Raw genomic sequence first — 50,551 nt, 5'->3', positions numbered from 1 at the left:
CGGGGGGCCCGGGGGGGGGCCCCCGCCCCCCCCCCCCCCCCCCCCCCCCCCCGCCCCCCCCCCCCCCCCCCCCCCCGCGGGCCCCCGGGGGGCGCCCCCCCCCGGGGGGGCCCCCGGCGGTTGGCAGGAGGTTGGGAGGCAGTCGGGAGGGGGAGCGGGGAGGGGCTCAGTGGCCACGACCGCTTGCCCGGCGGCGCAGGGCGTACGCGGTGCCGGCCACGGCGGTGAGGAAGAGGCCTGCTCCCGCGCCGAGCTCGACGGGGTCCATACCGGCGACGCTGCCGCCGAGGCCGCCGCGCACACCCAGCGCGGAGGAGGTGGCGCCCGTGGCGGTGACCGTGGCGATCCCCCTGGCCGCGCCTCTGGTGGAGCTCGTGGTCGGTCTGGTCGTGCCGCCGGCGATCGTCAGGTCGGCCGAACCGGTCTCCCCGTTGCAGGTGAAGGAGACGGAGTACACGGCTCCGCGCCGGGCGTCGCGGTCCACCGTGACCCGTACGGTCTGGCCGCGGGCGATGCTCACGGTGTCGAAGACCCCGGAGGAGGCGGTGGAGTAGGCGGCGTTGCAGCCGGTGACGGAGAGCACCGTCTGGCCCCCGGGCGCGACGGTCGAGGGGGTGATGGCGAAGCCGAACGAGGTGACCTGGGTCTCGGCCGCGGTCGCGCCGAGGGCCCCGAGCGCGAGTACGGCGCCCGTGGCGCCGGCGCTCAGCAGGGCTGTGGCGGAGATACGTATCGCACCCATGGTTGATTCTCCGGATCCCCGAGGAGCAGCCGCGGAAGGGTTTCCGCACGTGGGGGGTCGTGCGCCTCGATGTTCGACACGCTAGGTCCGGGGGCGGTCGCCCGCGATCAGGAACGGGCGAATGGGGCATGACCCTAGGCCGAACCGGGGACGGGAGGCCCGTCCCCGGTTTGCGGGACCCCCGGAGGGCGACGGCTTCCGGCAGCCCTCAGTCCCGGAGATCCAGATGCGGGAACTGCGCGAGGAACGGTTCGGCGGTGGCCGCGATGCCGCGCCCGAAGGGCGCGTCGAAGTCCCAGATCAGGAACAGCAGGAAGGCGATGAGCGCGCTGAACAAGCCGGCCAGCAGCAACTCCCGGAACGAGCGCCGGATCTGCAGGGTGAAGATCAGACCGACCGTCACCAGGGCCCCGGCGATGAGCCCGAACCACACCACCCCCGGCATCGTGGCTCCCGCGCTCTGGCCGCGCGCACTGCGGGCGTCGTCCGCCACGGCGACCTGGTCGACCAGCGGCTGGTACGCCTGCCCCTCGTGGTCGGTCTGCGGCTCGTAGTCGGTGACGTCCCGGCGGATCCGTTCCAGCAGCTCGCCGCCGCGGTCCGTGAGGTCGCCGTGGTCGGCCATCTCCTTCCACTCCGTGTCCACCACGTACGTCACGTACGCGTCGACGTCGGACCGGATCTTCTTGCGCACCTCGGCCGGGTAGACCTCGGAGCGGACGCTGATCTCGTGCAGGGCCTGCGCCTCCTGGCGCACGTACTCCTGGGCGGCTCCGCGACCCTCCCAGACACCGGCGATCGCCAGGCCCAGGACGATCGCGTAGATCACCCCGATCATCATCGTCATGTACTCGATGACGTCCGGGGTTTCGTTCGGATCGTCGTCCTCGCCGATCCTGCGGTGGTTGAAGAAGGCGATGGACAGCACCACGGCGCAGGCCGCGGCCATCGCAATGGACAGGACGAGCCATTCCGACAAGATGACTCCCAATCGATTGCAGGGTGGGGCGAAGAACTGCCGGGCGCCGGCGTCAGCGCGGGCGCAGCGCGACGATCGCGAGCACCGCGGGAGCCGCGGTCAGCAGGGTGAAGGTCACCGGGGAGACGTGGTGCTCGGCCGGCTTGCGGGCAGGGGCGTGGTACGCGGGACGGGCCACCGGCCTGGGTGCGGGCGGCGGCGTCACCACGGGGGCGGGCTCCGGTGGGGCGGGCGCCTTGACGGCCCGGGGCGGTGCGGGCGCCGGTTTCGGCGGGGCCGGTTCGGGTGCGACGGGCTTCGGTACGGGTTTCGGCGCCGGCTTGGGCGGGGGCGGTGGTGGTGGGGTGGGCTTCGGGGGCGGGGTGGGTCGGGGCGGTGGAGTGGGTTCGGGTGGCGGTGTCGGCTTCGGCGGGGGAGTCGGCTTCGGTGGGCAGGGCGGGGGAGGCGGGGGCGGGCAGTGGTGTCCGCCGTGATGGCCGCCCCCGTGACCTCGTCCGTGACCTCCTCCGTGACCCCCTCCGTGGTTGCCGCCGTGGTCCCGGCCGTGGTCGCGGCCGTGATGTCCGCCACCCGGACCGCCTCCGCGGCCGCCGCCGGAGGCCGCCGCGACCACCGTGATGGCGGCCGCGCCGTCGGCGGTGTCGGTCGTCGCGTAAGCGCAGCTATCAGCCACGGCCGGCGTGACGGACAAAGCCGCCCACAGCAGGACCGGGACCGCCAGCAGGCGCCTGGCACAGGCTCTGTTCACCCCGGGAGCATGGGCTCGCGCCCGCCCGCGCACGCGAGAGACCGCCCCGGTTCGCCTGAACGGGTGGAGCGACGACCAGTGAGGTTTGAGCCAGCCCTGGGCCGGTCGCCGGGCGAGCGTGAGCACCCACCGCGCAATTCCCAAAAGGGATGTGTCGGTATCGATCAATCCCCCGGACGGGAGCGGCAGGCGCCTTTGGTGTGTGACGAAGAACGGATCGCCAATTTCCGCTTTTGCTCGCCCCGTTGGGCAATGATCAGTACATTCGGCTCGGACAGGAGTCCGACCTCGACCGGACCGCCGCAGGAACAACGCTTGGAGACCCGATGGAGCGCCCCGCCTGGGCCCCGCCAGGCATCGACATATCGGTGCCGAGCGTGTCCCGCATCTACGATTACTACCTGGGCGGCTCCCACAATTTCGAGGTCGACCGTCAGGCGGCCCGCCGCGCCATGGAATTCATGCCGGGCCTGCCCAAGATCATGCAGGCCAACCGGGCATTCATGCGCCGCGCCGTACGGCACGCCGTCGCCGAGGGCGTCACGCAGTTCCTCGACATCGGCTCCGGCATCCCCACCTTCGGCAATGTCCACGAGATCGCCCAGGCCGCCAGCGCCGAGGCGCGCGTGGTCTACATCGACCACGACCCGGTGGCCGTAGCCCACAGCCGGGCCGTCCTGGACGGCGACGACCGCAGCGCCGTCGTCGCCGCCGACCTCCGCAAGCCGCGGGACATCCTGGCCGCCCCCGAGGTGGGCCGGCTGCTCGACTTCGACCGTCCGGTCGCCGTCCTACTCGTCGCCGTCCTGCACTTCCTGGAGGACGCGGACGATCCGTACGCCGCCGTGGCCGAGCTGCGCGACGCGCTGGCCCCCGGCAGCCTGCTGATCCTCACGCACGCCTCGTTCGAAGGGATCCCGCTCACGGAGGAGGTCGCGAGCGGCACCGTCGGCGTCTACCGGGACATCCGCAACCCCCTCGTCATGCGCAGCGGGGAGCAGATCAGTCGCTTCTTCGACGGGTTCGAGTGGGTGGAGCCCGGGCTGGTGTCCATGCCCGAGTGGCGGCCCGACGGCCCCGAGGCCGCGGAGGACGGCGTGGCGCAAGAGGACCCGTACGCCTACTCGGGCTTCGGCGGAGTGGGACGCAAGGCGTGAGACTCCCGGCACAGACGGCGGGCGCTCCGGGCGCCGCAGCGGCGCCCGCCGAGGCCCCGGAGCCCGGGGTGTCCAAGCCTGCGGCGGCTTCCGAGCCCGCGGCGGTTCCCAAGGGCGGCATCGAGGACCGGATCGCCCGCTTCGCGACCATCTGGGGGCGGGCGATCTTCCCCGTCACGGCGACCTCGCTGACGCGCCCCGAGTTCGAACGCCACCTGGTACCGCTCACCCGGACCCTCGCCGAGGCCCTGCACGCCCGGCCCTTCGACGCGGCCGTCGCCCAGCGGGTGGGGGCGGAGCTCGTGGCCGTGCACTGCACCGACCCCGAGGCGCTGGCCGGCACGCTCGGGGTGGTCGAGTCGTACCTGGTGCTCTACTGCGGCCCGGGCGGATCCGATGGCTCCGGTGGTTCCGGTGGTTCGGGTGTGGAGGACACCGAGGAGTACCGGGCCCGCTGTGCCCGTCTCCAGCACGGGATCGCGGCGGGGTTCGCGCGCGCCCTGCGCGAACGCACTCTCAAGGAGCAGGAGGCCATCGCCCGCTCCGCGCTGACCGCCCGCATCGATGCCCAGCAGGCCCTGCACGCGAGCGAGGAACGCTTCCGGGCGGTCTTCGAGGGGGCGGCCGTCGGGATCGGCATCGCCGACCTGGACGGGAACATCCTGGAGGTCAACGACGCGCTGCTGAAGATGTTCGGCGGCCTGGAGGGACACGTCCGGGGCCGCAAGGTCAGCGAGTGGGGACACCCCGACGACACCCCGCACGTCTGGCGGATGTACGGCGAGCTGGTACGCGGCGAGCGCGAGAACTACCGCGTGGAGAAGCCGTACTACCGGCACGACGGCACCGTGCTCTGGACCAACCTGACGGTGTCCCTGCTCCGCGACGCCGACGGGGTTCCGCAGTACCAGCTGGCCCTGATGGAGGACACCACCGAACGCCGGCTGCTGAACCTGCGCCTCCGCTACGAGGCCACCCACGACGCCCTGACCGGCCTGCCCAACCGGACGCTGTTCTTCGAGCGGCTGGAGAAGGCCCTCAGCGGGGCCGGGGGCAGCCACTTCGGCCTGTGCTACCTGGATCTCGACGGGTTCAAGACGGTCAACGACAGCCTCGGCCACTCGGCGGGCGACCGGCTGCTGGTGGAGGTGGCGGACCGGCTGCAGAGCTGCGCGACGGGCCCCGGCGAGGTGGTCGCCCGGCTCGGCGGCGACGAGTTCGTCGCCCTGACCACGGGCTCCGACACCGAGCACAAGGTGACCGATCTCGCGGTCCGCATCCTGTCGGCCCTCTCCACGCCCATCCGGCTGGAGGGCCGCGAGCTGTCGGTCCGGGGCAGCATCGGCATCGTCGAGGGACCGGCCGGGGAACGCACCCCCGCGGAGGTGCTGCGCAGCGCCGACATCACGATGTACCGGGCCAAGGCGGCCGGCGGCAACCGCTTCGAGTTCGCCGACGCCGAGGCCGACGCCCGGGCCATCACCCGGCACGGACTGACCAACGCCCTGCCGGCGGCGCTGGAGCGCGGCGAGTTCTTCATCGAGTACCAGCCGCTGGTCCACATGCACGACGGCAGCGTGCACGGCGCGGAGGCGCTGGTCCGCTGGTCGCACCCGCAGTACGGGGTGCTCGGCCCGGACCGCTTCATCCCGCTCGCCGAACGGACCGGACTGATCGTGCCGCTCGGCCGCTGGGTCCTGGAGGAGTCGGTCCGCCAGGCCCGCAACTGGCAGCGCCAGCACGGCGGCTCGTCCCTGCGGATCAACGTCAACCTCTCGCCGACCCAGCTCCACCACCCCGGCCTGGTCGCCGACACCATCGCCGTGCTGGAGAAGTCGGGCCTCGCGCCGGGCGCGCTGTGCCTGGAGGTGACCGAATCGGCCCTGATAGGCGCCGACGACGAACTCCTCGAACCGCTGCGCCGGCTCGCGGCCATCGGTGTGGACATCGCGCTCGACGACTTCGGCACCGGCTACTCGAACCTCGCCAACCTGCGCCGCCTTCCGGTCAAGGTCCTGAAACTGGACCGCTCCTTCACCCAGGGGATGCAGCAGATCCCGGCCAACCCCGTCGACGTCAAGATCGTGGAGGGGATCGTCGCCCTGGCCCACAGCCTCGAACTCGCCGTCACCGTCGAAGGCGTGGAGACCGGAGCCCAGGCCGCCCAGCTGCGCGCCCTCGGCTGCGACACCGCCCAGGGCTGGTACTACGCCCGCCCCGGCTCCCCCGACCGCATCCACACCCTCTCCCTCGCGGACGCGGTGCCCACACCCTGACGTCGGCCCGGGGGGTCAGGTCAGCCCGGCCTCGGTGCCGCGGCCGGGCTCGCGCACCGCGGCCATGACCCGCTCGTGCCGCCCGACCGTGTCGGCCAGCAGGTCGGCGGCCACCGGGAGCCGCTCGGCCTCGTACGCGTCGAGCACGCCGTCCGCGGCCGGGCCGGTCAGGGCGGCGGCCAGGGTCCGGCCGAGAGCGACCGCGTCCTGTACCCCGGTGTTCATGCCGAGGCCGCCGGCTATGGGGTGGACGTGCGCCGCGTCACCGGCGAGGAAGGCCCGGCCCTCGCGCAGCCGGTCGGCCATGCGGACATTGACCCGCCAGGCCGAGAGCCAGGTGGGATCCGCCAGCCGGATCCCCGGAACCCGGGCGTGCCGGTCGAAGAGCCGCTGGAAGCTCTCCAGCGAGGGCGGCAGGGGCTCGCCGCTCTCGTCGCGCTCCGGTGAGGCCTGCAACTGGAAGGTCTCCGTCCCCGGTATCGGGCAGAGCAGCATCCCCCCGCCGTCCGAGGTGAACCACTGATGCCAGAAGTCCCGGCTCAGCCCCGGCGCCCTGACATCCCCGATCACCATCGTCTCCGTCGCGTCCGTGCGTCCCTCGAAGGGGATCCCGAGGAGCTTGCGGACCGAGCTGTGGCCGCCGTCGCACCCGGCGGCGTAGTCGGCGCGGACCGAACGGCCGTCCGTCAGCCGCGCGATGACCCCCGTCGCGTCCTGGGTGATCCCGACGACCTGGGCCTGGTACTCGATCCGGGCGCCGAGTTCGGAGAGCCGCTCGCGGAGGACCTCTTCGACCTGCCACTGGCCGATGAGGAGGCCGTCGCCGCCCGGGGTGTCGTTGATGTGGGCGCCGTCGAAGTACTTGCGCAGGATCACACCCCGGGTGCCGATGGCGGACATCCGCGCGGCGGCACCGAGCCGGGCGAAGACCTCCAGGCTGCTCGGGGTGAGTCCCTTGCCCCGGGACTCGCGGTGGGGCCCGGAACGCCCGTCGAGGACCCGGACGGCGATCCCGCGGAGGGCGAGCTCGCAGGCCAGGGTGAGTCCGGTGGGGCCGGAGCCCACGATCAGAACGTCGGTCATCGGAAGTCCTCTCGTCGTCGTCTCGTTGTCGTTGCCTCAAGGAAAGCGGCTCCCGACCGAAAAAGCAACCCGGTCAAAAAAATAACCGAGAATCAAAAATAACCCGGTCACGCTCGTGCTAGCGTATGAAGCATGGACAACACGACGGGCCTGCGCGAGAACAAGAAGCTCCGTACGCGTCGCCGACTTGCGGCCACGGCGCTGGAACTCTTCCTGGAACGGGGCTTCGACGCCGTCTCGGTGGCGGACGTCGCCGCCGCGGCGGAGGTCTCCAAGCCCACGCTGTTCCGGTACTTCCCGAGCAAGGAGGACCTGGTGCTCGACAGGTTCGCCGACCATCAGGACGAGGCGGCGCGCATCGTGCGCGACCGGGCGGCCGGTCAGGGACCCGTCGCCGCGGTGCACGCGCACTTCCTGGAAGCCCTGGACCGCCAGGACCCGATCACCGGGCTCTGCGACCATCCCGACGTCCTCGCCTTCCAGCGGCTGCTCTACTCCACCGCGAGTCTGGAGTCGCGCCTCGCCCTCTACACCGCCCGCGAGGTGGAGCTGCTCGCCGAGGTCCTCGAAGCCGAGTCGGCCCCTCCGCTCACCGCCCGGCTGGCGGCCATGCACCTGGTGGCCGTCCGCCACGAGCTGGGCCGGGAGAACTGGCGGCGCATCGACTCCGGGCAGAGCGCCGACGAGGCCCACCCGGCGGCCGTGGCCGACGCCGAAGCGGCTTTCGGGATGCTGGCGGGCGGGCTCGACCGGGCCCTGCCCATACCCACGGCCTGACCGACCCGGTCAGCCCACGAGGATGCGCTTCAGCTCGCGCGCAGCGCGCGGGGGAGCCACATCGGTGCGGTGGGCCAGGGCGATCGTGCGGCGGAGCGGAGAGCCGGCCAAGGGGGTCGCCCGCAGGCCGGGACCGGCGCGGTCCACCACCATCGCCGGGACCACCGCGATGCCCAGCCCCGCCCGCACGAAGCCCAGGACCGCGTCCATCTCCCCGCCCTCCACGGTGAACACCGGCTCGAAGCCCTCCGCGCGACAAGCCGTCACGGTCAGCTCCCGCAAGTCGTACCCGTGGCGGAACATCACCATCGGCTCGTCGCGCAGCCCGGAGATGCTCAGGGGCCCGCCCCCACCGGGTGGCGGCAGCTCAGCGGAGGAGACCACCACCAGGTCCTCCGTCAGCAGCTCCACCGTCGTCAGCGCCGGAGCCGAGGGCGGCAACGGCAGGGCGATCAGGGCCAGGTCGAGGGCCCCGCGCGCCAGTTCCCGTACGAGGTCGAGGGAGCCGCTCTCCTCGATCACCAGCTCGATCCCGGGGTGCGCGGTGTGGTAGGCGCGCAGCACATCCGGCAGCAGGCCCGTGCACACGCTCGGCGTGGCGCCCAGCCGCACCCGTCCGCGCCGCAGCTGCGCCAGCTCCTGCACCTCCAGCCGCGCGGTGTCCGCGTCCGCCAGGATCCGCCGGGCCAGCGGCAGCAGCGTCTCGCCCGCCTCGGTCAGCGCGATGTTGCCCCGCGCCCGGCTGAACAGCTCCGCCCCCAGCTCCCGCTCCAGCGCCTTGATCTGCTGCGAGAGCGAGGGCTGCGCCACGTGCTCCCGCTCCGCGGCGCGGGTGAAGTGCCGGGTCTCGGCGACGGCCACGAAGTAGACGAGCTGCTGAAACTGCATAGGCAATGTCTATCAAGATGACCGACATCATGTCTTGGACCTTTCGGGTCCTTCGTCCCTACCGTCGATCCCATGGCTCTGGCAACGCGCACCCGGACAGGCGGCTCCGCCGTATCGAATGTCTGGGACTCCACCATCGGGAAGAAGACCGTCATGGCGGTCTCCGGACTGATCATGCTCGGCTACCTCGTCGTGCACATGCTCGGCAACCTCAAGATCTTCTTCGGTCCGGGCGAGTTCAACGCCTACGCCCACTGGCTGCGGCACATGGGCGAGCCGTTCCTGCACAGCCACTGGGGCCTGTGGGCCGCCCGCGTGGTCCTGCTCGCCGCGGGCGCCGCCCACGCCGTGTCCGCGTACCAGCTCAGCCGCCGCGACATCAAGGCCCGCCCGGTGAAGTACGCCCACAAGCGCCGCCGCGCGAGCTACGCGACCCGCACCATGCGCTGGGGCGGGATCATCCTCGGCCTGTTCATCGTCTGGCACGTGCTCGACCTGACCACGCTCACCGTCAACGAGCGGGCCTGGGCCGGGCACCCGTACGAGAACGTCCTCGCCACCTTCTCCACCTGGTACGGCAACACGATCTACCTCGTGGCGATGGCCGCGCTCGGCCTGCACGTCCGGCACGGGTTCTGGAGCGCCGCGCAGACCCTCGGCGCCGGCAACGCCCGCCGCGACCGGACCTTGAAGTTCGTGGCCAACGCCCTGGCCCTCCTCCTCTTCGCGGGCTTCGTGTCCGTCCCCGTCGCCGTCATGACCGGAGTGGTGAACTGACCATGAGTGACCACATGAGTGACCACATGAGCGACCACATCAGCGACCGCGTGGACGAGCGCGTGAACGACTACGCCGGCTACACCACCGGCGACCCCCTCGTCGACACCAAGGCCCCCGAAGGCCCGATCGCGGAGCGCTGGGACCGCCGCCGCTTCGAGGCCAAGCTCGTCAACCCGGCCAACCGCCGCAAGCACACCGTCATCGTCGTCGGCACCGGCCTGGCCGGCGGCGCGGCCGGCGCCACCCTCGCCGAACAGGGCTACCACGTCGTCCAGTTCTGCTACTCCGACTCCCCGCGCCGCGCCCACTCCATCGCCGCCCAGGGCGGCATCAACGCCGCCAAGAACTACCGCAACGACGGCGACTCGGTGCACCGCCTCTTCTACGACACCGTCAAGGGCGGCGACTTCCGCGCCCGCGAGTCCAACGTCCACCGGCTCGCCCAGATCTCCGTCGAGATCATCGACCAGTGCGTGGCCCAGGGCGTCCCCTTCGCCCGCGAGTACGGCGGCCTCCTCGACACCCGCTCCTTCGGCGGAGTCCAGGTCTCCCGCACCTTCTACGCCCGTGGCCAGACGGGCCAGCAGCTCCTCCTCGGCGCCTATCAGGCCCTGTCCCGGCAGATCGCCGCCGGCAACGTCGAGATGCACGCCCGCACCGAGATGCTCGACCTGATCACGGTCGACGGCGTGGCCCGCGGCATCGTGGCCCGCGACCTGATCACCGGCGAGATCTCCACCCACTACGCCGACGCGGTGGTGCTGGCGAGCGGCGGCTACGGCAACGTCTTCTACCTCTCCACCAACGCCATGAACTCCAACGCGACCGCCGTCTGGCGGGCGCACCGGCGCGGAGCGTACTTCGCCAACCCCTGCTTCACCCAGATCCACCCCACCTGCATCCCGCGCACCGGCGACCACCAGTCCAAGCTCACCCTGATGAGCGAGTCCCTGCGCAACGACGGCCGCATCTGGGTCCCCAAGGCCAAGGGCGACACCCGCCCCGCCGCCGACATCCCCGAGGCGGAGCGCGACTACTACCTGGAGCGGATCTACCCCTCCTTCGGCAACCTCGTCCCCCGCGACATCGCCTCCCGCGCCGCCAAGAACGTCTGCGACGAAGGACGCGGCGTCGGCCCCGGCGGCCAGGGCGTCTACCTCGACTTCGCCGACGCCATCCTCCGCATGGGCCGGGACAAGGTCGCGGAGAAGTACGGCAACCTCTTCGAGATGTACGAGCGGATCACCGCGGAGAATCCGTACGAGGTCCCCATGCGGATCTACCCGGCCGTGCACTACACGATGGGCGGCCTGTGGGTGGACTACGACCTCCAGACCACCGTCCCCGGGCTGTTCGCGATCGGCGAGGCCAACTTCTCCGACCACGGCGCGAACCGCCTCGGCGCCTCCGCCCTCATGCAGGGCCTCGGCGACGGCTACTTCGTCCTCCCCTCCACCATCAACGACTACCTCGCCCGCCACCCGCACCACGACGAGATCGACGACAGCCACCCCGAGGCCGCGGCCGCCGTCCGCGAGACCCGCGACTGCCTCGCGAAGCTGCTCGCCGTCGACGGCGACCGCACCCCCGACTCCTTCCACCGCGAGATCGGCGAACTCATGTGGGAGTACTGCGGGATGTCCCGCACCGAGGCCGGCCTGCGCAAGGCACTCGCCCGGATCCCGCAGATCCGGGAGGAGTTCTGGCGGCGCATCAAGGTCCCGGGCAGCGGTGAGGAGTTCAACCAGTCCCTGGAGAAGGCCAACCGTATCGTCGACTACCTCGAACTCGCCGAGCTGATGTGCCTCGACGCCCTGCACCGCGCCGAGTCCTGTGGCGGCCACTTCCGCGAGGAGTCCCAGACCCCGGACGGCGAAGCCGCCCGCCGCGACGAGGAGTTCGGCTACGCGGCCGCCTGGGAGTACCAGGGAACCGGCGCGGCCCCCGTCCTGCACAAGGAAGACCTCGTCTTCGAGTACGTCCACCCCACCCAGCGGAGCTACGCATGAAGCTCACCCTGCGCGTCTGGCGCCAGCAGAACGCCGACGCCCCCGGCGCCATGGCCTCCTACGAGGTCGACGGCATCTCCCAGGACATGTCCTTCCTAGAGATGCTCGACACCCTCAACGAGGACCTCATCCTGCGCGGCGAGGACCCGGTCGCCTTCGACCACGACTGCCGCGAGGGCATCTGCGGCGCGTGCAGCCTCGTCATCAACGGCGACGCCCACGGCCCGGAACGCACCACCACCTGCCAGCTCCACATGCGGTCCTTCGCCGACGGCGACACCATCGACGTCGAGCCCTGGCGGGCCTCCGCCTTCCCGGTGGTCAAGGACCTGGTCGTCGACCGCGGTGCCTTCGACCGGATCATCCAGGCCGGCGGCTACATCACGGCCCCCACCGGCGCCGCCCCCGAGGCGCACGCCACGGCCGTACCCAAGGCCGACGCCGACTTCGCCTTCGAGCACGCCGAGTGCATCGGCTGCGGTGCCTGCGTGGCGGCCTGCCCCAACGGCTCCGCGATGCTGTTCACCTCCGCCAAGGTCAACCACCTGGGCGTCCTCCCGCAGGGCTCGCCGGAGCGCGAGACCCGCGTGCTGGACATGGTCGCCCGGATGGACGAGGAGGGCTTCGGCGGCTGCACCCTGACCGGCGAATGCGCCACGGCCTGCCCCAAGGGCATCCCGCTGCCGTCGATCGCCGCGATGAACAAGGAATGGCTGCGAGCGGTCCGCAAGGGCCCACGCTGATCGGGCTGGCCGGTACTGGCCGGTACTGGCCGGCGCTGGCCGGCGCTGACCGGCGCGGCGACCTCGGTGGCCGACGCCGAGGCCGCCGTCCGTCCCCTGCCGGGGGCGGGCCGATCCCCGTACGGGACGTGCCCTGCCCGCCGGTCTCGGCTCCTGCGCCGATCGGCTGACCGGAGTCGCCCCCGCCGTGCCGCGCGACGGCGGCGCCCGGGGCGTGGGCGACAGTGGCCCCATGTCACAAGCCCCCGCCGGGTCCGGACCGCGCCGCCGCACCCTGCTGGCCGCCGCCCTCGCCCCGCTCGCGGCGGCCGGCTGCTCCACGGAAGACCACCCCCACCGCCCCGCCCCCGGCCCGCAGCCGACGCCCAAGGACGCCCTGATCATGGTGATCCGGCACGCGGAGGAGCCGTACGCCGGTGCCTCGGGCTGGGACGAGGAGGGCGAGGACGACCCCGGCTCGCTGGCCGGCCGAGGCTGGCGCCGGGCCGATGAGCTCACCCGCCTCTTCCCGCCGGCCCGCGGCTCCTCGCTGCCCCGCCCCGCCGCCGTCTTCGCGGCCGGCGGCAAGGCCGCGGCCCCCGCCCGGTGCAAGCAGACCGTGGCCGCACTGGCCACCGCACTGCGCACCCCCGTCCGCGCCGGCTTCGCCGTCGGCGCCGAACCCGCCCTCGCCCACGCCGTGCTGGCCGGCCCGATGCCCGCACTCGTCTGTTGGGAGCACACCGGCATCCCCCGCCTGGTCCGCGCCCTCGGCGCCCACCAGGTCCTCGGCGTCCCCGCGACCTGGCCCGACCGCTACGACCTCGTCTGGCAGTTCACCCGCAGCCGGGGCCGGTGGAGCTTCCGCGAACTGCCGCAGCAGCTGCTGCCGGGCGATGCCTGAGCCTCAGAAACCCCGGTACAGCTCGTTCCCGGCGGAATCCACGATCAGCGGATCACCATTGACCCAGACCACCAGCTGGTCCGGGTAGTACTCCACCTGAAAGGGCTCATCGGGTACGGTCGTGCCCCACCAGGGCCGCTCCTCGTCCGCCGTGCCCACGGCGATCACCGTGACTTCCTGACCCGGCTCCAGCCACTCGCTCCAGCAGTACGGTTCGAGGACGAGCTCCAACTCGCGGTCCCCGCCGTTCTTGACCGGGAGTCGAGCGACGGGCAACGACGGGTCCCACGGCTCCGGCGGCGCGAGCTCCATCGGCGCCATCGGCTCCCCGGTGCTCTCCACCGGCGTGAAGGGGTTCTTGCCCGCCGGGCGAGCCGGCTCTCCCAGACGTCTCCAGAACATTCCGGCAGCCTAAGGGCTGTCCCGTAATCCCCGGGCGCACGACGCCAGCTACGGCACCTCGCTGCGTTGTCGGAACGCCCGAATACGCCCAGTATGGGGGCGCCCCTCCGCCTTGCGATGCACCGCATCTGACGCCGTGCCCTGATCCACCGGGGATTACGGGTCAGCCCTTAGCCGTCCCCCTCCGGGAAGTTCCCGAGGGCCCGCGCCAAATAGGCCGCCGTCCGACTGCCCTCGGTGCGGGCCACCGCCGACGGGGTGCCCGACGCGACGATCCGGCCGCCCGCCGTGCCACCGCCCGGGCCCAGGTCGATGACCCAGTCCGCGCCCGCCACCACCGCCATGTCGTGCTCCACGACCACCACCGAGTGCCCGGCGTCCACCAGCCCGTGCAACTGCCGCAGCAGCACCCGTACATCGGCCGGATGCAGCCCGGTCGTCGGCTCGTCCAGCAGGTACAGCGTGTGGTCCCGGCGCAGCCTCTGCAGCTCCGTGGCCAGCTTGATCCGCTGCGCCTCGCCGCCCGACAGCTCGGTGGCCGGCTGCCCCAGCCGCAAGTAGCCCAGCCCGATGTCCTCCAGCGCGCGCAGGCTGCGCGCCGCCGCCGGCACCTCCGCGAAGAATCCGGCCGCCGACTCCACCGTCAGCGCCAGCACCTCCGCGATGTTCAGCCCCGCGTACCGGACCTCCAGGGTCTCGGCGTTGTACCGGGCGCCCGCGCACTCCGGGCACGGGGCGTACGTACTCGGCAGGAACAGCAGCTCCACGGAGACGAAGCCCTCGCCCTGGCAGGTCTCGCACCGGCCGCCCGCCACGTTGAAGGAGAACCGGCCCGCCTTCCAGCCGCGCGCCTCGGCCTCCGGCGCCGCCGTGAACAGTTTGCGCACCACATCGAACAGACCCGTGTACGTGGCCAGGTTGGACCTCGGCGTGCGGCCGATCGGCTTCTGGTCGACCTCCACCAGCCGCCGTACGGGGAAGTCCGGTTCCGCGAGCCGCACTTCGACCTCCCGGGCCAGCGCCTGGCCCACCAGCGTGGACTTCCCCGACCCCGACACCCCGGTCACCGCCGTGAACACGCCCAGCGGGAACTCGGCCGTCACGTCACGGAGGTTGTGCCGGTCGACGCCGCTGAGCCGCACGGTTCCGGTCGCCTCCCGCACCGGGCCACGGGCCGCGGCCGGCTCCGGCGCCGCGAACAGGTGCCGGGCCGTCGCCGACTCCTCCACACCGGCGAGCGCCTCCGGCGGCCCGCTGTACAGCACCCGCCCGCCGTGCTCCCCGGCCAGCGGCCCCACGTCCACCAGCCAGTCCGCGTGCCGCGCCACATCCAGATCGTGCTCCACGACGAACACCGTGTTCCCGGCCGCCTTCAGCCGGTCCAGTACGCCGAGCAGCGCCTCGGTGTCGGCCGGGTGCAGCCCCGCCGACGGCTCGTCCAGTACGTACACCACCCCGAACAGCCCCGACCGCAGCTGCGTCGCCAGCCGCAGCCGCTGGAGCTCGCCCGTGGACAGGGTGGGCGCGGCGCGGTCCAGACTCAGATAGCCGAGCCCCAGCTCGACGACGGGCCCGATCCGTGAGCGCAGGTCCTCCGCGAGCACCCGCGCCGCCTCCCCGCCCCCCGGCGCGCCGGCCAGTACGCCGTCCAGGTCGGTCAGCGCCAGCGCCGCCAGCTCGGCGATTCCGTACCCGGCGAAGGTCACCGCCAGGGCTTCCGGCCGCAGCCGCCGCCCCCCGCACACCGGGCAGGGGGAATCGGCGAGGAAGCTCTCCGCGCGGGCCCGCAGGGTGGCGCTCTTGCTGTCGGAGAACGTACGCATCACATAGCGGTGGGCGCTCATGTACGTGCCCTGGTACGGCCGTTGGATCCGGTCGGCCTCCCGCACCGGGTGCACGGTCACCACCGGCTGCTCCTCGGTGAACAGGATCCACTCGCGGTCCTTCGCCGGCAGCTCCCGCCAGGGCCGGTCCACGTCATGGCCCAGCGTCTCCAGGATGTCCCGCAGGTTCTTGCCCTGCCAGGCACCCGGCCAGGCGGCGATGGCACCCTGACGGATCGACAACCCAGGGTCTGGTACGAGGAGTTCCTCGCTGGTGCGGTGGATCCGACCGAGGCCGTGGCGCGAAGGGCAGGCCCCGGCGGCGGTGTTGGGGGAGAAGGCGTCGGAGTCGAGCCGTCCGGCACCCGGCGGGTAGGTCCCAGCCCGCGAGTACAGCATCCGCAGGGAGTTGGACAGCAGGGTCACGGTCCCGACCGAGGACCGCGAGCCCGGCGAGGACCGGCGCTGCTCCAGGGAGACGGCGGGCGGCAGCCCCGTGATCGAGTCCACCTTCGGGGCGCCGATCTGGTGGATGAGCCGGCGGGCGTACGGGGCCACGGACTCGAAGTACCGGCGCTGGGCCTCGGCGTAGATCGTGCCGAAGGCGAGCGAGCTCTTGCCGGATCCGGAGACCCCGGTGAACACGGTCAGCGCGTCGCGCGGGATGTCCACGTCCACGCCGCGCAGGTTGTGCTCGCGGGCTCCCCGGACGCGCACGCGGGCATCACGGCCGTTGGGGGTGCGGCCGTCGGAGTCACGGCCGCCGGAGTCACGGCCGTCGGGGTCACGGCCGGAGGCGTCGGGATCGGTGGAGTTGGAGTCAGGATCGGCGGGCTGGTGCATTCGTCCTATTTTAGAGCCCGGGCCGGGGGGTGAGGCCCGCGACCCGGGCCAGCCTGCGGTAGGAGTCCAGCAGCGCCGCCCGGTCGTACGTGGAGGTCGTGACCAGCAGTTCGTCCGCGCCGGTCAGTTCGGAGACCTCGGACAGCTCCGCCGCGACCTGCTCCTCGGTGCCGTGGACGTGCCCCGCCAGGGCGCCCTCGTACAACTGCCGCTCCTTCGGCGTCATGGCCAGGGCCTCGACCTCCTCGGCCGGCCGGAGCGGCGGGAAGCTGCCCCGGGTGCGGGAGTACGCGAGGGACCAGGCCTCCGGGACCAGGATCCGGCGGGCGTCCGCGGCGGTGGCGGCCACCGCCACCGCCCCCGAGACCACCACGTACGGCTCCGCGCCCCACGCGGTGGGCCGGAACTCCTTGCGGTAGGCCTCGACGACCTCCATGACCTTGCCGCGGGCCCGCAGGTCTCCCACGACCAGCGGCAGCCCGGCCCGCGCGGCGATCCCGGCGCCCTCGCCGGTGGCCAGTACGTAGGCCGGTATCCGCAAGCCCTCGGCGGGGCGGGCGTGCACCTCCGGATGGGCCCGCTGGCTGCCGTCGAGCCAGCCCAGCAGCTCGGCCAGCTGCTCCTCGAACCGGTCGGCGTCCCCGATGTCCCGGCCCAGGGCCCGCCGGATGCCGTTGGTGAAGCCGACCGAACGGCCGAGCCCCATGTCGATCCGGCCGGGGAACAGCGACTCCAGGACCCCGAACTGCTCCGCGACCACGAGCGGCTGGTGGTTGGGCAGCATGACCCCGCCCGTGCCGACCCTGATCCGCCGGGTGGCTCCGGCGACCGCGGCGGCCAGCACGGCCGGCGCGGAGCCCGCGACCCCGGGCACGCTGTGGTGCTCCGACACCCAGAAGCGGTGGTAACCGAGCTCCTCGGCCGTCCGGGCCAGGTCCACGGTGTCCCGCAGGGCCTCCGGGACCGGGTGGCCCTCCCGGGTGCGGGACCGGTCGAGTATGGAGAGTTTTCGGATCACACAGGTCTCAACGTCCGGGGGCCGTGAGGATTCCCACGCCACGCCCTAGGGTTGCGGGATGAGCGGGAACACCCACCGGCCGCTGGCCGTCTTCGACATCGACAACACCCTGGCGGACACGGGTCACCGCCAGCACTTCCTGGAGCGCCGTCCCCGCGACTGGACCGGATTCTTCGGCGCGGCCACGGCCGATCCGCCGCTCGGGCGCGGGGTGGCGCTGGCCGTGGAGAGCGGGGCCGACTGTGAGGTGGTGTACCTGACCGGCCGCCCCGAGCGGTGCCGGGCGGACACCGAGGAGTGGCTCGTCCGGCACGGCCTGCCCGAGGGCCGGCTGTGGATGCGCGGGAACCAGGACCGGCGGCCGGCCCGGACGACCAAGCTGGAAGTGCTGAAGCGGATCGCCCGGGGCCGGGAGGTGCGCATGCTCGTGGACGACGACGAACTGGTCTGCCAGGCAGCCCGCGCCGCCGGTTTCCGGGTCCTCCTGGCCGACTGGGCGGCGGACGCGCCCGAACTCAAGGCGGCCCAGGAGGGTGAAGGCCGGACCTGAGCCGGCTGGGGGAGGCCCTGGTCAGTCCTTGCCGGCTGGGGGAGGCCCGGGTCAGTCCTCGCCCTCGAGGCGGAAGCCGACCTTCAGCCCCACCTGGTAGTGGGCGATCTCGCCGTTCTCGATGTGCCCGCGCACCTGGACGACCTCGAACCAGTCGAGGTTGCGCACGGTCTGGCCCGCCCGGGCGATCCCGTTGCGGATGGCCTGATCGATGCCCTCGTGGGAGGTGCCGACGATTTCGGTCACCCGGTACGTGTGATTGGACATGGGGGTCTCCCGACGCTGGGTGGCTTTTGCCTCGTTCTACGGTGCCCCAGTAAGTCCGGCTCCGCGAACTTTGCGTGAACACTCCCGAGCGAAAGGCCCTTGACCCACCCATTGGTCTATGCCAATTTCAAGCCACCGAGATCCGTCCCCAGAAGGTGGCCTTACGTGAAGATGCGCTTCCTCGCCGTGTGCACCGCCCTCGTGGCCGCGACCGCCCTGACGGGATGCGGCCGGTCGGGTGACCCGGCCGGGGGAAAGGTGACGCTCTGGCTGATGAAGGGCAGCGCCTCGGAGGACTTCATCGGCAAGTTCACCGCGTCCTTCGAGCACGACCACCCGGGTGTCGACCTCGACGTCAGGATCCAGGAATGGACGGGCATCGGCGAGAAGGTCAACGCCGTGCTGCAGGGGAAGAGCAAGGAGGGCGCCGACGTCATCGAGGTCGGCAACACCCAGGTCGCCCAGTACATCGAGACGGGCGGCCTCTCCGAACTCACCCTCGAAGGGCTGCGCGAATGGGGCAGCAAGGACTGGCTCAGGGGCCTCTCCGACCCCGGTAGCGTCAACGGCGCCCAGTACGGCGTCCCGTGGTACGCCGCGAACCGCGTGGTGATCTACAACAAGGACCTCTTCGCGAACGCCGGGATCAAGACCACGCCCCGGACCCGCGCGGAGTGGATCCAGACCACCCAGAAGCTCGACAAGGCCGACCAGCAGGGCATCTACCTCGCCGGCCAGAACTGGTACGTCCTGGCCGGCTTCATCTGGGACGAGGGCGGCGAACTCGCCGTCGAGACCGGCGGCCGGTGGGTCGGCAGCCTCGACGACGAGAAGGCCCTGGCCGGCATTGAGTTCTACAAGCAGCTCCAGGCCCTCGGCAACGGCCCCAAGGACGCCGACGAGGAGACGCCCCCGCAGTCGGAGGTCTTCGCCCGCGGCCAGGTCGCCCAGATCATCGCCCCGCCCGGCCAGGCAGCGGCGATCGAGGCGGCCAATCCTGCCCTCAAGGGCAAGCTCGGCTACTTCCCGATCCCCGGCAAGACCGCCGACAGGGCGGGCGCCGTGTTCACCGGCGGCTCGGACCTGATCATCCCGGAGAAGACCCGGCAGAGGAAGAACGCCGTGGCCGTGATCACCGCGCTGGTCAGCGAGAAGTGGCAGACCGAACTCGCCCGCACGATGAGCTACGTGCCGAACAAGACCACCCTCGCGCACGTGGTCGAGGGCAACGACGGCGCCGCCAACATGGCCGTAGGCGCCGCCCAGGGCCGGGCCACCCCGAAGTCCGCCCGCTGGGCCGAGATCGAGGCGAAGAACCCGATCAAGCCCTTCATGACGGCCGTCCTCACCGGCCAGGACCCCAAGCGGGCGGCCAGGGCGGCCTCCGACACCATCAGCGAGGTGCTCAGCTCCGACCGCTGACCCGGCCGGTTCCAGGGACCCCCGCGGGGGCCACCGCGCAGAGCACCGACGGAGCACCGCGGAGAGCGTTGCCCGGAGCACCGCCGAGTTCAGCGTCCGCACATCCGCGGGCCGCTGAGCGGTCATGTCGAATCCAGCCGGTCACGGAAGAAGTAAAGGAGCCAGGTCGCACACCTGCCGGCCTGGCTCTCCGTGCCCGGATCAGGAGCCGCCATGACCATCGCACCCCTGTCCCCGTCCCCCCTTTCCCCGGCCGCCCCAGCCGCCACGCGCGCCCCCGCCGCCACGGGCCCCGCCCCCGCCGACGGCCCCCGCTACGCCGTACGCCTCGCCCGCAACGAGGACGAGGTACGCGCCGCCCAGCGCCTGCGCCACCAGGTCTTCGCCGGCGAGCTCGGCGCCCGCCTGGACGGCCCCGAGCCCGGTCTCGACGTCGACTCCTTCGACGCGTACTGCGACCACCTCCTCGTCATCGACGAGGATACCGAGCAGGTCGTCGGCACCTACCGGCTGCTGCCCCCGGAGCGCGCCGCCGTCGCCGGACGCCTCTACTCCGAGGGCGAGTTCGACCTCTCCGCCCTCGCTCCCATCCGTCCCGACCTGGTCGAGGTCGGCCGCTCCTGCGTCCACCCCGACCACCGCAACGGCGCCGTCATCGCCCTGATCTGGGCCGGCCTGGCCCGCTACATGGACCGCTCCGGACACAACTGGCTCGCCGGCTGCTGCTCGATACCGCTCGCCGACGGCGGAGTCCTGGCCGCCGCCACCCGCGAGGCCTCCCTGGCCCGCGCCCTCGCACCCGAGGAGTACCGGGTCACCCCCCACCTCCCCTGGAACCCCGAGGGCATCACCTTCCCCGCCCGCATGGAGCTGCCGCCGTTGCTGCGCGGCTACCTGCGCCTGGGCGCCTGGGTCTGCGGGGAGCCCGCCCTCGACGCCGAATTCGGCTGCGCCGACCTGTACGTACTGCTCTCCCTGCGCCGCACCAACCCGCGCTACCTCAAGCACTTCCTCTCGCTCGTCCCGGGCGCATGAGCGTCTGGCTGCCCACCTCGCCCTGCACCCCCGAGGCCTGCGCCGGCCACGAGGGGGGCACCGCGAGCATCCCGCACGCGGTGCTCCGGCTCACCGCCGCCATCGCCCTGATCCTGATCGGGATCCTCGGCGCCCCACCCCTGCGGCTGCTCCCCGCCCGGCCCCGGCACGCCGTGGTACGGGCCTGGTCGGCCGCGCTGGTGCGGGCCTTCGGGATACGGATCACCGTGCACGGAAGCCCCGGCCCGGGCGGCGGCCGCCTCGTCGTCGCCAACCACATCTCCTGGCTGGACATCCCGCTCGTCGCCGCCGTCCTGCCGTGCCGGATGCTGGCCAAGAGCGACATCCGGAGCTGGCCGGTCCTCGGCCGCCTCGCGGGACAGGCCGGAACCCTCTTCATCGAACGCGAGCGGATCCGCGCCCTGCCCGCCACCGTCGAGAGCGTCACCGGCGCCCTGCTGGCCGGCGACCGGGTCACGGTCTTCCCCGAGGGCTCCACCTGGTGCGGGCGCGCCCAGGGCACCTTCCGCAGGGCCGCCTTCCAGTCGGCCCTGGACGCGCGGGTACCCGTACAGCCGCTCCGCCTCGCCTACCTGCGGTACGACGGGGAAACGGCCGGGGAGCCCGCCTTCGTCGGGGACGACCCGCTGACGGCCTCCCTCTGGCGGATCGCCCGGGCCCGCGGGGTACGGGCCGAGGTCACGCTGCTGCCACGGATCCCGCCGGGCCGCCACACGGACCGGCGGGACCTCGCGGCCGCGGCTCAGACGGCGATCGCCGCCGCCTCACACCCGGTGCCGCTCCCGGGCATCCCCGCTCAGCCCGCCAAGCCGTCGGCGACCGACAAGGAGAGCGCGAAACGGCCCGCCGCGTCCGTCCACCACTGGGTCAGCTCCAGCCCGGCGGACGCCAGTTCCTTCCGTACCCCCTCCTGACGGAACTTGGCGGACACCTCCGTCAGGATCTCCTCGCCCGCCGCGAACGGCACCACCAGATCCAGCGCCCGGATTTTCACCAGCACCTCCGACCGGGCCCGCAGCCGCATCTCGATCCATTCCTGCTCCCGGTTCCACACCGCCACGTGCTGGAAGTCGGCGGTGTGGAAGTCCGCACCCAACTCCCTGTCGATGACGGCCAGTACGTTCTTGTTGAACTCGGCCGTCACCCCCTGCGCGTCGTCGTACGCGGCCACCAGCACGGCCTCGTCCTTGACCAGGTCCGTGCCGACCAGCAGCGTGTCCCCGGGCGAGAGCATCGCCCGTACGGACGCCAGGAACACCGCCCGCTCCGGAGGCAGCAGATTCCCGATCGTGCCGCCCAGGAAAACCACCAGCCGGGGTCCGGGGGACTCCGGCAGATGCAGCGCCGCCGTGAAATCGGCCAGCAGTGCGTGCACCCGCAGCCCCGGGTGCGCCGCCAGGAGTGTCTCGGCCGCACCGGTCAGGGCGCTCTCGCTGACGTCCACCGGGATGTAGGTGTCCAGCGCGGGCATCGCCTCGATCAGGTGCCGGGTCTTCTCCGAGGATCCGGAGCCCAGCTCCACCAGGGTCCTGGCCCCGCTCGCCGAGGCGATCTCCTGCGCCCGCTCCAGCAGGATCTCCCGCTCCGCGCGCGTGGGGTAGTACTCGGGCAACCGGGTGATCTCCTCGAAGAGTTCACTGCCGCGCGCGTCGTAGAACCACTTCGGTGGCAGCACTTTGGGGTTCTGGGTCAGCCCGTGCAGCACATCCGCGCGCAGCGCGGACTCCGCGGCGTGCTCGTCGAGGGTCCGGGTCATCTGGAAGTCGTTCACGAGCGCTCCTTCTCCCTCATCGGGGTCTCCTTGAGCGGGGTCAGCTCGACCCGGGTACGGGTGGCGGTCAGCAGGGTCCGGTCGGGTACTTCGAACCAGCGGGAGTCGTCGTCGTACGGCTCGGACGCGACCACCATGCGCTGCGCCGTCGCGTCGGCCAGATACCAGAGCGAATCGCCCCAGGCCGTCGCGGCGATGGCGGCGCCGTCCGTCAGCAGCAGGTTCAGCCGGGAGCCGGGAGCGGCCGCGGCCAGCTCCCGGACCGGCCCGGCCAGCGCGGTGCCCAGGTCCTCCCCGCCCCGCAGCCGGTTCAGGACCAGCGCCCAGACCAGCGCCGAATCCGTGCGGGCCTCCAGCTGGAGCAACTCCTCGGGCGGCAGGCCGAGCGCGAGCGGAGCCGCGGAGTCCGGCCAGTCCCGTATCGCGCCGTTGTGGCTGAACAGCCACGGCCCGTCCGCGAACGGCGCCGCCGCGGCCTCCCCGTCGGCCCCGGGCCGCGTGGAGTCCCGTACGGCGGCCAGCGCGGCCCCGCTGCGCACCACGCGGGCCAGATCGGCGAAGGTCAGATCGCCCCAGATCGGCCCGGCCCTGCGGTAGCGCGCGGGAACCGGGTCCTCGTCGGCGTACCAGCCGACGCCGAACCCGTCGGCGTTGACCGTGCCGCTGCGCTGGCGGCGCGGCTCCCAGGACTGGTGGACCAGCGAGTGCTCCGGCTCGCTCAGCAGCCGTCCGAGCGCCACCACCGGGCCCAGATAGGCGAGATGACGGCACATCAGACATCCCTCGCGGTGCGGAAACCGGAGAATATCTGCCGCCGCACCGGAAGGTCCCAGTTGCGGAAGGTGCCCCGGCAGGCCACCGGGTCCACCGCGAACGAACCGCCCCGCAGCACCTTGTGCTCCGGCCCGAAGAACACCTCCGAGTACTCGCGGTACGGGAAGGGCCGGAACCCCGGGTACGGCAGGAAATCGGAGGCCGTCCACTCCCACACGTCGCCGATCAGCTGGCGCACCCCCAGCGGCGAGGCCCCGGCCGGGTAACTGCCGGCCCGGGCCGGACGCAGATGGCGCTGGCCCAGATTGGCGTGCGCGGGGGTCGGGTCGGCGTCGCCCCACGGGTAGCGGGTCGAGCGGCCGCTACCCGGATCGTGCCGGGCCGCCTTCTCCCACTCGGCTTCCGTGGGCAGCCTGCGCCCCGCCCAGCGGGCGTAGGCGTCCGCCTCGTACCAGCTGACGTGCAGCACCGGCTCCTCGCCCGGCACCGGCTCGGTCACCCCGAAGCGGCGGCGCAGCCACTGGCCGCCCTCCCGGTGCCAGAACAGCGGGGCCCCGATGCCGTGTTCGCGGATCTGCTCCCAGCCCGCCGGCGCCCACCACCGGGGCTCGCGGTAGCCGCCGTCCGCGATGAACGCCTCGTACGCGGCATTGGTCACCGGCACCGTGTCGATCCAGAACGGCGCCGTGTCCCGGGTGTGCGCGGGCCGCTCGTTGTCCAGCGACCACGGCTCGGCCGAGGTGCCCATCATGAACGGGCCGCCGGGGACCAGTACTTCGGCCGCGATCGGCGGGTCGTACGGCGGATCCGGGTCCGGGGCGGTCAGTACGGGGGCGCCCCGACGGAGCTGATGAGTGATCAGCATGGTCTCGTCGTGCTGCTGTTCGTGCTGGGCGATCATCCCGAAGGCGAAGCCGGAGTCCAGCAGCGCCGTACCCTCCAGCGGAGTGCGCTCCAGCAGGTCGAAGACCCTGCCGCGCACCTCGGCCGCGTACCGGCGGGCCTCCTCGGGCCCCAGCAGCGGCAGCTTCGGCCGCTCGGAGCGGGGATGCTCGAACGCGTCGTAGAGCGAATTGATCTCGGGGCGCATTGACTCGCGCCCCGCGACGTTGCGCAGCAGCCACAGCTCCTCCTGGTTCCCGATGTGCGCGAGGTCCCAGACCAGCGGGGACATCAGGGGGGAGTGCTGCGCGGTGAGGTCCTCGTCGGTCACGGCGTCGGTGAGCGCCGCCGTACGGGCCCGGGCGGCGGTCAGCGCGGCGGCCGCCCGCTCCCGCAGGCCGGGGCGGGATTCGGTGGTCACGGGCGGGCCTCCCTCGCGGTGGGCTGCGGCCGGGGCGGGTCGTCGGCCGGGCAGCGGCCGCGCAGGACGAAGCGCTCGCCGAAGGCGCCGACCGTCTCCCGGACGTGCGCGCTCGCGCCCAGCCGGGGCAGCGCCTCGGACGCGGCCCGGAAACAGGCCTTGGCGGCCGCCCGCAGCTCCGGATCGGACAGGCCGCGACGCGCGGCGGACCTCCAGAGCGGATTGCGGGGCGCGGGCCCGGAGCCGTAGGTGTCGGCGAGTCCCTTGGCCACCCGGTACGCGGTCTCGGCCGCCTCCGGATCGTCGAACAGCGCGTGCACGACGGCCACCGGGACCAGCCAGCCGTCGTCACCGGGCTGTGCGTCGATCATCCGCAGCTCCAGATGGCCGCGCGGCCGCACCGGCGGGAACAGCGTGGTCAGGTGGTAGTCCAGGTCCTCCGCGGTGGGGGGCCGCAGCCCCGGGTGGCCGCCCGTGCGCAGCCAGTCGCGGAAGGTCATGCCGCGCGGGATCGCCCACGGCTCGCCGTCGTAGGACCGTACGCACATCACCTCGGTGTCCAGCGCCTGCCGGGTCCAGGTGTCGCGCGGCGGGCCGTCCAGCGGCGGTGCGAGCGCGCGCCGGCTGTCGTCGATGTCGGCCCAGGTCCCCTGGCGGGCGCAGCGCCAGCCCGCGTACGGGCCCTCGTGTGCGGGGGAGTTGGCGAAGGCGGCCACCAGGACGGCGCCCAGCAGGTGCGCCAGCCGCCAGCGCCGGCCGTGGCCGAGCGCACCGGGCTCCTCGTGCCCGGCGTCCACGCAGACCTGCACGGAGGCGGAGGCGCACATCATGGCGCGCCCGGCCGGGCCGGTGCGGTCGAAGTAGGCCTCCATCGCGTCGTAGCGGGGGCTGGCCAGCAGCCGGCGGTACGGGCGGCGGTAGTCGTGGCCGTGGCCGTGCAGGACCAGACCCTGGGCGAGCAGGGCGGCCCGTACGGCGGTGAGATCGGACTGCAGGCTGTCCACGCAGCCGTTGAGGGAGGTGGCGGGGGCCGAGCTGAGTTCCAGCTGGCCGCCGGGTTCCACGGTCACCCGGGAGTGGAGGGGGAGCGCGCGGGCGGCGGTGTGCGCGGCGCGCAGCCGCTCGGGGGACAGGGGCCGACCGGGCCGCTCCGCGTCCAGGACCAGCCATTCGAGCTCGGCTCCGAGGAAGCGGGGCGGGCCGGTCTTGAAACAGATGCCGTGGATCAGGTCCTCGGCCTCGGTCTCGGTGATCGAGAGTGCGGGCGGGTGAGCGGTGGGGGGAGCGGGCGAGTCCTGTGACATGACCGGGTCCTCGTCTCTTCTCGTCGGCCGTGACATCACCCGTGCCTACCCGTCCGTGGAGCACAAATTCCTTTGCCGCCGGGGCTGGTGGTGCAGAAGATGGCGGCGTGAGCAGCAGATTGCGCGAGATCGCGCGGGAGAACGCGGACATTTTGGCGGCCGGTGGCTACCGGACGCGGTCGGGACGGCAGGTCGCGCTCGCCGCCGCCCTGGCGGAAGCCAAGGCAGAAACCAGGATATATGGACCAAACCGGGTCATTCCAGGCGAGGTGATCGCGAGCGGGGGTGGTGCGACGGCCGTCGAGGTCACCGGGGAGAGCAGCACGGTCGCGGCCCGCAGGCTCGCCCCGGAGGGCCTGGAGCCGGTCCCGGAGGGCGCCGGGGTGGCGGTGCTGAACTTCGCTTCGGCCCGGAATCCCGGGGGCGGCTACGTCCGCGGGGCCAAGGCCCAGGAGGAGGCCCTGTGCCGCGCCTCGGCCCTGTACGAGACCCTGCTGGAGGCGCCGGAGTACTACGAGATCCACCGCGCGGAACGCAGCACCTTCTACACCGACCGGGTGATTCACTCCCCCGGGGTACCCGTCTTCCGCGACGACCGGGGTGCGCTGCTGGAGTACCCGTTCCGCGTCGGCTTCCTGACCTCTCCGGCCCCGAACGCGGGCACGATCCGGCGCCAGGAGCCGGAGCGGGCCGCCGAGATCCCGGCGGCCCTGGTACGGCGCGCCGGGCTCGTCCTGGAGGTGGCCGCGCTGCACGGGTACCGGGGGCTGGTGCTGGGCGCGTGGGGGTGCGGGGTGTTCCGGAACGACCCGGCGGAGGTGGCGGAAGCCTTCCGGGGGCTGCTGAGGGGACGGTTCGCGGGGGTGTTCAACCGGGTGGTGTTCGGGATCCTGGACCGCGATCCGCGGACCCGGGAGGCCTTCGGGCGGGCCTTCGCGGCGTAGAACAGCGGGCTTTCGCGTAGAACGACGGCGTAGACGACCGACCAGGACGGCGGCGTCAGCGCCGGCTCGCGTTCCTTCCGCCGTACAGCGCCACGAGGTGGCGGACCAGGGCGAGGGCGGCCAGGAGCGCCACGAATGCGCACACGCCGTGCCATCCGGCCCGGCCGTAGACGCGCACCCCGACCCAGGAGCCCGCGCTGCCGCCCACGTAGGCGCAGGTCATGTAGGCGGTGTTGAGCCTGCTGCGGGCGTCGGGACGCAGGGCGTACACCCGGGCGTGATTGGCGACCATGCCGGACTGCATCGCGACGTCGAGCAGCAGCGTGCCGACGACCAGCGCGGCCAGACCGGGCGCGCCGCCCCGGTCACCCGCGACGAGGACCGCGGCCGAGACCAGTACCCCGAGCATGCAGACCAGGTTCACCTGATCGGGGCCCCTGCGGTCCACCAGACGTCCGGCGAACGGGGTGCACAGCATGGTCGCCGCGCCGACCAGGGCGAGCATCCCCACGACGTGGGCGCCCAGGCCGTACGCCGGGCCGGTGAGGAGGAGCGCCAGACAGGTCCACACGGCGGAGAACCCGGCGAAGACCGTCGCCTGGTAGAAGCAGGAGCGGCGCAGATCCGGCTCGGCGCGGAACAGACGCAGGGGCTCGGCCAGGAGCGACCGGTACGGCCGGCTCGAAGGCGGAGTGTTGACCGGCAGGACGCGGGCCAGGACCGTCGCCAGGAGCAGGACCACGACCGCGGCCACCAGGTAGGGGGCGCGCCAACCCAGCCACTCGCCGAGGGTCCCGCCGAAGGTGCGGGCCAGCAGCATGCCGCCGATGGACCCGCTCAGCAGGGTGCCCACCACCTCCCCGCGGCGTTCGGGGGCCACCAGACCGGCCGCCATCGGACCGATGACCTGGGCGGCCACCGTGGTGACCCCGACCAGCGCGCCGGCGGCGAGGAGGGGCGGCAGGGCCGGAGCACAGCCCGCAGCCAGCAGACCGGCGCCGGTGAGGGCGAGCAGGGTGACGAGGAGCGGGCGGTACGGGAGCCGGTCCCCGAGCGGCACCAGCAGAAACATTCCGGCCGTGTAGCCCACCTGGATCGCGGTGACCACAAGGCCGGCGGAATCGGGCGACGCGCCCAGTCCGGCGACGACCAGCGGGCTGATCGCCTGCGGGAAGTAGATGTTGCCGACACCGACGGCGCAGGTCAGGGCGAGGATCAGGAGCATCCGGCGGCTCATACCCGGGGCGCCTGGGGCGACGGGCGCGGGCTGTGCGTGAGCCGACCGTGTCGGTGGTGTCGGTGGCGCCGGCCGTATCGGCTCTGTCGGCTGTGTCATGCCCGGAAGTTCACGGCACCCGCGTCCCGCCGCCAATCGATGTAGCGTGGGGCTTAATGATCAGCTTCGAGCTCGGTGTCGAGGACCTCGCGGACACGCGGTTCGCCGTGTCGCCGCTGCACGAGACCGTGCTCAGCCTGCGGGTGCTGCGCGAGCCGGGGCTGTCCGCGCTGCACCTCCCGTGGCGCAGATCCGTTCTCGGCGGACTCGGGGCGCTCGACACCGGTCTGCTCATGTCCCTGGTCGCGACGCGGCGTACCCTTCCCGACTTCCTGACCCCGCGGCCCGCGAGTTTCGCCCCGGCCTTCGAAGAGGAACTGGCCGTCGCCCGCCGGACCTCCCCTGACCTGGTCCGCCGCGATCTGCTGGCCACGCACGCGCCGGACCCGCTTCCCGAAGCCCTGCGCGATGCCACCGCCACCGACGATGCCGCCGTCGTCGGACTCCGCGACGAGATCTGCGCACTCCTGCGGCGGTACTGGGAGGCCGCCGTCGAGCCGATGTGGCCGCAGATGCGCCTCGTGCTGGAAGCCGACATGACGTACCGCGCGCGTCAACTGGCCGTCGGCGGCGCCCGCCAGCTGTTCGCCGACATGCACCCGAACCTGCGCTGGGAACACGGCGTGCTGCACATCGCCGACATGATCAGCCGGCACCACGTCGCGGCGTCCGGCCGCGGCCTGCTCCTCGTACCGTCCGTGTTCGCCCACAAGCCCGCGCCCCCGCTCAGCCCGGACGAACCACCGATGCTGGCCTACCCCTGCCGCGGAGTGGCGACGCTCTGGGGCCCGGCGCCCGTCGCCGACGCGGCGGCGCTCGTGTCCCTGCTGGGTGCGCCCAGGGCGAGACTGCTCGGCCTCCTCGACGAGCCGCTGCCCACGGTCGAGATCGCCCGCCGCCTCCGGGTCACTCCGAGCGCAGTCTCCCAGCACCTGCGCGTTCTGTACGCCACGGGCCTCGCGACCAGGGCACGCGCCGGACGCCAGGTCCTGTACCGCCGCAGCGCCCTCGGCGACGAGCTGACCGGCTACCGCCAGCCGTAGCGCTCGCGCAGCCGGTCGACGACCGACTGGAAGCGGCCCCGGTCCAGCGCGCAGGCCTCGCGCCGCATCCCCGACTCGTGCACCCGCAGCACCCGGTCGACGTCCACCCAGGACTCCCGCCCGGCGCTGTCCCACGATCCCGTGCCGATCGGCACCCACTCCCGGTCGTGATCGTGCCGCTTGCTGGACAGCTGTACGGCGAGCAGCGTCCGCCCGCCCGCCTCCCGGGCCACGACCAGCACCGGGCGGTCCTTGCCACGGCCGTCGTTCTCCTCGAAGGGGACCCAGGTCCAGACGATCTCGCCGGGGTCGGGGTCCCCGTCGGGGTCGGGGGCGTACGACGTCTGCACCGGGCCGATGGCCTGCGGATCGGCCTCGGTGGTGGCGGTGGCGCCGTCACGGCCGGGCTGGTCGACATGACCGTTGTCGATACGACCGTTGCCGGAGTTGCTGTGATGCGAAAGTGCCGTCATCCGGGTGAGGGTAGCGGGTTGGGGGCTTCGGGGGGCGGGGCGTCGGCGGGGCGGGATGAGGAGTGTGGGCGGGGGCTTCGGGGGCGGTGGCCGGGCTGGGCGGCGTCAGGGATGTGCGCGGGAGTGACCGGGGGCGGGACCTCAGCGGGGCGGGATCAGGGGGTGCTGGTCGGGGGCTTCGGATGGTCGGGAGCCACTTACTCGGGATCAGAGAAGGTCTGGGGTTTCCCGTCCGTCCCATCGTCTTCCGGGTCTGGCCGGTCCCTCAAGGGCGCTCCTTCGTCGCGTCGCTTCGCGATGGCCTTCGGCCACCCTTGACCGACCGGCCCGACCCGGAAAGCTCGAGGGCAGACGGGAAGCCCCCAAAAGAACGGTCACGGGTGTTCGAGGGGCCATGCGGCCACGTCAGGGATGCGGGTGCCCGCTTCCCCGAGGATCAGCCAAGCCCGACCACCATGCCGGGTCAGCGGTGGGGGCGCGGGCACGGGCGGACACCCACACGGCCCCAGAGACAGGGGATTTCCGGGTCGGGGCCGGCCAACCCACACCAGACAGCGACCACCAGCCCCTCGGAAGCCGGGAGGCGCGTCAGATCGCTACGCGCTTCTCGCATCTCGGCGTCCGACGGCCGTCCGGGGCTGGGAACAGGCCGCCCACGACTGCTTGTTGCGGGAGGTCGGTGGGCGGCGATCCGTTGGTCTCTACTCCGTGACCAGGGCCATGATGAGGCCGTCGTAGCCCTTGCTGCCGACGGTCTGCAAGGCGGTGGCGGTCAGTTGGGGGTGTTCCGCGATGAGTTCGGTGAAGCGGCGGACGCCCTGTACGCGAGGGTCCGAGCTGGTGGAGTCGACCACGGCGCCGTCGCGGACGACGTTGTCACCGATGATGACGCTGCCGGAACGGGTGAGCTTGAGGGCCCATTCGAGGTATTGGGGATTGGACGGCTTGTCCGCGTCGATGAAGACCAGGTCGAACGGCGCGACGTCCGTGAGTTCCGGGAGGAGATCGATGGCCCTGCCGCGACGGATGTCGACGACGTGCTCCAACCCGGCGCGCGCGATGTTCGCGGCGGCGACGTCAGCGCACCGCTCGTCGACTTCCAGCGTGACCAACTGTCCTCCTTCGGGAAGGGCGCGGGCGAGCCAGATGGTGCTGTAACCGCCCAGGGTGCCGATCTCCAGGATGGTGCGGGCCCCACGGATCCTGGCGAGGAGGTGGAGAAGCTTTCCCTGATTCGGAGCGACCTGGTGGGCCGGCAATCCCGCCGCCTCAGTGTCCGCTGCGGAGACCGTCAAGACCTCGTCCTCCTCGACCAACAACCCTTCGAAGTACGCGTCGACGGCCGTCCACGTGTGCTGACCCACTGTGATCCCCTCTCATCGCACTGCATTCCCAAAAGGAACTTACGTCAAAACGCACTCCCTTAAACAGTTTGTTGTATGTCTGTTCCCAGCCCTGGACGGCCGTCGGACGCCGAGACGTGAGAAGCGCGTAGCGATCTGGCGCGCCCCCGATCCCGATGGGCTGCTGGTCGCTGCCTGGTGTGGGGTTGGGCTGGTGCCCGCGCCCCCACCGCTGGCCGGGCTCGGTGATGGGGCTCGGCTGCCCCCGGGGGAACTGGCCCCCGCATCCCTGATGTCCCTGCCCCTGGATATGAACACTGGTGACCGTTCTTTTGGGGGCTTCCCGTCTGTCCTCGAGCTTTCCGGGTCGGGCCGGTCGGTCAAGGGTGGCCGAAGGCCATCGCGAAGCGACGCGACCGAAGGGAGCGCCCTTGAGGGACCGGCCCGACCCGGAAGACGATGGGACGGACGGGAAACCCCCAGACCTACTCTGATGCCGAGTGAGGGGCTCCCGGCAAATCCGAAGCCACCGGCCCACCTCCCTGATGCCGCCCAGTTGAGGTCCCGCCCCCCCCCGAAGCCCCCGCCCCGCCCCGCCCCGCCCCCTCACCCCGGCCGCCGAGCTCCCCAGCCCTCCGCTGCCTCCACCTGCGCCGCCAGGCCGAGGAGCGTCGGCTCCGATTCCGACGGGCCCAGAAGCTGGGCTCCCATGGGCAGTCCGTCGGCCGTGAAGCCCGCCGGGACGTTCACCCCCGGCCAGCCCAGGACGTTCCACGTCCAGGCGTACGGGCAGGCCGCGATCATCGCCCGGTCCGTGGCCATCGCCCCCAGGCCGGCCAGTGCTCCGATCCGCAGCGGCGGGGTGGCCGTCGTCGGGGTCAGGACCACGTCGAAGCGGTCGAAGATCTCGCCGACCCGCCGCCCCAGCACCGACTCCGCCCGGCGGGCCGCCCGCAGCGGCAGGCCGCCCAGGATCCGGCCCGTCCGTACGGCCTCGTGCGTGCGCGGGTCCAGCAGCGCGGGATCCGGCACCCGGGCCGCCCAGTCCCGTACGCCGCTGGTCGCGCGGGGGACGAAGGTCAGGCCGATCGGGCCGTAGCGCGGGTCCTCCGGGACCACTTCGTGGCCCAGCGACTCCAGTCGCCCGGCCAACCGCTCCACCGCCGAACGTACCTCGGGGTCGAGGGACTTGGGCGTCGCCGTGAAGGGCATGGCGAACGAGAGGGCGATCCGTAGCCGGCGGGGGGTGCGGCGGGCCGCTTCGACCGCTGAGATACGGGCCGGGCGGTGCAGGTCCTCGGGGTGCGGGCCGCTCGCGGCGTCCAGCAGGAGTGCGGCGTCGGCGACCGTGCGGGCCAGTACGCCGTTGACGGTGAGCCCGTGGAACGATTCGGGCTCCGGCCAGGTCGAGATGCGTCCGCGCTGGGGCTTGACGCCTATGAGATGGGTCCACGCCGCGGGTATCCGTACCGAGCCCGCTCCGTCGGACCCGAGCGCCGCAGGGACCAGCCCCGCCGCCACGGCGGCCGCCGAGCCGCCCGAGGAACCGCCGGGCGTGTAGGCGGGGTTCCAGGGATTGCGGGTCTCGCCGAAGGCGGGACCCTCGGTGAACGGCCACTGGCCCAGCTCCGGCGTCTGGGTCTTGCCGACGATCACGGCGCCGGCCGCGCGCAGCCTTCGTACCGCCTCGCTGTCGACGGTCTTCGGGGCGAAGTTCCCGGCGCAGCCGAAGGAGGTCGGCTCGCCCGTCACGTCCATGTCGTCCTTGACGGCGAGCGGGACGCCCAGCAGCGGCAGCCGCTCGCCCGCGGCCAGCCGCCTGTCGGCCGCGTCCGCCTCGGTCAGGGCGGCCTCGGCGCGTACGGTCCGGAAGGCGTTGAGCTCCGGCTGCGCGGCCGCGATCCGCCGTAGCGCCTGCTCAGTCAACTGCCGTGCGGTGACGCTGCCTTCGGCGAGGGCGGCTGCCATCTCCACCAGGCCCGAGGGCTCGGCGGCGCCGGATGCGACCCTCGTGGCCGCCGAGACCGCCGACCCTGAAGAATTCGACCCTGAAGAATCCGACACCGTGACCAACTCTCCCCATTACCGACCGGTAGGGAGACGGTAATGGGGAGTGGTCGTGGGTGACTAGATCCAGCCCTTCAGTGAGGCCATGAATCCGTCGAAGTCGTCACGGTGGATGGTGTGTCCGGCTCCGGAGACCGAACGCACCTCGAAACCACGGCTCTTGAGGATTTGCGCCCGCTCCTCCGTGATCAGGGTGCTCGGATCGGCGAGCTGTACGAGCGAGGGGACCGCCGGCGCGGCGGGCATGAGGTCGGATCCCATCAGCGGACCGAGGCTCAGTGCGGTGGCCTCGTCCCACGCCGCCAGGGTCTCCAGCTCGACGTCGACGTCGGCCTCCTCCCAGCGCGGGTTCATCGCCTGGATCTGCTCCCTGGGCGCCGTCTTGAACTGCGCGAGCATCTCGGGACCGAAGCCCTCGACAGGCGCGGCGAGGTACCACGCCGGGTCGGAGAACACCGCCCGCCGCGGCTTCAGCCGGTCCACCGCGAGGGACAGGGTCAGGCCGCCCAGGGAGTGGCCGATGGCGAGTTCGGCGCCGGTCGGGAGCGTCTCGACCACGTCGTCCGCGTAGAGCTCCGGGCTGTACTCGCCGCGGCCGCTGGCCCCGTGGCCCCGCAGGTCCACGGCTATGACGCGGTACCCGAGGCCGGCCAGGGCAGGGCCGACCCGGCGCCAGGTGCGGTGGTCGGCCATGATGCCGTGGATCAGGAGGGCGACGCGGTCGCCCTCGCCCCAGGTCCGGGTGTGAAGCTGCACGGTGGTGCCTTTCCAGAAGTACTCGGAGGGTTCGAAGAGTTCGAGGAAGTGGAGTAAGGGGAGGAAGGGGAGGAAGTGCTGGAGTCGAACGGTCAGCGCACGCTGCGGATCGGCTTCACGGCCAGGGCGCCCGCCACCGCCAGTACGGCCGCGACGATGAACAGGGCGGTGTACCCGCCGCTGAGCGAGACGATGACCGAGGCGATGAACGGGGCGACGATCTGCGGGCCGGCGTTGGCGATGTTGAGCACGCCCATGTCGCGCGCCGCGTCCTCGGCCTTGGGCAGCACCATCGTCACCAGGGCGGTGTCCACGGCCATGTAGCAGCCGAACGCGAGCCCGTTGACGACCGAGAAGGCCAGCATCGCGGTCCAGCTGGTCGACACCGCGGGGATCACCAGGGCGACCGCCGACAGCAGGGCGGACGCGCCCACGAAGAGCTTGCGGCGGTCGAACCGGTCGGAGAGGTAGCCGCCGAGGACGGTGGAGACGACCATCGCCACGCTGGTCAGCGGCATCAGCACCGCCACCGCGGCCTCCGGCTTCATGCCGTCGGGCAGCACGGTGTGGTCCTGCAGGATGTACAGCTGGTAGCCGCTCACCGCGAAGTACCCGAGTACCAGGAGCGCCCGCCCGATGAAGGCCCACCGGAAGTCGTGGTCCTTCAACGCGCCCCCGAAGGCTGCGAGCTGGGTCTTGACGGGCATCTGGGCGCGGGCCGGGAGCCGCTGCTCCCGGGTGCAGGCGGTGAAGAGGACCGCGGCGCCCGCCACGAGCGCGCCGAAGACGAGGTACCCGGTGCGGTAGTCCTCGGAGAAGGCCGCGCCGACGAGCGCGCCCAGGGTGGAGCCGAAGGGCAGGCCGAGGCCGACGGCCGCCGAGGCTTTGCCGCGGGCGCTCATCGGCACCCGGTCGGGGACCACGGAGGTGATGGCGGCCTGGTAGACGTTCATGACGGCCTGGCCGAGGCACCAGGCGATCGTGATCAGCAGGATCGTGTCGGCGAAGCCGAGCAGCAACATCGCCGGTACGGCGGCGAGTCCGCCGCCGAGGATCCACGGGTTGCGCCGTCCGCTGCGGTCGGACAGGGCTCCGGCGACCGGGTTGAACACCGTCGCGAAGATCGCCGAGACCCCCGCGATCAGGCCGAAGTTCGCGACCTTGTTCGCCGGGTCGATGTCTCCCACCTGGAGCGCGAGCAGCACGCCGGCGACCCCGACGTAGAGCGCGTACATGGCGCTGTTGCCGACGAGCAGCAGCGGGAGCAGGCCGCGTCCGGGGCCGGGGGAGGCGGACGCCTCGTCGGTGGCGGCGGTGGTGCCGGTGCCGGGGGAGGAAAGGGCCACGGTGCCCTCCTGGGCAGATGCGAGCGGATGAGGGGCGGGGTGTGGGGGTGCGGCTGAGCTGGGATGGAGGGGGTGAAAGGGATGGTCGAGGGGTGCGCGCCGCCCTGTCGCGACGGCGGGGGTGCGACGGAGCGCGACAGGGCGACGGCACGGCTGGGCACGGCCGCGACACGTCCGGCGGCACACCCTGCCGAAGCGGATGTGACAGTCGGGTTACACGTGTCAATGAATCGTGTAACCACTGTGTAGCATTCGTTTCAGGCCATCCGCTAGCCCCCGGGCGCAACCGGTCTGGAAAGATGCCACGGCAATGTCACAGTCATCGAAATCGCCGAAGCCGCCGGCACCGGCCTCCGGGTCTCCCACGCCGCCGCCCCCCGTGCCGACCAGCGCCGACGTGGCCCGCCTCGCGGGCGTGTCGCGCGCGACGGTCTCGTACGTACTGAACAACGCGGAAGCCGTGCGCATCAGCGAGCCGACCCGCCGCAAGGTCCGCGAGGCCGCCGAGGAACTCGGGTACGTACCGCACGCGGCCGCCCGCAGCCTGCGCGCCGGACACACCCGGATCGTGCTGCTGCCCACCTCGCACGTGCCCGTCGGACCGCTGTACAGCACCTTCCTCAACGAGCTCCAGTGGGCGCTGCGCCGCCTCGACTACACCGTCGTGCAGTACGGGAGCCTCGGCCTGGACGGTGACGAGGCCGCGCGCGCCTGGGCGGAGCTGCGTCCGGTGGCGGTGATCTCGCTGGGCGAGATCGCGCTCTCGGCGCGCAACGTCGCCACCCTCAAGCGGGCCGGCGCCCGCGCGGTGATAACGATGGGCCCGGTGGGCGTGCCGGGGGCGCACGCGCTGGTCATGAACCAGGAGGAGGTCGGCGCCCGGGCCGCCGCCCATCTGGTCGCGCGCGGCCGGCGGCGGATCGGTGTGATCGTGCCCGAGGAGGACGGGCTCGAACTGTTCTCCGCGCCCCGCCTGGCGGGCGCGCGCTCGGTGGCGGTGGCCGGGGCCGGATCCGGGGCCGGATCCGAGGCCGAGATCGAGCCCCTCCCGATGGCCTACACCGAGGAGTCGGCCGCGGCGCTCGCCGCCCGCTGGCGCGGGCTCGGGCTCGACGCGGTGTTCGCGTACAACGACGAATACGCGATGCTGCTGATGCGCGCCTTCCAGGACGAGGGGCTGCGCATCCCCGAGGACGTCGCCGTCATCGGCGCCGACGACCTGCTCATCGGGCGGCTGCTGCGGCCCCGGCTGAGCACGGTGCAGATCGAGATGCCGACCGGTGACCACCTGGCGTCGCTGGTGGACCGCGCGGTGCGGGAGCCGTCGGAGATCACGGAGCGGCACGACCTGATGGCGGCCGTGGCCGTCCACCGGGAGTCGACGTGACGGTCCTGGAGTCCCGCAGGAGCCGGACCTGGCCTCGGGGGCCGTTGACAGGCGGTGACCTGCGGACGGAGACTGCGGGCGCGCCCCACCGGGCGCGCCCGGCGGCGTCTTGGGGTGCCCACACACGCACCGATGCGCCACCGCCCGTACGGATCCGCCCAGGAGCGACCCCATGAGCATCCGCACCGTCCGCGACGTCTACGTCGTCGACGCCGTCCGCACCCCGATCGGCAAGTTCGGCGGGGCCTTCGCCGGGGTCCGGCCGGACGATCTCGCCGCGCACGTGGTGAGGGCGCTGGTGGACCGTACGCCCGACCTCGACCCGGCGCGCATCGACGACGTCGTGTTCGGCGACGCCAACGGCGCGGGCGAGGACAACCGCGACGTCGCGCGGATGGCCGTGCTGCTGGCCGGGCTCCCGGTCAGCGTCCCCGGGGTCACCGTGAACCGGCTCTGCGGATCCGGCCTCGAAGCCGTGATCCAGGCCGCTCGCGCCATCGCGCTCGGCGATGCCTCCGTCGCCATCGCGGGCGGCGTCGAGTCGATGACCCGCGCCCCCTGGGTGGTGCAGAAGCCCGAACGGACCTTCCCCGCGGCCCACCAGCAGATGTGGTCCACCACGCTCGGCTGGCGGATGACCAACCCGCGGATGCCCGCGGAGTGGACGGGCTCGCTCGGCGAGGGCGCCGAACTCGTGGCCGACAAGCACGGCATCACCCGCGAGGCGCAGGACGCCTTCGCCCTGGAGAGCCACCGCAAGGCGGCGGCCGCCTGGGCCGCCGGGCTGTACGAGGACGAGGTCGTGCCGTACGCGGGTGTGGACCTGGTGCGGGACGAGTGCATCCGGGAGGGTTCCACGCCCGAGGCGCTGGCCCGGCTCAAGCCCGCCTTCCGGACGGACGGCAGCGGCACGGTCACGGCCGGGAACGCCTCGCCGCTCAACGACGGCGCCGCCGCACTGCTGTTGACGGACGCGGCGGGGCTGGCCGCCACCGGCCGGGAGCCGCTCGCCCGGATCAGTGCCTCCGCCGTCACCGGGATCGAGCCCCAGCTCTTCGGCCTGGGCCCCGTGGACGCCGTCCAGCGGGCGCTCGGCAAGGCCGGCCGCGGTTTCGCCGATCTCACCACCTTCGAGCTCAACGAGGCTTTCGCCGCCCAGGCGTTGGGCTGCCTGGCGTCCTGGCCGGAGCTCGACCCGGCCGTGGTCAACCCGCGGGGCGGGGCCATCGCGATCGGTCACCCGCTCGGCGCGTCGGGGGCCCGGCTGGCCGGCTCGGTCGCGCACCAGCTGGCGGCGGCGGGCTCCGGTACCGGCATGGCGGCGCTGTGCATCGGAGTGGGGCAGGGCATCGCGCTCGTCCTGGAGCGCTGAACCCACCGCCGGCCTGCGGCCGTCGATCGTTTCCGGACACGGTCCCTTGCCAACTGCCCAATAACTGAACAGAAGTGGTGCCTCCGGTCTGGCACGATGGCGCGTGCTGCCGCCCCCCCGCCCCGCCCATCCCCACCCGGAGGCCCCGCGCCATGCCGCTCCTCGATCCGACGCTCTGGCAGGACGGACCCACCCTCACCGGCGGCGCCGCCGCGGTCGTCGAACCCGCCACCGGCCGCACCCTCGCCACCATCGACCTGGCCGCGCCCGCCGACGTCGCGGAGGTCGCCGTACGGGCCCAGGCCGCGCAGCGCGACTGGGCGCGCGCCACCCACCTGGAGCGGGCGGCCGTGCTGCGCCGCGCCGGGGACCTCTTCGCCGCGCACGCCGAGGAGCTGCGGGAGTGGCTGGTGAGGGAGTCCGGCTCGATACCGGGCAAGGCGGACTTCGAGCTGCACGTCGCCGCGCAGGAGTGCTACGAGGCCGCCGCGCTGGCCTCGCGCCCCACCGGGCAGGTGCTGCCGAGCGAGGCGCCCCGGCTGTCCTTCACCCGGCGGGTGCCGGCCGGGGTGGTGGGGGTCGTGGCCCCGTTCAACGCCCCGCTGATCCTCGCGATCCGCTCCGTCGCACCCGCGCTGGCCCTCGGTAACGCGGTGCTCCTCAAGCCTGACCGGCGCACCGCCGTCTGCGGCGGCCTCGCCCTGGCCGCCGTGTTCGCCGCGGCCGGTCTGCCTGGTGGGCTGCTGCACGTCCTGCCGGGCGGCGCCGAGACCGGAGCCGCGGTGGTCGCCGACCCCCGGGTCCGGGTGGTCTCCTTCACCGGATCCACCGCCGCGGGCCGGTCGGTCGGCGAGCTGGCGGGCCGTCACCTCACCCGCGCCCACCTGGAGTTGGGCGGCAACTCCGCCCTCGTCGTGCTCCGCGACGCCGATGTCGAGGCCGCCGTGGCCCAGGCCTCCTGGGGTTCCTTCTTCCACCAGGGCCAGATCTGCATGACCGCCGGACGCCACCTCGTACATGCCTCGCTCTACGACGAGTACGTGGAGCGCCTCGCCGTACGCGCCGAGGCCCTGGTGGTGGGGGACCCGTACCGCGAGCAGGTCCACCTGGGCCCGCTGATCGACCGGGCTCAGCTGGAGCGCGTACACGCCCTGGTGGAGGCAAGCACCGGACAGGGCGCCAAGCTCGTGGCGGGCGGCACCCACCAGGACCTCTTCTACCGCCCGACCGTGCTGGCGAGCGTCGCCGACGACACCCCCGCCTACGCGGAGGAGGTCTTCGGCCCGGTCGCGCCCGTACGCTCCTTCTCGACGGAGGAGGAGGCGGTGGCCCTGGCCTCGGCGGGTCCGTACGGCCTCTCCCTCGGGATCGTGACCAGGGACGCGGCGCGCGGGCTGGACCTGGCCGAGCGGATCCCGACCGGGATCGCGCACATCAACGACCAGACGGTCAACGACGAGGCCGTCGCCCCGTTCGGCGGTGTGGGCGCCTCCGGCACCGGTGCCCGTTTCGGCGGCGAGGCGAACCTGGACGCGTTCACGGAACTGCGCTGGACCACGACCCGCGCCACGCCCGCAGGCCATCCTTTCTAGGAATGCGGACGGCAGGTCGTTCGTTCAAGGAGCAGACGGCTCAATCAGGAGGTCTGGAAACCGTGGCTACAGTCGAGCTCACCAAGGAAAACTTCGACCAGACGGTCAGCGAGAACCCGTTCGTGCTGATCGACTTCTGGGCGGGCTGGTGCCGGCCGTGCCTGCAGTTCGCCCCCGTCTACGAGAAGGCCTCGGAGGCCCACCCGGACCTGGTCTTCGCCAAGGTGGACACCGAGGCGCAGCAGGAGCTGGCGAGCGCGTTCCAGATCACCTCGATCCCGACCCTGATGATCGTCCGGGACCAGGTGGCCATCTTCGCCCAGCCCGGCGCCCTGCCGGAGCCGGCGCTGACGGACCTGATCGGGCAGGCGCGCGCCCTCGACATGGACGAGGTGCGCGCCAAGATCGCCGCCGAGCAGAAGGGCGCGCAGGACGGCGGCGCGCAGGATCCCGGTGCGCGGGAACCCGGCACGCCGGAGGCCTGATTGCGTGACGCCACCCCCGGCGGGCGGTGACACTGATCCGTATGACCGAAGCCGTGGAGTACGACGTCGTGGTGCTCGGCGGGGGACCGGCAGGCGAGAACATCGTCGACCGGACCCGCGCCGCCGGGCTGAGTACCGCCCTCGTGGAGAGCGAGCTCGTGGGCGGGGAGTGCTCGTACTGGGCCTGCGTCCCCAGCAAGGCGCTGCTGCGCCCGGTGCTGGCCCGGGCCGACGCCCGCCGGGTGCCGGGGCTGGCGGGCGCCGTCGAGGGCCCGCTGGACACGGCGGCGGTGTTCGCGCACCGCGACTACTGGACCGGGAACTGGAAGGACGCGGGCCAGATCGACTGGCTCGACTCGATCGGCGCCCATGTGTACCGGGGCCACGGCAGGCTCTACGGGGTCCGCAAGGTCGCCGTCACCAGCCCCGAGGGCGAGCACCACGTGCTGGCCGCCCGCCACGCGGTGGTGGTCGCCACCGGCACCCGGGCCGTGATCCCCGACGTGCCCGGGCTCGCCGGTGCCCGTCCCTGGACCAGCCGGGAGGCGACGTCCGCCCAGGAGGCGCCCGGCAGGCTGCTGATCGTGGGCGGTTCGGTGGTCGCCGCCGAGATGGCCACGGCGTGGCAGGCCCTCGGATCGCAGGTCACCGTACTCGTACGCGGACCACGGCTGCTGCCGCGGATGGAGCCCTTCGCGGGCGAGCTGGTCGCCGACGCGCTGCGCGAGGCGGGCGCGGTGGTCCGTACGGGCGTGTCCGTCGAGGCGGTCGTACGGGACGGCTCCACCGGCCCCGTCACGGTGGTGCTGGAGGGCGGCGAGATGCTGGAGGGCGACGAACTGCTGATGGCGACGGGCCGTTCGCCGCGGACCGAGGACATCGGGCTGGACACCGTCGGCCTGCCCGCGGGGGAGTGGATCGGGGTCGACGACAGCTGCCGGGTGCCCGGGCACGACTGGCTGTATGCCGTCGGGGACGTCAACCACCGCGCGCTCCTGACCCACCAGGGCAAGTACCAGGCCCGGATCGCGGGCGCCGCCATCGCCGCCCGCGCGGCCGGCACCGCTTCGCCCGACACCGCCTCGCCCGACACCGCGCCCTGGGGCGCGCACGCGGCGACCGCCGACACGCGGGCCGTCCCGCAGGTGGTCTTCACCGACCCGGAGGCCGCCGCGGTGGGCCTCGGCCTGGCCGAGGCCGAACGGGCGGGCCACCGGGTGCGCGCCGTCGACTACGACCTGTCCAAGGTCTCCGGCGCCGGGCTCTACGCCGACGGCTACCGCGGCCGGGCCCGGATGATCGTCGACCTGGACCGCGAGGTCCTGCTCGGGGCCACTTTCGTCGGCCCGGGCGCCGCAGAGCTGCTCCACGCGGCCACCGTCGCGGTGGCGGGGGAGGTGCCGATCGCCCGGCTGTGGCACGCGGTCCCGGCATTCCCCACGATCAGCGAGATCTGGCTGCGCCTGCTGGAGACGTACCGGGGATAGCCGGCGGGCTCGTGCCGCCCGCAGCAGACCGCCTGTCCCGTCATCGATCAGCTGCCGCGGACAGCGCGGGGGCGCTGTCGGCCGCTGCCGCCGTCGAGGACTTCCCGGCCCGCAAGGCGGAGCCGGCCTACGGCATCCCACAGGGCGGCGGAACGCTCGGAGGCGAGGGCGGAGTCCTCCCGGTACCGGGAGGTGTCTCCCTCCTGAGCACGCGCGACCATGGTGCGCATCACCTCGGAGAGGGCGGCCGACGCGTCGGAGACACGGGACACCGCGTCGGCCATGGACGCGGGCCCTTCGAGGAGGACGACCTCTGCGGAGCGGTGGACCTGGCGGGCCAGGCTCACGAAATCCCGGACGCGCTCGTCGACCGTGTGCAGGGCGTGGGCATCAGGACCGAGGGCGCGCAGGACTTCGTCCAAGGCGACGTCGCGGGCGTGCAGTGCGGTGAGGTACTGGGTGTAGGCGTCCCGGCGGACCTGCCGGCGCCATTGCGCATGCTGGGAACGTGCTTGCACACGCCCGCTCACGAACGCCGCCCCCAGAGAAGCCGCTGAGCCGATGGCGGCGCCGACCAGCGCCGCAAGTCCCGAATCCATGGGCCCATTTTGGCGTGGCCCGGCCAAGCCCGACCCTTCGGGCTCGGTCGGGCCGGTGCACCACGGGTGCGGGCCGACGTGATCCGGAAGACACGGCCTGGCCGCCGACTCGGCACAGGATGGCGGCACATGAGCTCCGCGCTGTGTTGAATGGGGCGTACACACGTGTGGACCAGCGACGAAAGAGGCATCGCCCGTGATCGTGATCGCCCATCTCAGCGACATCCATCTCGACGGCGCCCCGCGGGCCGCCGAGCGCACCCGCGCCGTCATGGAGTACCTCGACGCCCTGCCCTACGACCTGGACGCCGTACTGGTGAGCGGCGACATAGCCGACCACGCGGCCCCCGCCGAGTACGAGGAGGCCGCCAAGCTGCTGCGCTCGCGGCACCCCCTGGTCGTCTGCCCAGGCAACCACGACGAGCGGGTCGCCTTCCGGCAGGGGCTGTTGGAGGAGGGGGCCGGCGCTTCCGCGGCGCCGGTCGACCAGGTGCTGCGCGGTGACGGCTTCGTGCTCGCCGTGTGCGACTCGTCCGTTCCCGGCGAGCACCACGGCCTGCTGGAGGAGTCCACGCTGGCCTGGCTGGACGGCGTACTGACCGACACCCCGCGCGAGACCCCGGTACTGGTCGCCTTCCACCATCCGCCGGTCCCGCTGCACACCCCGTACGTCGACGGGATCCGGCAGTTCGACGAGGAACGGCTCGCGGCCCTCGCCGAACGGCACCCGCACCTCACCGCGTTCCTGTGCGGGCACGCCCACACCGCGGCCGCGACCACCTTCGCCGGCCGCCCGCTGCTGGTGGCGCCCGGTGTGGTCTCCACCCTCCGGCTCCCCTGGGAGATCCGGACGGGGCCCGACCACCACGTCCACCTCGACGAGCCGCCCGCCGTCGCCTTCCACGTACTGGGCGAGGACGGGCGGCTGACGACCCACTACCGCGTGGTCGTCGCCCGCCGGTAGCAACTGCCGTCCCGGGCCCGGGTGAGACGGCCCGAGGTGATCAGATAGCGCCGCAGCGCCGAGCAGTCCTCGTGCACCGTGCGCAGCGCGTCGTTCACCTCGGGCTCCGTGTACTCCCGGTCCACCGCGAACAGGGTCTCGGTGAGGTGGGCGAGCAACTGCTCCCGCCGGGCCGCCTTGCGCGGGATGGCGACGAGGCGCCCGCCGGAGAAGAGGTCGGAGACGTCCCGCCGTGCCGGGCCGGAGGACTGTTGCTGTTCGGTGCTCTGTGACATGTCCGCGAGCTTCACCCGCCGCCCTCCCGCGGGGCAACGCAATTTCCGGGGCGAGAGCTCCTCGACTCCACAAAAAGTGACGGTCGTTCATCTTACTGAGTGGTAGTCCCGCCAGTACCCTCCCCGTGACCGGTTCCTGCCCCCCACGGAGGAGCACGTATGCGACGTCCCACCGCTCGCCTGAGAACCGCCGTCGCCACCGGGCTGATCGCCCTCGCCGCGGCCCTGCTCTCCCCCCTCGCACCCGCGTCCGCCGCCCCCGCAGACCCCGTACCGCTCCCCGTCGCCGACTACTGCGGCGGCCAGTGCTCGGACATCCTGCCGCCCGGCCAGAACGGCAACGCCACCCTCGCGCAGATCCTCCTGCACAAGGCGTTCGGCACGATGCCCGCCCACACCTCCGACCAACTGGCGCGCTACGACTCCCTGGTGGCCGGCTACCCGGGCCTCACCGACGCCAAGGTCAACGACTTCTTCAACAACGCGGCCTTCGGCGTGCCGGCCGACCAGGTCGAGTCGACCGCCAGTCCCCGTCCCGACGTCACCATCACCCGCGACAAGAAGACCGGCGTCCCCCACATCAAGGGCACCAGCCGCTACGGCACTTCCTTCGGCGCGGGCTACGCCGCCGCCCAGGACCGGCTCTGGCAGATGGACCTCTTCCGGCACGTGGGACGCGGCGACCTGACCCCCTTCGCGGGCGGCGCCCTCGCCAACCAGGGCCTGGAGCAGCAGTTCTGGCCGCAGGCGCCGTACACCGAGGCCGACCTCCAGGCCCAGGTGGACCGGATACGCACCACCGGGGGCGAGCGCGGCCGCCTCGCGATGGAGGACGCGCAGGCCTACGTCGACGGCATCAACCTCTACCGCACCCAGTCCAAGAACGGCCGCTACTTCCCCGGCGAGTACGTCCTCACCGGCCACATCGACTCCGTCACCAACGCCGGTGAGATCCAGCCCTTCAAGATCACCGACCTGATCGCCCTCGCCTCCGTCGTCGGCGGCCTGTTCGGCGGCGGAGGCGGCGGCGAGGTGCAGGCCGCGCTGTCCCTGCTGTCCGCGCAGCAGAAGTACGGGCTGGAGGAGGGCACCCGCGTCTGGGAGTCCTTCCGCCAGCGCAACGACCCAGAGGCCGTGCTCACCGTCCACGACGGTACGAGCTTCCCGTACGCCCAGAAACCCGCGATCCCCCAGGGCGCCGCGCTCCCGGACACCGACTCCGTGGTCCCCGAACAGCTCGTGTACGACCGCACGGGCGCGGCGACGGCCACGGAGGCCCTCGACCCGCCGAAGCCCGTCAAGCAGAGCATGTCCAACGCCCTGCTCGTCTCCGGCGCCCACACCGCGAGCGGCCACCCGCTCGCCGTCTTCGGACCGCAGACCGGCTACCTCGCGCCCCAGCTCCTCATGCTCCAGGAACTCCAGGGCCCCGGCATCAGCGCCCGCGGCGCCTCCTTCGCGGGCGTCAGCATGTACGTACAGCTCGGCCGCGGCCAGGACTACGCCTGGAGCGCCACCTCCGCCGGACAGGACATCACCGACACCTTCGCCGTCGAACTGTGCGAGCCCGGCGGCGGGGCGCCGACGAAGGCGAGCACCTCCTACCTCTACCGCGGCACCTGCACCCCCATGGAGAAGCTGGAGCACACCAACGCCTGGAAGAAGTCCGTCGCCGACCCGACCCCCGACGGCTCGTACCGGATGCAGGTCTGGCGCACGAACTACGGCATCGTCACCCACCGCGCCGCCGTCGCGGGCAAGCCCGTCGCCTACACCGCGCTGCGCTCCACCTACCGCCACGAGGCCGACTCGATCATCGGCTTCCAGATGCTGAACGACCCTTCGTACGTCAAGGACGCCCGCACCTTCCAGCAGGCGGCCGAGCACATCGGCTACGCCTTCAACTGGTTCTACGCCGACTCGCGCGAAGCCGCCTACTACAACAGCGGGTTGAACCCCGTCCGTCCCGCGGGCGTGGACGCGGCCCTGCCCGTGCACGCCAGGCAGGCGTACGAGTGGCAGGGCTTCGACCCCGCCGCGAACACCGCCGCCTACACCCCGCCCGCCGAGCACCCGCAGTCCATCGGCCAGGATTACTACGTCAGTTGGAACAACAAGCAGGCCAAGGACTACAGCGCGGCCGGCTTCGGGATGGGCGCCGTCCACCGCGGCGACCTCCTCGACCGCCGGGTCAAACCGCTCGTCGCGGCGGGCGGGGTGACCCGGGCCAAGCTCACCCAGGCCATGGCCGAGGCCGCCGTCACCGACCTGCGCGCCGAGAACCTGCTGCCCGAGCTCCTGGCCGTCCTGCGCAGCGCGCCCAGCACGGATCCGGCGGTGACCGCGGCGATCGACAAGCTGGCCGCGTGGCAGGCGAGCGGCACCAAGCGCAAGGAGACCGCCCAGGGTTCGAAGACGTACGCGCACGCGGACGCCGTCCGGATCATGGACGCCTGGTGGCCGCTGCTGATCGAGGCGGAGTTCGAGCCCGGCCTCGGCGCCCCGCTGTACGACGCCCTGCGCGCCTCGCTGAGCGTCGACGAGGCTCCCAACGCGGGCCACGGGCCCACGGGTTCACACGCCGGGTCGGCCTTCCAGTACGGCTGGTGGAGCTACTCGGACGAGGACCTGCGCATGGTCCTCGGACGGCCCGTGGCCGATCCGCCGTCCCAGGTGTACTGCGGCGGCGGCTCGCTCGCCGCGTGCCGCGAAGCCATGACCGCCACGCTCAAGCAGGCGGCCGCGGCCACCCCCGCGGCCGTGTACCCGGCCGACGGGACCTGCGCGGCCGGCAACCAGTGGTGCGCGGACTCGATCGTGCAGCGCCCGGTCGGCGGGCTGAGCCATCCGCAGATCAACTGGCAGAACAGGCCCACGTATCAGCAGGTGGTGGAGTTCCCGGCCCACCGCTGAGCTCGCCGCAACGCCATGTGGCCCGCTGCCCCGGAGATGTTGTCCGGGGCAGCGGGCCACTGGCGTGGGCCGTCGTGTCAGGGGCCGACGGTGATCTGCTGCGCCGGGTCGGTGGTGTCGCTGACCAGGTAGACGGCGTTGAAGGTGGACGTGGTCGCGCTCGTCGGGCAGCCGAACCCGCCGGTGACCGTGACCGGCACCGATGCGTTGGTGAAGGTCAGGCTCGACGGGGCGCCGTTCGTCCAGCTCCCGGGCACATTGGCGGCGGTCGCCGGGGCGGCGGTCACCGTGCAGGTGGCCAGGCCCGTGGTGTGCACGACGAGCCCGCCGACCGGCACGGTCATGGTGGCGGTGGCCGGGGCGCCGTTCTGCATCGACACCGACCAGGAGCCGCTGGTGGTGACCGTGGGGGTCACGCCCCACATGCTGGAGGTGCACGAGCTGTACGTGGGCGGCGAGATCGGCGAGGAGACCGGCCCGGCCGGGTTGGTGTTGCCGGGGGCGGCAGGCACCGTACCGGTGGCGACGGAGACCGTACAGGTCACCGTCACCGAGCCGGCCTTGAAGGTGGCCTTCCCGCTGAGGGTGGCCTTGAAGGAGTGTCCGGCCGGGGTGACGGTGGTCGACCCGGCCAGCGGTAAGGGCGCGGCGGAGGGGGAGGCGGAGGCGGTGGCGGTGGCCGAGGCCACCGACAGGGCCGCCGCGGCGGCCATCCCGAGGGCGAGCGCGGTGCGCGTACGGCTCATGGCTGTGCTCCTTGGGGATCGGAGTGCGGCGTGGGGACCGCGGTGGGGGGAGCGGGGGAGGGCGTGGGTACCGGTGTGGGTGTGGGTGTGGGTGCGGGTGCCGGAGCAGGTGCGGCGGACGGCTGCCAGGCGAACATCAGGCCGCCGCCGAGAATGCCGAGCAGGGTGCCGATCAGGAAGCCGCCCAGGTTCGACAGGACCAGGGCCGCCGTCGCGATCAGCGTGGTGAGGACACCGGCCAGGCTGCGCTGCGGAGGCGCGAACCAGGCCGTGAGCCCGAGCACGATCATGACGATCCCCATCAGGACGGACGGGATCCCCGCCACCCCCTGCTGGAGCATGATCTTCAGTGGTGCCAGCGGCAGGACGCAGATCCACGCCCCGGCCAGGACCGCGAACAGCCCGCCCCAGAACGGCCTGCTGCGCCGCCACCGCCGCCAGCGGGTCAGAAGCATTCCTTCTTGCCCTTGCTGATGTTCATGCTGAGCCCGGAGAGCTTGAAGGTGCCGGCGTTCGTCGCCCAGGCCGTCTGCTGCAGATCGGTGATGCTGACCCTGTCCGCCTGCTGGGCGAAGAGGTCCTGCATCCCCTGCGCGTCGGCCGGACCCTTGTCGAGCGTGGAGGCGTCGCGGCCGATCTCGATGTTGGTGAAGACCGCGTCGCCGGAGAGCTGCGTCGCGTCGACGAACAGATTGCTCGCCTCGACGGGCTTCTTCTGGCCGGCCGTCAGGTTGAGCGAGATGTCCCCGATCACCGGGAGCGAGGTGACCACCGACTGGCACAGGCTGTTGAGTTTGGCCTCCCGGATGGCGGTGACCGCCACCGGGATGAGCTCCTCGCGGGCGTTGACGTCGACGCTGCCGTACTGGGCGAAGCCCTCGCCCTCCAGGCTCTTCGCCGACACCTTGAACTGCTGCCCCGAGACGGCGAAGGAGGCGGCGAGCGCGCCCTGCGCGAGGGCGATGCCGAGACCGGCGGTGACGGCGACGGCGGGGACGGTCAGGACCGCGAACCTGCGCCAGCGGACGCGGCCGTCGCCTGGTCCCGGGCCGCTGGCGCCGCCGGGGGATTCGGGTAACTTGGGGGAATCTGCCATGAGATCGTCCCTTAACTTCGGCTGTGCACCGTTGTTACCGACGAGTTGAATGTAAGAGTGCCAATGGTGGTTGGCAAGGTTGTGCGAGCGCACCGTTTCGGCCGACTCCTACTGCTCCGTACGCAGCAGTTCGGCGACCTCGGCTTCCACCCGGCGCGCCATCGCCCGCGCGAACTCCGTGGCCACGACCTCACCCGCCACCGGCCGCAGCGCCGCCACCGCCGCCGTGATGTGCTGGAGCTGCGTGGCCGAAAGCCGCTCCAGCCCTTGCGCACCGATCACATGCCGCCGGAACAGTCCGACGAACCGGTCCGCGAGCGCGGCCGCCTGCGCCTGTGCGAACTCCCCGGCGTCCAGGATCTCGGCCATCGGCACCCCCTGCCGCACCAGCGCCAGCGTCGCGTCCAGCAGGCGCCGGCTCGGGTGGGTGACGAGGTCCCCGTCGACCGTCACGTACCCCAACTCGGCCGCCCGCCGGGTGTCCTCGGCGGTGGCCGTGGGGCCGAACAGCTCCCGCAGCTCGGCCCGGGTCATCGTGATCGGCTCCTCCTGCACCCAGTCCCGGGTCATCTCCCGTTCCAGGCCCAGCAGTTGCGACAGGCCGCCGCCGTCCTCCCAGGCGTGCAGGAGCTCGGCGATGCCGTTGACCGTGTAGCCGCGCCCCAGCAGGTCGCTGATCAGCCGCAGCCGCGTCAGGTGATCGTCGGAGTACCAGGCGATCCGGCCCTCCCGGCGCGGCGGCGGCAGCAGCCCGCGCTCCTGGTAGTAGCGCAGGTTGCGCACCTTGACGCCGGCCGCCCGGGCCACGTCCTCGCGGCGGTAGCGCCCGCCGCCGTTCCCGTCCTCCACCTGGCTGCTCACGCGGCCGAGTGTAGGACGTACTGGCAGGTCACATAGGGCGCGGGCGGTCTTGCTTGACCGCGCGCAGCACCACGAACTTCGGTTCGCTCGCGACGACTTCGCTGTTGCCGAACAGCCGGCGCAGGTGGGTGTGGTACCCCATGTGCCGGTTGGCGACGATCCACAGCTCGCCGCCGGGCCGCAGCGCCTTGCGCGACTGGGCGAACATCCGCAGCGCCGTCGCGTCCGTCGTGGCCTGGTGGGAGTGGAAGGGCGGGTTGCTCAGTACCAGGTCGACGGAGCCCGGGGGCAGCATCGCCACCCCGTCGCCGACGAGGAACTCGGCGGTCCGCCGGCCCTCGCGGACGTTCGCCCGGTACGTGGCCTGCGCCGAGGCGACCGCCTGGTAGGACTCGTCCGTGAAGACGACCTCGGCGTCCGGGTCGGCGACCTGGACCGCCGTGCCGACGACTCCGTTGCCGCAGCCCAGGTCCACGACCCGGGCGCCGTCCGTGTTGGTCGGCAGGTTCTGCAGGAAGAAGCGGGTGCCGACGTCGAGCCGGTCGGCGCAGAAGATCCCGGCGTGGTTCACGACGGTCAGGCCGGAGCCCGACCCCGCGTCCTCGTCCACCGTGTACGTCAGCGGCCACGGCCCGGCACTCGTCGGGTGCACGGCCCCGGGGGTGCCCGGCGTACAGAAGATCAGCCGCGCCTTCTTCTCGGCGAGCGAGGTCTTCGTCGGGCCCAGGATCCGCTCGAAGAGCCGCAGCGTGGAGGTGTGGATCTCCTTGACCATGCCGGTGCCGACGACCACGGTGCCCGCGTGCACGTGCGGGGCCAGCCGGTACAGCTGGTCCTCCAGCAGCGCCAGGCTCTTCGGTACGCGCACCAGCAGGACGTCGATCCGCTCGGGCGGCGGATCCTGCGTGGTCAGCAGCGTCACCGTCGACTTCGACGTCCCGATCCCGTTCCGGTCGAGGTTCGCCGCGGTGGCGGAGCGGGTGAGGGAGGAGTCGGTGATCTGCGTCGGCCGGTACGCGGCGAGCGCCGTCGTCAGCGTCCCCCAGCGGTCCCCGAGCACGGTGATCTGCCCGGCGCCGGCCAGGTCCACCGGCCCGCGCTCCCCGGTACCGGAGTCGAGGTGGCGCAGCAGGTACTCGTCGGCGGCGTCCCAGGCGCGGAGCCGGTCGCGCGGGTCCTCGGGGAAGCGGGTGAGCTCGTAGGTGCCGAAAGGCGTGGTCAGGCGGTTCATATGGGACCCAGGCTAGCCGAGCCGGAGCCCGGCCCTGCACGGACGGGGCCGGGCCGACCCCTGACCGGCGCCGGGACCGCGGCCGACCGGCCCTACTCGGGGAACTCCCCGGCCATCGCGGCGGCCATCCGCAGGTAAGGACGGGCCTCGGCGGCCCGGCCGCTCCGCTCCAGCGTGCGACCGAGCAGCAGCTGCGCGTAGTCCTCCACCGGCCAGCGCTCCAGGATGGCGCGGAGCTCGCGCTCGGCGCGCGAGAGCTGGGCGGAGTGGTAGTAGGCGCGTGCCAGCAGCAGACGCGGCGCCAGCTGCTCCGGGGCCTCGCTCGCGAGCGATTCCAGGATGCGAGCGGCCGTCGCGTACTCCTTCGCGTCGAAGAAGAGCTGGGCCCGCGCCCAGCGCTCGGCCGCCGTCCCGTGCTCGAAGTACGTCGTCGGCGTGTTCATCGCGTCCCTTCCGCGGTTCCGCGTTCAGCTGGTGTGTCCGGAGCCTCCAACACGTCCCGGCGGCGGAACATTCCACCCCGCACGGCCCCCGCCTCGGAGCTAGTGCCGCATCAGGCAACGTTCGCCTTGTCGCGACGCGTCGCTCGGTTTGCTGCGCCGGACGGCATTGGATGGCCAGAATGATCTCGTGGCTG

The 50,551-nt window shown here is 72.6% G+C and carries 47 protein-coding genes; 20 read left to right on the top strand and 27 right to left on the bottom strand.

Features of this window, described 5'->3' with window-relative positions; translation table 11 throughout:
• Window positions 1-166 precede the first annotated feature (166 nt).
• The 3 genes from ACGFYQ_RS31815 to ACGFYQ_RS31805 form a co-directional block, all read right to left on the bottom strand.
• A complete protein-coding gene (locus tag ACGFYQ_RS31815) occupies window positions 167-742 on the bottom strand; it encodes a hypothetical protein (RefSeq protein ID WP_393749644.1) in 576 nt (191 codons plus the stop codon).
• A gap of 208 nt (window positions 743-950) precedes the next feature.
• Entirely contained in the window at window positions 951-1,721 is a 771-nt protein-coding gene (locus ACGFYQ_RS31810) for a hypothetical protein (RefSeq protein ID WP_393749643.1), read from the bottom strand.
• Between the two features lie 52 nt (window positions 1,722-1,773).
• Entirely contained in the window at window positions 1,774-1,929 is a 156-nt protein-coding gene (locus ACGFYQ_RS31805; protein WP_362406216.1) for a hypothetical protein, read from the bottom strand.
• Window positions 1,930-2,795: 866 nt separating this feature from the next.
• Here ACGFYQ_RS31805 and ACGFYQ_RS31800 point away from each other — a divergent pair.
• Both ACGFYQ_RS31800 and ACGFYQ_RS31795 read left to right on the top strand, forming a co-directional pair.
• Window positions 2,796-3,626, top strand: a complete 831-nt coding sequence (locus tag ACGFYQ_RS31800) for an SAM-dependent methyltransferase (RefSeq protein WP_393749642.1) — start codon at window positions 2,796-2,798, stop codon at window positions 3,624-3,626.
• Window positions 3,627-3,694: 68 nt separating this feature from the next.
• Window positions 3,695-5,902, top strand: a complete 2,208-nt coding sequence (locus tag ACGFYQ_RS31795) for a putative bifunctional diguanylate cyclase/phosphodiesterase (RefSeq protein ID WP_393749741.1) — start codon at window positions 3,695-3,697, stop codon at window positions 5,900-5,902.
• Window positions 5,903-5,917: 15 nt separating this feature from the next.
• On the opposite strand, the gene ACGFYQ_RS31790 is transcribed toward ACGFYQ_RS31795, so the two are convergent.
• Window positions 5,918-6,985, bottom strand: a complete 1,068-nt coding sequence (locus tag ACGFYQ_RS31790; protein WP_393749641.1) for an FAD-dependent monooxygenase — start codon at window positions 6,983-6,985, stop codon at window positions 5,918-5,920.
• 132 nt (window positions 6,986-7,117) lie between these two features.
• Between ACGFYQ_RS31790 and ACGFYQ_RS31785 the strand changes: the two genes are divergently transcribed.
• A complete protein-coding gene (locus ACGFYQ_RS31785; protein WP_393749640.1) occupies window positions 7,118-7,762 on the top strand; it encodes a TetR/AcrR family transcriptional regulator in 645 nt (214 codons plus the stop codon).
• 9 nt (window positions 7,763-7,771) lie between these two features.
• On the opposite strand, the gene ACGFYQ_RS31780 is transcribed toward ACGFYQ_RS31785, so the two are convergent.
• On the bottom strand, window positions 7,772-8,650 hold the full coding sequence (locus ACGFYQ_RS31780) for a LysR family transcriptional regulator (protein WP_393749639.1): 879 nt from the start codon (window positions 8,648-8,650) through the stop codon (window positions 7,772-7,774).
• 72 nt (window positions 8,651-8,722) lie between these two features.
• On the opposite strand from ACGFYQ_RS31780, the gene ACGFYQ_RS31775 reads away from it, so the two are divergent.
• The 4 genes from ACGFYQ_RS31775 (at window position 8,723) to ACGFYQ_RS31760 (ending at window position 13,065) form a co-directional block, all read left to right on the top strand.
• Entirely contained in the window at window positions 8,723-9,427 is a 705-nt protein-coding gene (locus ACGFYQ_RS31775) for a succinate dehydrogenase cytochrome b subunit (RefSeq protein WP_393749638.1), read from the top strand.
• A 26-nt stretch (window positions 9,428-9,453) separates the two neighbouring features.
• Window positions 9,454-11,439, top strand: coding sequence for a fumarate reductase/succinate dehydrogenase flavoprotein subunit (locus ACGFYQ_RS31770; protein WP_393749740.1), 1,986 nt, complete (start codon window positions 9,454-9,456; stop codon window positions 11,437-11,439).
• Entirely contained in the window at window positions 11,436-12,182 is a 747-nt protein-coding gene (locus ACGFYQ_RS31765; protein ID WP_393749637.1) for a succinate dehydrogenase/fumarate reductase iron-sulfur subunit, read from the top strand. The genes ACGFYQ_RS31770 and ACGFYQ_RS31765 overlap by 4 nt, the downstream gene beginning before the upstream one ends.
• 232 nt (window positions 12,183-12,414) lie before the next feature.
• On the top strand, window positions 12,415-13,065 hold the full coding sequence (locus ACGFYQ_RS31760) for a hypothetical protein (protein WP_393749636.1): 651 nt from the start codon (window positions 12,415-12,417) through the stop codon (window positions 13,063-13,065).
• Window positions 13,066-13,068: 3 nt separating this feature from the next.
• On the opposite strand, the gene ACGFYQ_RS31755 is transcribed toward ACGFYQ_RS31760, so the two are convergent.
• The 3 genes from ACGFYQ_RS31755 to ACGFYQ_RS31745 all read right to left on the bottom strand — a co-directional run bounded on the left by ACGFYQ_RS31755 (window position 13,069) and on the right by ACGFYQ_RS31745 (window position 17,151).
• Window positions 13,069-13,467, bottom strand: a complete 399-nt coding sequence (locus tag ACGFYQ_RS31755; protein WP_393749635.1) for a hypothetical protein — start codon at window positions 13,465-13,467, stop codon at window positions 13,069-13,071.
• 170 nt (window positions 13,468-13,637) lie between these two features.
• A complete protein-coding gene (locus ACGFYQ_RS31750; protein WP_393749634.1) occupies window positions 13,638-16,133 on the bottom strand; it encodes an ABC transporter in 2,496 nt (831 codons plus the stop codon).
• 10 nt (window positions 16,134-16,143) lie between these two features.
• Window positions 16,144-17,151: an MsnO8 family LLM class oxidoreductase gene (locus tag ACGFYQ_RS31745; protein WP_393749633.1), complete on the bottom strand. Its 1,008-nt coding sequence runs from the start codon at window positions 17,149-17,151 to the stop codon at window positions 16,144-16,146.
• A 58-nt stretch (window positions 17,152-17,209) separates the two neighbouring features.
• Here ACGFYQ_RS31745 and ACGFYQ_RS31740 point away from each other — a divergent pair, with 58 nt between their 5' ends.
• The gene (locus ACGFYQ_RS31740) at window positions 17,210-17,701 is read left to right on the top strand and encodes a hypothetical protein (RefSeq protein WP_393749632.1); all 492 of its coding nucleotides are present in this window, start codon (window positions 17,210-17,212) and stop codon (window positions 17,699-17,701) included.
• 51 nt (window positions 17,702-17,752) lie between these two features.
• Here ACGFYQ_RS31740 and ACGFYQ_RS31735 read toward each other — a convergent pair whose 3' ends face one another.
• Window positions 17,753-17,968, bottom strand: a complete 216-nt coding sequence (locus tag ACGFYQ_RS31735) for a dodecin (RefSeq protein ID WP_030663252.1) — start codon at window positions 17,966-17,968, stop codon at window positions 17,753-17,755.
• Between the two features lie 165 nt (window positions 17,969-18,133).
• Between ACGFYQ_RS31735 and ACGFYQ_RS31730 the strand changes: the two genes are divergently transcribed.
• The 3 genes from ACGFYQ_RS31730 (at window position 18,134) to ACGFYQ_RS31720 (ending at window position 21,360) form a co-directional block, all read left to right on the top strand.
• The gene (locus ACGFYQ_RS31730; RefSeq protein ID WP_393749631.1) at window positions 18,134-19,390 is read left to right on the top strand and encodes an extracellular solute-binding protein; all 1,257 of its coding nucleotides are present in this window, start codon (window positions 18,134-18,136) and stop codon (window positions 19,388-19,390) included.
• A gap of 213 nt (window positions 19,391-19,603) precedes the next feature.
• On the top strand, window positions 19,604-20,425 hold the full coding sequence (locus ACGFYQ_RS31725; protein WP_393749630.1) for a GNAT family N-acetyltransferase: 822 nt from the start codon (window positions 19,604-19,606) through the stop codon (window positions 20,423-20,425).
• A complete protein-coding gene (locus tag ACGFYQ_RS31720) occupies window positions 20,422-21,360 on the top strand; it encodes a lysophospholipid acyltransferase family protein (RefSeq protein WP_393749629.1) in 939 nt (312 codons plus the stop codon). The genes ACGFYQ_RS31725 and ACGFYQ_RS31720 overlap by 4 nt, the downstream gene beginning before the upstream one ends.
• Here the strand turns inward: ACGFYQ_RS31720 and egtD are convergent.
• Genes egtD through egtA form a run of 4 tightly spaced genes read right to left on the bottom strand, consistent with a single transcriptional unit; the run spans window position 21,243 to window position 25,598 of the window.
• Window positions 21,243-22,202, bottom strand: a complete 960-nt coding sequence (gene egtD / locus ACGFYQ_RS31715; RefSeq protein ID WP_393749739.1) for an L-histidine N(alpha)-methyltransferase — start codon at window positions 22,200-22,202, stop codon at window positions 21,243-21,245. The genes ACGFYQ_RS31720 and egtD overlap by 118 nt on opposite strands.
• A gap of 11 nt (window positions 22,203-22,213) precedes the next feature.
• Window positions 22,214-22,990, bottom strand: a complete 777-nt coding sequence (egtC, locus tag ACGFYQ_RS31710) for an ergothioneine biosynthesis protein EgtC (RefSeq protein WP_393749628.1) — start codon at window positions 22,988-22,990, stop codon at window positions 22,214-22,216.
• A complete protein-coding gene (egtB, locus tag ACGFYQ_RS31705; protein WP_393749627.1) occupies window positions 22,990-24,294 on the bottom strand; it encodes an ergothioneine biosynthesis protein EgtB in 1,305 nt (434 codons plus the stop codon). The genes egtC and egtB overlap by 1 nt, the downstream gene beginning before the upstream one ends.
• Window positions 24,291-25,598, bottom strand: coding sequence for an ergothioneine biosynthesis glutamate--cysteine ligase EgtA (gene egtA, locus ACGFYQ_RS31700; protein ID WP_393749626.1), 1,308 nt, complete (start codon window positions 25,596-25,598; stop codon window positions 24,291-24,293). Before egtA ends, egtB begins: the two co-directional genes overlap by 4 nt.
• Before the next feature lie 107 nt (window positions 25,599-25,705).
• Here egtA and ACGFYQ_RS31695 point away from each other — a divergent pair, with 107 nt between their 5' ends.
• A complete protein-coding gene (locus ACGFYQ_RS31695; RefSeq protein ID WP_393749625.1) occupies window positions 25,706-26,542 on the top strand; it encodes a TIGR02452 family protein in 837 nt (278 codons plus the stop codon).
• A 55-nt stretch (window positions 26,543-26,597) separates the two neighbouring features.
• Here ACGFYQ_RS31695 and ACGFYQ_RS31690 read toward each other — a convergent pair whose 3' ends face one another.
• Window positions 26,598-27,779 (bottom strand): MFS transporter, encoded by a 1,182-nt coding sequence (locus tag ACGFYQ_RS31690; protein ID WP_393749624.1) that lies wholly within the window; start codon window positions 27,777-27,779, stop codon window positions 26,598-26,600.
• A 155-nt stretch (window positions 27,780-27,934) separates the two neighbouring features.
• Between ACGFYQ_RS31690 and ACGFYQ_RS31685 the strand changes: the two genes are divergently transcribed.
• Entirely contained in the window at window positions 27,935-28,921 is a 987-nt protein-coding gene (locus tag ACGFYQ_RS31685; RefSeq protein WP_393749623.1) for a helix-turn-helix domain-containing protein, read from the top strand.
• On the opposite strand, the gene ACGFYQ_RS31680 is transcribed toward ACGFYQ_RS31685, so the two are convergent.
• The 5 genes from ACGFYQ_RS31680 to ACGFYQ_RS31660 form a co-directional block, all read right to left on the bottom strand.
• Window positions 28,906-29,394, bottom strand: a complete 489-nt coding sequence (locus ACGFYQ_RS31680) for a type II toxin-antitoxin system PemK/MazF family toxin (RefSeq protein WP_393749622.1) — start codon at window positions 29,392-29,394, stop codon at window positions 28,906-28,908. The two genes, ACGFYQ_RS31685 and ACGFYQ_RS31680, sit on opposite strands and share 16 nt — an antisense overlap.
• 701 nt (window positions 29,395-30,095) lie before the next feature.
• A complete protein-coding gene (locus tag ACGFYQ_RS31675; protein ID WP_393749621.1) occupies window positions 30,096-30,758 on the bottom strand; it encodes an O-methyltransferase in 663 nt (220 codons plus the stop codon).
• A gap of 585 nt (window positions 30,759-31,343) precedes the next feature.
• Window positions 31,344-32,705, bottom strand: a complete 1,362-nt coding sequence (locus ACGFYQ_RS31670; protein WP_393749738.1) for an amidase — start codon at window positions 32,703-32,705, stop codon at window positions 31,344-31,346.
• A gap of 159 nt (window positions 32,706-32,864) precedes the next feature.
• Window positions 32,865-33,560, bottom strand: coding sequence for an alpha/beta fold hydrolase (locus ACGFYQ_RS31665; protein WP_393749620.1), 696 nt, complete (start codon window positions 33,558-33,560; stop codon window positions 32,865-32,867).
• 92 nt (window positions 33,561-33,652) lie between these two features.
• Window positions 33,653-34,906 carry an MFS transporter gene (locus ACGFYQ_RS31660; protein ID WP_393749619.1) on the bottom strand — a complete coding sequence of 418 codons (1,254 nt, stop codon included), beginning with the start codon at window positions 34,904-34,906 and terminating at the stop codon, window positions 33,653-33,655.
• 310 nt (window positions 34,907-35,216) lie between these two features.
• Between ACGFYQ_RS31660 and ACGFYQ_RS31655 the strand changes: the two genes are divergently transcribed.
• The 5 genes from ACGFYQ_RS31655 (at window position 35,217) to ACGFYQ_RS31635 (ending at window position 41,229) form a co-directional block, all read left to right on the top strand.
• Window positions 35,217-36,293, top strand: a complete 1,077-nt coding sequence (locus ACGFYQ_RS31655) for a LacI family DNA-binding transcriptional regulator (protein WP_393749618.1) — start codon at window positions 35,217-35,219, stop codon at window positions 36,291-36,293.
• Window positions 36,294-36,465: 172 nt separating this feature from the next.
• Window positions 36,466-37,665 (top strand): thiolase family protein, encoded by a 1,200-nt coding sequence (locus ACGFYQ_RS31650; RefSeq protein ID WP_393749617.1) that lies wholly within the window; start codon window positions 36,466-36,468, stop codon window positions 37,663-37,665.
• A 152-nt stretch (window positions 37,666-37,817) separates the two neighbouring features.
• Window positions 37,818-39,257 (top strand): aldehyde dehydrogenase family protein, encoded by a 1,440-nt coding sequence (locus ACGFYQ_RS31645; protein WP_393749616.1) that lies wholly within the window; start codon window positions 37,818-37,820, stop codon window positions 39,255-39,257.
• A gap of 62 nt (window positions 39,258-39,319) precedes the next feature.
• The gene (locus ACGFYQ_RS31640; protein ID WP_393749615.1) at window positions 39,320-39,742 is read left to right on the top strand and encodes a thioredoxin family protein; all 423 of its coding nucleotides are present in this window, start codon (window positions 39,320-39,322) and stop codon (window positions 39,740-39,742) included.
• 41 nt (window positions 39,743-39,783) lie between these two features.
• Window positions 39,784-41,229 carry a dihydrolipoyl dehydrogenase family protein gene (locus ACGFYQ_RS31635; RefSeq protein ID WP_393749614.1) on the top strand — a complete coding sequence of 482 codons (1,446 nt, stop codon included), beginning with the start codon at window positions 39,784-39,786 and terminating at the stop codon, window positions 41,227-41,229.
• Between the two features lie 47 nt (window positions 41,230-41,276).
• Here ACGFYQ_RS31635 and ACGFYQ_RS31630 read toward each other — a convergent pair whose 3' ends face one another.
• The gene (locus tag ACGFYQ_RS31630; RefSeq protein ID WP_393749613.1) at window positions 41,277-41,828 is read right to left on the bottom strand and encodes a proline dehydrogenase; all 552 of its coding nucleotides are present in this window, start codon (window positions 41,826-41,828) and stop codon (window positions 41,277-41,279) included.
• 196 nt (window positions 41,829-42,024) lie between these two features.
• Between ACGFYQ_RS31630 and ACGFYQ_RS31625 the strand changes: the two genes are divergently transcribed.
• On the top strand, window positions 42,025-42,792 hold the full coding sequence (locus ACGFYQ_RS31625; RefSeq protein WP_393749612.1) for a metallophosphoesterase: 768 nt from the start codon (window positions 42,025-42,027) through the stop codon (window positions 42,790-42,792).
• Here ACGFYQ_RS31625 and ACGFYQ_RS31620 read toward each other — a convergent pair.
• Window positions 42,765-43,067 (bottom strand): DUF2087 domain-containing protein, encoded by a 303-nt coding sequence (locus tag ACGFYQ_RS31620; protein ID WP_393749611.1) that lies wholly within the window; start codon window positions 43,065-43,067, stop codon window positions 42,765-42,767. The genes ACGFYQ_RS31625 and ACGFYQ_RS31620 overlap by 28 nt on opposite strands.
• Before the next feature lie 159 nt (window positions 43,068-43,226).
• Here ACGFYQ_RS31620 and ACGFYQ_RS31615 point away from each other — a divergent pair, with 159 nt between their 5' ends.
• Complete coding sequence (locus ACGFYQ_RS31615) at window positions 43,227-45,980, top strand: penicillin acylase family protein (protein ID WP_393749610.1); 2,754 nt, start codon at window positions 43,227-43,229, stop codon at window positions 45,978-45,980.
• Between the two features lie 77 nt (window positions 45,981-46,057).
• Here ACGFYQ_RS31615 and ACGFYQ_RS31610 read toward each other — a convergent pair whose 3' ends face one another.
• The 6 genes from ACGFYQ_RS31610 to ACGFYQ_RS31585 all read right to left on the bottom strand — a co-directional run bounded on the left by ACGFYQ_RS31610 (window position 46,058) and on the right by ACGFYQ_RS31585 (window position 50,357).
• Window positions 46,058-46,726 (bottom strand): hypothetical protein, encoded by a 669-nt coding sequence (locus ACGFYQ_RS31610; protein ID WP_393749609.1) that lies wholly within the window; start codon window positions 46,724-46,726, stop codon window positions 46,058-46,060.
• Window positions 46,723-47,181, bottom strand: a complete 459-nt coding sequence (locus ACGFYQ_RS31605; protein WP_393749608.1) for a DUF6114 domain-containing protein — start codon at window positions 47,179-47,181, stop codon at window positions 46,723-46,725. The genes ACGFYQ_RS31610 and ACGFYQ_RS31605 overlap by 4 nt, the downstream gene beginning before the upstream one ends.
• Window positions 47,172-47,822 (bottom strand): DUF6230 family protein, encoded by a 651-nt coding sequence (locus tag ACGFYQ_RS31600; RefSeq protein WP_393749607.1) that lies wholly within the window; start codon window positions 47,820-47,822, stop codon window positions 47,172-47,174. Before ACGFYQ_RS31600 ends, ACGFYQ_RS31605 begins: the two co-directional genes overlap by 10 nt.
• A 108-nt stretch (window positions 47,823-47,930) precedes the next feature.
• Entirely contained in the window at window positions 47,931-48,683 is a 753-nt protein-coding gene (locus tag ACGFYQ_RS31595) for a MerR family transcriptional regulator (RefSeq protein WP_393749606.1), read from the bottom strand.
• A 28-nt stretch (window positions 48,684-48,711) separates the two neighbouring features.
• Window positions 48,712-49,905, bottom strand: a complete 1,194-nt coding sequence (locus tag ACGFYQ_RS31590; protein ID WP_393749737.1) for a methyltransferase — start codon at window positions 49,903-49,905, stop codon at window positions 48,712-48,714.
• Window positions 49,906-50,006: 101 nt separating this feature from the next.
• Window positions 50,007-50,357 carry a tetratricopeptide repeat protein gene (locus ACGFYQ_RS31585; RefSeq protein ID WP_393749605.1) on the bottom strand — a complete coding sequence of 117 codons (351 nt, stop codon included), beginning with the start codon at window positions 50,355-50,357 and terminating at the stop codon, window positions 50,007-50,009.
• Window positions 50,358-50,551: the final 194 nt, after the last annotated feature.

The organism is Streptomyces sp. NPDC048258 (genome assembly GCF_043201995.1).
In the GTDB taxonomy this organism is placed as follows: domain Bacteria; phylum Actinomycetota; class Actinomycetes; order Streptomycetales; family Streptomycetaceae; genus Streptomyces.
Note: the sequence above shows the minus strand (reverse complement) of the source record. Positions and strands in the feature narration are given on the sequence as shown.

Bases quoted from the DNA above. Each gene is read 5' to 3' on its own strand.
- ACGFYQ_RS31815 (WP_393749644.1), bottom strand. From the start codon at position 742: ATGGGTGCGATACGTATCTCCGCCACAGCCCTGCTGAGCGCCGGCGCC.
- ACGFYQ_RS31800 (WP_393749642.1), top strand. From the start codon at position 2,796: ATGGAGCGCCCCGCCTGGGCCCCGCCAGGCATCGACATATCGGTGCCG.
- ACGFYQ_RS31790 (WP_393749641.1), bottom strand. From the start codon at position 6,985: ATGACCGACGTTCTGATCGTGGGCTCCGGCCCCACCGGACTCACCCTG.
- ACGFYQ_RS31785 (WP_393749640.1), top strand. From the start codon at position 7,118: ATGGACAACACGACGGGCCTGCGCGAGAACAAGAAGCTCCGTACGCGT.
- ACGFYQ_RS31780 (WP_393749639.1), bottom strand. From the start codon at position 8,650: ATGCAGTTTCAGCAGCTCGTCTACTTCGTGGCCGTCGCCGAGACCCGG.
- ACGFYQ_RS31775 (WP_393749638.1), top strand. From the start codon at position 8,723: ATGGCTCTGGCAACGCGCACCCGGACAGGCGGCTCCGCCGTATCGAAT.
- ACGFYQ_RS31770 (WP_393749740.1), top strand. From the start codon at position 9,454: ATGAGCGACCACATCAGCGACCGCGTGGACGAGCGCGTGAACGACTAC.
- ACGFYQ_RS31765 (WP_393749637.1), top strand. From the start codon at position 11,436: ATGAAGCTCACCCTGCGCGTCTGGCGCCAGCAGAACGCCGACGCCCCC.
- ACGFYQ_RS31760 (WP_393749636.1), top strand. From the start codon at position 12,415: ATGTCACAAGCCCCCGCCGGGTCCGGACCGCGCCGCCGCACCCTGCTG.
- ACGFYQ_RS31755 (WP_393749635.1), bottom strand. From the start codon at position 13,467: ATGTTCTGGAGACGTCTGGGAGAGCCGGCTCGCCCGGCGGGCAAGAAC.
- ACGFYQ_RS31750 (WP_393749634.1), bottom strand. From the start codon at position 16,133: ATGCACCAGCCCGCCGATCCTGACTCCAACTCCACCGATCCCGACGCC.
- ACGFYQ_RS31740 (WP_393749632.1), top strand. From the start codon at position 17,210: ATGAGCGGGAACACCCACCGGCCGCTGGCCGTCTTCGACATCGACAAC.
- ACGFYQ_RS31735 (WP_030663252.1), bottom strand. From the start codon at position 17,968: ATGTCCAATCACACGTACCGGGTGACCGAAATCGTCGGCACCTCCCAC.
- ACGFYQ_RS31725 (WP_393749630.1), top strand. From the start codon at position 19,604: ATGACCATCGCACCCCTGTCCCCGTCCCCCCTTTCCCCGGCCGCCCCA.
- ACGFYQ_RS31720 (WP_393749629.1), top strand. From the start codon at position 20,422: ATGAGCGTCTGGCTGCCCACCTCGCCCTGCACCCCCGAGGCCTGCGCC.
- egtD (WP_393749739.1), bottom strand. From the start codon at position 22,202: ATGACCCGGACCCTCGACGAGCACGCCGCGGAGTCCGCGCTGCGCGCG.
- egtC (WP_393749628.1), bottom strand. From the start codon at position 22,990: ATGTGCCGTCATCTCGCCTATCTGGGCCCGGTGGTGGCGCTCGGACGG.
- egtA (WP_393749626.1), bottom strand. From the start codon at position 25,598: ATGTCACAGGACTCGCCCGCTCCCCCCACCGCTCACCCGCCCGCACTC.
- ACGFYQ_RS31690 (WP_393749624.1), bottom strand. From the start codon at position 27,779: ATGAGCCGCCGGATGCTCCTGATCCTCGCCCTGACCTGCGCCGTCGGT.
- ACGFYQ_RS31685 (WP_393749623.1), top strand. From the start codon at position 27,935: ATGATCAGCTTCGAGCTCGGTGTCGAGGACCTCGCGGACACGCGGTTC.
- ACGFYQ_RS31680 (WP_393749622.1), bottom strand. From the start codon at position 29,394: ATGACGGCACTTTCGCATCACAGCAACTCCGGCAACGGTCGTATCGAC.
- ACGFYQ_RS31670 (WP_393749738.1), bottom strand. From the start codon at position 32,705: ATGGCAGCCGCCCTCGCCGAAGGCAGCGTCACCGCACGGCAGTTGACT.
- ACGFYQ_RS31655 (WP_393749618.1), top strand. From the start codon at position 35,217: ATGTCACAGTCATCGAAATCGCCGAAGCCGCCGGCACCGGCCTCCGGG.
- ACGFYQ_RS31650 (WP_393749617.1), top strand. From the start codon at position 36,466: ATGAGCATCCGCACCGTCCGCGACGTCTACGTCGTCGACGCCGTCCGC.
- ACGFYQ_RS31645 (WP_393749616.1), top strand. From the start codon at position 37,818: ATGCCGCTCCTCGATCCGACGCTCTGGCAGGACGGACCCACCCTCACC.
- ACGFYQ_RS31635 (WP_393749614.1), top strand. From the start codon at position 39,784: ATGACCGAAGCCGTGGAGTACGACGTCGTGGTGCTCGGCGGGGGACCG.
- ACGFYQ_RS31630 (WP_393749613.1), bottom strand. From the start codon at position 41,828: ATGGATTCGGGACTTGCGGCGCTGGTCGGCGCCGCCATCGGCTCAGCG.
- ACGFYQ_RS31620 (WP_393749611.1), bottom strand. From the start codon at position 43,067: ATGTCACAGAGCACCGAACAGCAACAGTCCTCCGGCCCGGCACGGCGG.
- ACGFYQ_RS31615 (WP_393749610.1), top strand. From the start codon at position 43,227: ATGCGACGTCCCACCGCTCGCCTGAGAACCGCCGTCGCCACCGGGCTG.
- ACGFYQ_RS31610 (WP_393749609.1), bottom strand. From the start codon at position 46,726: ATGAGCCGTACGCGCACCGCGCTCGCCCTCGGGATGGCCGCCGCGGCG.
- ACGFYQ_RS31605 (WP_393749608.1), bottom strand. From the start codon at position 47,181: ATGCTTCTGACCCGCTGGCGGCGGTGGCGGCGCAGCAGGCCGTTCTGG.
- ACGFYQ_RS31600 (WP_393749607.1), bottom strand. From the start codon at position 47,822: ATGGCAGATTCCCCCAAGTTACCCGAATCCCCCGGCGGCGCCAGCGGC.
- ACGFYQ_RS31585 (WP_393749605.1), bottom strand. From the start codon at position 50,357: ATGAACACGCCGACGACGTACTTCGAGCACGGGACGGCGGCCGAGCGC.